The 55,018-nt window shown below is 70.8% G+C and carries 52 protein-coding genes and 1 tRNA gene (1 of these 53 cut by a window edge); 28 read left to right on the top strand and 25 right to left on the bottom strand.

Annotated elements, in window-relative coordinates; genetic code table 11:
• From V7Z97_RS05100 to V7Z97_RS05060, 9 genes are all read left to right on the top strand, one after another.
• Positions 1-772 carry the 3' portion of an MFS transporter gene (locus V7Z97_RS05100; protein WP_442958009.1) on the top strand. Its footprint begins 458 nt before the window's first position, so only the last 772 of its 1,230 coding nucleotides appear in the window; its start codon lies off the left edge, out of view; its stop codon occupies positions 770-772.
• The gene (locus V7Z97_RS05095) at positions 769-1,617 is read left to right on the top strand and encodes an MFS transporter (protein ID WP_334161861.1); all 849 of its coding nucleotides are present in this window, start codon (positions 769-771) and stop codon (positions 1,615-1,617) included. Before V7Z97_RS05100 ends, V7Z97_RS05095 begins: the two co-directional genes overlap by 4 nt.
• A complete protein-coding gene (locus tag V7Z97_RS05090; RefSeq protein ID WP_334161860.1) occupies positions 1,533-1,961 on the top strand; it encodes an MFS transporter in 429 nt (142 codons plus the stop codon). Before V7Z97_RS05095 ends, V7Z97_RS05090 begins: the two co-directional genes overlap by 85 nt.
• A gap of 132 nt (positions 1,962-2,093) precedes the next feature.
• Positions 2,094-2,297: a 50S ribosomal protein L35 gene (rpmI, locus tag V7Z97_RS05085; RefSeq protein ID WP_325459006.1), complete on the top strand. Its 204-nt coding sequence runs from the start codon at positions 2,094-2,096 to the stop codon at positions 2,295-2,297.
• A 13-nt stretch (positions 2,298-2,310) separates the two neighbouring features.
• The gene (rplT, locus tag V7Z97_RS05080; RefSeq protein ID WP_325459007.1) at positions 2,311-2,667 is read left to right on the top strand and encodes a 50S ribosomal protein L20; all 357 of its coding nucleotides are present in this window, start codon (positions 2,311-2,313) and stop codon (positions 2,665-2,667) included.
• Between the two features lie 114 nt (positions 2,668-2,781).
• Positions 2,782-3,894 (top strand): phenylalanine--tRNA ligase subunit alpha, encoded by a 1,113-nt coding sequence (gene pheS / locus V7Z97_RS05075; protein ID WP_334161859.1) that lies wholly within the window; start codon positions 2,782-2,784, stop codon positions 3,892-3,894.
• Positions 3,895-3,913: 19 nt separating this feature from the next.
• Positions 3,914-6,337, top strand: coding sequence for a phenylalanine--tRNA ligase subunit beta (pheT, locus tag V7Z97_RS05070; protein WP_334161858.1), 2,424 nt, complete (start codon positions 3,914-3,916; stop codon positions 6,335-6,337).
• A 52-nt stretch (positions 6,338-6,389) separates the two neighbouring features.
• Positions 6,390-6,896 carry a hypothetical protein gene (locus V7Z97_RS05065; RefSeq protein ID WP_334161857.1) on the top strand — a complete coding sequence of 169 codons (507 nt, stop codon included), beginning with the start codon at positions 6,390-6,392 and terminating at the stop codon, positions 6,894-6,896.
• Positions 6,897-7,095: 199 nt separating this feature from the next.
• Positions 7,096-7,950 carry a kelch repeat-containing protein gene (locus tag V7Z97_RS05060; protein ID WP_334161856.1) on the top strand — a complete coding sequence of 285 codons (855 nt, stop codon included), beginning with the start codon at positions 7,096-7,098 and terminating at the stop codon, positions 7,948-7,950.
• A gap of 57 nt (positions 7,951-8,007) precedes the next feature.
• On the opposite strand, the gene V7Z97_RS05055 is transcribed toward V7Z97_RS05060, so the two are convergent.
• Entirely contained in the window at positions 8,008-8,685 is a 678-nt protein-coding gene (locus tag V7Z97_RS05055) for a DUF1134 domain-containing protein (protein ID WP_334161855.1), read from the bottom strand.
• 147 nt (positions 8,686-8,832) lie between these two features.
• Here V7Z97_RS05055 and lepA point away from each other — a divergent pair, with 147 nt between their 5' ends.
• The gene (gene lepA / locus V7Z97_RS05050) at positions 8,833-10,641 is read left to right on the top strand and encodes a translation elongation factor 4 (RefSeq protein ID WP_334161970.1); all 1,809 of its coding nucleotides are present in this window, start codon (positions 8,833-8,835) and stop codon (positions 10,639-10,641) included.
• A gap of 152 nt (positions 10,642-10,793) precedes the next feature.
• Here lepA and V7Z97_RS05045 read toward each other — a convergent pair whose 3' ends face one another.
• Both V7Z97_RS05045 and V7Z97_RS05040 read right to left on the bottom strand, forming a co-directional pair.
• On the bottom strand, positions 10,794-11,003 hold the full coding sequence (locus tag V7Z97_RS05045; RefSeq protein ID WP_334161854.1) for a hypothetical protein: 210 nt from the start codon (positions 11,001-11,003) through the stop codon (positions 10,794-10,796).
• Positions 11,004-11,091: 88 nt separating this feature from the next.
• Complete coding sequence (locus V7Z97_RS05040; RefSeq protein WP_334161853.1) at positions 11,092-11,469, bottom strand: DUF2784 domain-containing protein; 378 nt, start codon at positions 11,467-11,469, stop codon at positions 11,092-11,094.
• Between the two features lie 34 nt (positions 11,470-11,503).
• Here V7Z97_RS05040 and V7Z97_RS05035 point away from each other — a divergent pair, with 34 nt between their 5' ends.
• The 7 genes from V7Z97_RS05035 (at position 11,504) to V7Z97_RS05005 (ending at position 15,328) form a co-directional block, all read left to right on the top strand.
• Positions 11,504-11,962, top strand: coding sequence for a DUF5615 family PIN-like protein (locus V7Z97_RS05035; RefSeq protein ID WP_334161852.1), 459 nt, complete (start codon positions 11,504-11,506; stop codon positions 11,960-11,962).
• A gap of 53 nt (positions 11,963-12,015) precedes the next feature.
• Entirely contained in the window at positions 12,016-12,153 is a 138-nt protein-coding gene (locus V7Z97_RS05030; RefSeq protein WP_325459015.1) for an entericidin A/B family lipoprotein, read from the top strand.
• A 58-nt stretch (positions 12,154-12,211) separates the two neighbouring features.
• On the top strand, positions 12,212-12,436 hold the full coding sequence (locus V7Z97_RS05025) for a hypothetical protein (protein ID WP_334161851.1): 225 nt from the start codon (positions 12,212-12,214) through the stop codon (positions 12,434-12,436).
• Positions 12,437-12,538: 102 nt separating this feature from the next.
• Entirely contained in the window at positions 12,539-12,934 is a 396-nt protein-coding gene (locus V7Z97_RS05020) for a DUF983 domain-containing protein (protein WP_334161850.1), read from the top strand.
• 89 nt (positions 12,935-13,023) lie between these two features.
• A complete protein-coding gene (locus V7Z97_RS05015; protein ID WP_325459018.1) occupies positions 13,024-13,182 on the top strand; it encodes a DUF3309 family protein in 159 nt (52 codons plus the stop codon).
• 66 nt (positions 13,183-13,248) lie between these two features.
• Complete coding sequence (locus V7Z97_RS05010) at positions 13,249-14,583, top strand: MFS transporter (protein ID WP_334161849.1); 1,335 nt, start codon at positions 13,249-13,251, stop codon at positions 14,581-14,583.
• 4 nt (positions 14,584-14,587) lie between these two features.
• Entirely contained in the window at positions 14,588-15,328 is a 741-nt protein-coding gene (locus V7Z97_RS05005) for a DUF599 domain-containing protein (RefSeq protein WP_334161847.1), read from the top strand.
• Here V7Z97_RS05005 and V7Z97_RS05000 read toward each other — a convergent pair.
• Together V7Z97_RS05000 and msrA are read right to left on the bottom strand one after the other, a co-directional pair.
• Positions 15,325-15,660 carry an MmcQ/YjbR family DNA-binding protein gene (locus tag V7Z97_RS05000; RefSeq protein ID WP_334161845.1) on the bottom strand — a complete coding sequence of 112 codons (336 nt, stop codon included), beginning with the start codon at positions 15,658-15,660 and terminating at the stop codon, positions 15,325-15,327. The two genes, V7Z97_RS05005 and V7Z97_RS05000, sit on opposite strands and share 4 nt — an antisense overlap.
• Positions 15,661-15,676: 16 nt before the next feature.
• Positions 15,677-16,327 (bottom strand): peptide-methionine (S)-S-oxide reductase MsrA, encoded by a 651-nt coding sequence (gene msrA / locus V7Z97_RS04995; protein ID WP_334161843.1) that lies wholly within the window; start codon positions 16,325-16,327, stop codon positions 15,677-15,679.
• Positions 16,328-16,486: 159 nt separating this feature from the next.
• On the opposite strand from msrA, the gene V7Z97_RS04990 reads away from it, so the two are divergent.
• Positions 16,487-16,576, top strand: a tRNA-Ser gene (locus V7Z97_RS04990).
• Between the two features lie 26 nt (positions 16,577-16,602).
• Here the strand turns inward: V7Z97_RS04990 and V7Z97_RS04985 are convergent.
• The 4 genes from V7Z97_RS04985 to V7Z97_RS04970 all read right to left on the bottom strand — a co-directional run bounded on the left by V7Z97_RS04985 (position 16,603) and on the right by V7Z97_RS04970 (position 22,918).
• On the bottom strand, positions 16,603-17,541 hold the full coding sequence (locus tag V7Z97_RS04985) for a hypothetical protein (RefSeq protein WP_334161842.1): 939 nt from the start codon (positions 17,539-17,541) through the stop codon (positions 16,603-16,605).
• Complete coding sequence (locus V7Z97_RS04980) at positions 17,538-18,725, bottom strand: class I SAM-dependent methyltransferase (protein WP_334161840.1); 1,188 nt, start codon at positions 18,723-18,725, stop codon at positions 17,538-17,540. Before V7Z97_RS04980 ends, V7Z97_RS04985 begins: the two co-directional genes overlap by 4 nt.
• 235 nt (positions 18,726-18,960) lie before the next feature.
• Positions 18,961-19,899, bottom strand: a complete 939-nt coding sequence (locus tag V7Z97_RS04975; protein WP_334161838.1) for a cupin domain-containing protein — start codon at positions 19,897-19,899, stop codon at positions 18,961-18,963.
• A gap of 58 nt (positions 19,900-19,957) precedes the next feature.
• Entirely contained in the window at positions 19,958-22,918 is a 2,961-nt protein-coding gene (locus tag V7Z97_RS04970) for a TonB-dependent receptor domain-containing protein (RefSeq protein WP_334161837.1), read from the bottom strand.
• A gap of 453 nt (positions 22,919-23,371) precedes the next feature.
• Between V7Z97_RS04970 and V7Z97_RS04965 the strand changes: the two genes are divergently transcribed.
• From V7Z97_RS04965 to V7Z97_RS04955, 3 genes are all read left to right on the top strand, one after another.
• Positions 23,372-25,552, top strand: coding sequence for an outer membrane protein assembly factor BamB family protein (locus V7Z97_RS04965; RefSeq protein ID WP_334161835.1), 2,181 nt, complete (start codon positions 23,372-23,374; stop codon positions 25,550-25,552).
• A 2-nt stretch (positions 25,553-25,554) separates the two neighbouring features.
• Complete coding sequence (locus V7Z97_RS04960; RefSeq protein ID WP_334161834.1) at positions 25,555-27,558, top strand: outer membrane protein assembly factor BamB family protein; 2,004 nt, start codon at positions 25,555-25,557, stop codon at positions 27,556-27,558.
• Between the two features lie 258 nt (positions 27,559-27,816).
• On the top strand, positions 27,817-28,128 hold the full coding sequence (locus V7Z97_RS04955) for a hypothetical protein (protein ID WP_334161832.1): 312 nt from the start codon (positions 27,817-27,819) through the stop codon (positions 28,126-28,128).
• A 10-nt stretch (positions 28,129-28,138) separates the two neighbouring features.
• Here V7Z97_RS04955 and V7Z97_RS04950 read toward each other — a convergent pair whose 3' ends face one another.
• Together V7Z97_RS04950 and V7Z97_RS04945 are read right to left on the bottom strand one after the other, a co-directional pair.
• Positions 28,139-29,176, bottom strand: a complete 1,038-nt coding sequence (locus tag V7Z97_RS04950; protein WP_334161831.1) for an SMP-30/gluconolactonase/LRE family protein — start codon at positions 29,174-29,176, stop codon at positions 28,139-28,141.
• Between the two features lie 26 nt (positions 29,177-29,202).
• A complete protein-coding gene (locus tag V7Z97_RS04945) occupies positions 29,203-29,625 on the bottom strand; it encodes a hypothetical protein (protein ID WP_334161830.1) in 423 nt (140 codons plus the stop codon).
• Positions 29,626-29,778: 153 nt separating this feature from the next.
• On the opposite strand from V7Z97_RS04945, the gene V7Z97_RS04940 reads away from it, so the two are divergent.
• The gene (locus tag V7Z97_RS04940; protein WP_334161829.1) at positions 29,779-30,690 is read left to right on the top strand and encodes a cupin domain-containing protein; all 912 of its coding nucleotides are present in this window, start codon (positions 29,779-29,781) and stop codon (positions 30,688-30,690) included.
• 3 nt (positions 30,691-30,693) lie between these two features.
• Here the strand turns inward: V7Z97_RS04940 and V7Z97_RS04935 are convergent, their stop codons facing one another.
• Both V7Z97_RS04935 and V7Z97_RS04930 read right to left on the bottom strand, forming a co-directional pair.
• Complete coding sequence (locus V7Z97_RS04935) at positions 30,694-31,680, bottom strand: hypothetical protein (protein WP_334161828.1); 987 nt, start codon at positions 31,678-31,680, stop codon at positions 30,694-30,696.
• 23 nt (positions 31,681-31,703) lie between these two features.
• A complete protein-coding gene (locus tag V7Z97_RS04930) occupies positions 31,704-33,014 on the bottom strand; it encodes an MFS transporter (protein WP_334161827.1) in 1,311 nt (436 codons plus the stop codon).
• Between the two features lie 286 nt (positions 33,015-33,300).
• On the opposite strand from V7Z97_RS04930, the gene V7Z97_RS04925 reads away from it, so the two are divergent.
• The gene (locus tag V7Z97_RS04925; protein WP_334161825.1) at positions 33,301-34,389 is read left to right on the top strand and encodes a hypothetical protein; all 1,089 of its coding nucleotides are present in this window, start codon (positions 33,301-33,303) and stop codon (positions 34,387-34,389) included.
• Here the strand turns inward: V7Z97_RS04925 and V7Z97_RS04920 are convergent.
• From V7Z97_RS04920 to V7Z97_RS04910, 3 genes are all read right to left on the bottom strand, one after another.
• On the bottom strand, positions 34,386-36,659 hold the full coding sequence (locus V7Z97_RS04920) for an NADP-dependent malic enzyme (protein ID WP_334161824.1): 2,274 nt from the start codon (positions 36,657-36,659) through the stop codon (positions 34,386-34,388). The two genes, V7Z97_RS04925 and V7Z97_RS04920, sit on opposite strands and share 4 nt — an antisense overlap.
• Positions 36,660-36,774: 115 nt before the next feature.
• On the bottom strand, positions 36,775-38,085 hold the full coding sequence (locus tag V7Z97_RS04915) for an MFS transporter (protein ID WP_334161823.1): 1,311 nt from the start codon (positions 38,083-38,085) through the stop codon (positions 36,775-36,777).
• Positions 38,086-38,149: 64 nt separating this feature from the next.
• Positions 38,150-39,505: an amidohydrolase family protein gene (locus V7Z97_RS04910; protein WP_334161822.1), complete on the bottom strand. Its 1,356-nt coding sequence runs from the start codon at positions 39,503-39,505 to the stop codon at positions 38,150-38,152.
• Between the two features lie 363 nt (positions 39,506-39,868).
• Between V7Z97_RS04910 and V7Z97_RS04905 the strand changes: the two genes are divergently transcribed.
• Together V7Z97_RS04905 and V7Z97_RS04900 are read left to right on the top strand one after the other, a co-directional pair.
• Positions 39,869-41,056 carry a CaiB/BaiF CoA transferase family protein gene (locus tag V7Z97_RS04905; protein ID WP_334161821.1) on the top strand — a complete coding sequence of 396 codons (1,188 nt, stop codon included), beginning with the start codon at positions 39,869-39,871 and terminating at the stop codon, positions 41,054-41,056.
• Positions 41,053-41,829: an enoyl-CoA hydratase/isomerase family protein gene (locus V7Z97_RS04900; RefSeq protein ID WP_334161820.1), complete on the top strand. Its 777-nt coding sequence runs from the start codon at positions 41,053-41,055 to the stop codon at positions 41,827-41,829. The genes V7Z97_RS04905 and V7Z97_RS04900 overlap by 4 nt, the downstream gene beginning before the upstream one ends.
• Before the next feature lie 13 nt (positions 41,830-41,842).
• Here V7Z97_RS04900 and V7Z97_RS04895 read toward each other — a convergent pair whose 3' ends face one another.
• The 5 genes from V7Z97_RS04895 to V7Z97_RS04875 all read right to left on the bottom strand — a co-directional run bounded on the left by V7Z97_RS04895 (position 41,843) and on the right by V7Z97_RS04875 (position 47,743).
• A complete protein-coding gene (locus V7Z97_RS04895) occupies positions 41,843-42,523 on the bottom strand; it encodes a GntR family transcriptional regulator (RefSeq protein WP_334161819.1) in 681 nt (226 codons plus the stop codon).
• A 345-nt stretch (positions 42,524-42,868) separates the two neighbouring features.
• Entirely contained in the window at positions 42,869-44,338 is a 1,470-nt protein-coding gene (locus tag V7Z97_RS04890) for an NAD-dependent succinate-semialdehyde dehydrogenase (RefSeq protein ID WP_334161818.1), read from the bottom strand.
• Between the two features lie 13 nt (positions 44,339-44,351).
• A complete protein-coding gene (locus tag V7Z97_RS04885) occupies positions 44,352-45,587 on the bottom strand; it encodes an iron-containing alcohol dehydrogenase (protein ID WP_334161817.1) in 1,236 nt (411 codons plus the stop codon).
• Positions 45,584-46,612, bottom strand: coding sequence for an Ldh family oxidoreductase (locus tag V7Z97_RS04880; protein WP_334161815.1), 1,029 nt, complete (start codon positions 46,610-46,612; stop codon positions 45,584-45,586). Before V7Z97_RS04880 ends, V7Z97_RS04885 begins: the two co-directional genes overlap by 4 nt.
• Before the next feature lie 69 nt (positions 46,613-46,681).
• Complete coding sequence (locus tag V7Z97_RS04875; RefSeq protein ID WP_334161813.1) at positions 46,682-47,743, bottom strand: AbrB family transcriptional regulator; 1,062 nt, start codon at positions 47,741-47,743, stop codon at positions 46,682-46,684.
• A 241-nt stretch (positions 47,744-47,984) separates the two neighbouring features.
• Between V7Z97_RS04875 and V7Z97_RS04870 the strand changes: the two genes are divergently transcribed.
• Genes V7Z97_RS04870 through V7Z97_RS04860 form a run of 3 tightly spaced genes read left to right on the top strand, consistent with a single transcriptional unit; the run spans position 47,985 to position 49,979 of the window.
• The gene (locus tag V7Z97_RS04870) at positions 47,985-48,416 is read left to right on the top strand and encodes a hypothetical protein (protein WP_334161811.1); all 432 of its coding nucleotides are present in this window, start codon (positions 47,985-47,987) and stop codon (positions 48,414-48,416) included.
• Position 48,417: 1 nt separating this feature from the next.
• Positions 48,418-49,215 (top strand): response regulator transcription factor, encoded by a 798-nt coding sequence (locus V7Z97_RS04865; protein WP_334161809.1) that lies wholly within the window; start codon positions 48,418-48,420, stop codon positions 49,213-49,215.
• The gene (locus tag V7Z97_RS04860; RefSeq protein WP_334161807.1) at positions 49,212-49,979 is read left to right on the top strand and encodes an SGNH/GDSL hydrolase family protein; all 768 of its coding nucleotides are present in this window, start codon (positions 49,212-49,214) and stop codon (positions 49,977-49,979) included. Before V7Z97_RS04865 ends, V7Z97_RS04860 begins: the two co-directional genes overlap by 4 nt.
• A gap of 6 nt (positions 49,980-49,985) precedes the next feature.
• On the opposite strand, the gene V7Z97_RS04855 is transcribed toward V7Z97_RS04860, so the two are convergent.
• The 4 genes from V7Z97_RS04855 to V7Z97_RS04840 all read right to left on the bottom strand — a co-directional run bounded on the left by V7Z97_RS04855 (position 49,986) and on the right by V7Z97_RS04840 (position 54,973).
• The gene (locus tag V7Z97_RS04855; protein WP_442958011.1) at positions 49,986-51,365 is read right to left on the bottom strand and encodes a sugar porter family MFS transporter; all 1,380 of its coding nucleotides are present in this window, start codon (positions 51,363-51,365) and stop codon (positions 49,986-49,988) included.
• A 188-nt stretch (positions 51,366-51,553) separates the two neighbouring features.
• Positions 51,554-53,335: an IlvD/Edd family dehydratase gene (locus V7Z97_RS04850; protein ID WP_334161805.1), complete on the bottom strand. Its 1,782-nt coding sequence runs from the start codon at positions 53,333-53,335 to the stop codon at positions 51,554-51,556.
• The gene (locus tag V7Z97_RS04845; RefSeq protein WP_334161804.1) at positions 53,328-54,200 is read right to left on the bottom strand and encodes an SMP-30/gluconolactonase/LRE family protein; all 873 of its coding nucleotides are present in this window, start codon (positions 54,198-54,200) and stop codon (positions 53,328-53,330) included. Before V7Z97_RS04845 ends, V7Z97_RS04850 begins: the two co-directional genes overlap by 8 nt.
• Complete coding sequence (locus V7Z97_RS04840) at positions 54,197-54,973, bottom strand: SDR family NAD(P)-dependent oxidoreductase (protein ID WP_334161802.1); 777 nt, start codon at positions 54,971-54,973, stop codon at positions 54,197-54,199. Before V7Z97_RS04840 ends, V7Z97_RS04845 begins: the two co-directional genes overlap by 4 nt.
• Positions 54,974-55,018 lie beyond the last annotated feature (45 nt).

Raw genomic sequence — 55,018 nt, 5'->3', positions numbered from 1 at the left:
GGGGCCGTCGCTGGGCGGACTGTTCGCCCGGCCCGAGGCGGGGCCGATCGGCTTCCAGCTTCCGCTGTTCATCGCCGCGGGTCTGTTCGGGACCTGCGCGGTGGGCATCGCGCTGTTCATCCGCGAGAGCCGGCAGCGGGAGATGACCAACCTCCACCGGCCGAACCGCTGGGCCGCCACCGGCGAGGCGGCGCGCCATCCGGTGATCGGCCGGCTGATGCTGGTGACCTTCCTGGTGGGCTTCGCCTTCACGGGCGTGGAGTCGATCTTCGGCCTGTGGGCGCAGGCGCGCTACGGCTGGGGGCCGCGGGAGGTAGGCGTGGCCTTCGCCTTCGCCGGCGCGGCCTCGGCGCTCACCCAGATGACCGTCTCCGGCCCGCTCTCCGAGCGCTACGGCCAGGGCCGGATGCTGGCGCTCGGCATGGCCATCACCATGGTCTGCCTGGCGCTGCAGCCGGTCGTGCCCAGCGGGCCCGCGACCATCGCCCTGATGTCGCTGAGCGCGGTGGGCTCCTCCATCGCCTGGCCCAACGTGGCGGCGATGATCTCCGAAGCGGCCGACCCGCACCGGCAGGGCCAGATCCTCGGCCTGAACAACGCCATGGGCGCCCTGGCCCGGGTCATTGGGCCGTTCTCCGCGGGTCTGACCTTCGCGGGGCTGACGATCCACGGGCCCTTCCTGCAGGGCGCCCTGGCCGTGGCCCCGGCGATCTGGCTGGCGCTGGCCGCCGGCCAGCTGGCGGCGCGGCGGCGGGGCGGAGGCGTCCCGTGACCGCGCCGGCCGAGGAGCGGCGGGCGCTCATCGTCCTGCTGTCCGTGATCTTCCTGATGATCGCGGGCTTCGGCCTGGTCATCCCGCTCTTGCCCTTCTTCGCCCAGGCGTTCGACGCGCCCGCCTGGCAGGTCACCCTGATGTTCTCGGCCTTCTCCTTCGGCCAGTTCCTGGGCGAGCCGTTCTGGGGCCGGCTGTCGGACCGGATCGGCCGGCGGCCGGTGCTGATCCTGACCATCTCGCTGGTCGGGCTGAGCTACGCCGCCCTGGCCTTCGCGCCGAACATCTGGGTCGCCTTCGCGATCCGGTTCTTCAACGGGGTCTTCGCCGGCAACATCTCCACCCTGCAGGGGGCGATGGCCGACATCACCCCGCCCGAGAAGCGCGCCGGCCGCATGGGGATCATGGGGGCGGCGTTCAGCGCCGGCTTCGTCATGGGACCGGCGATCGGCGGCCTGCTGGCCCAGCCGAGCCGGGGCGCCCTGGGCTTCCAGCTGCCACTGCTGGTGGCGGCGGGCTTCGCCATCGCCTCGGCCGTGGCCGTGGTGGTCTTCGTGCGCGAGCACCGTCCCGAGCGGCCGCCGCACCGGCCGCTGAAGCGGCTGGCCGGCCTGCAGGAGGGTCTCGCCCACCCGGTGATCAGCCGGATGCTGATGATCAGCTTCATCGTCGTGGTGGGTTCGCCGGCATCGAGGCGACCTACGGCCTGTCGACCGAGACCCGCTTCGGCTGGGGCCCGCGCGAAATCGGCCTCGCCTTCATGGTCATCGGCCTGCTGGGCGCCGTCTGCCAGGGCTGGCTGTCGGGGCGGCTGGCCCGCCGCTACGGCGAGACCAACACCCTGACCGGCGGCCTGGTCTTCATGGGCCTGGGGCTCGTGGTGCAGTGGATCTCGCCGGTCTGGGGCGTGGCCATGCTGGGCTTCGCCTTCGTCTGCGTCGGCCAGTCGATCTGCTTCCCGAACCTGACGGCCCTGATCTCCCAGGCTGCGCCCTCGCATCGGCAGGGCGAGATGCTGGGCCTCAACATGAGCGGCATGGCCCTGGCGCGGATCGGCGGTCCGGTGCTGGCTGGCCAGCTGTTTTCCCTGGTGACGCCCGGCTCCCCCTTCGCCTTCGCCGCCCTGCTGATCCTGCCGGGCCTGTGGCTGGCGGTGCAGGTGCGGAACCGGATGCCGGCGCCGGCCTGAACGGGCGCTGGGAGTTGCATCCGGCCCCCGTTTCGCGTAATAGCCGCGCCCTTGCGAACCGCCTGGCCAAAGGCATGCCATGGCGGTTCATAAACACGACCAGAAGGACGGGGCCCCGCGCTCCGACGTGAAATGCCCAAACTGAAGACCAAGTCAGGCGTGAAGAAGCGCTTCAAGCTGACGGCGTCCGGCAAGCTGAAGGCCGGTGTGGCCGGCAAGCGCCACCGCCTGATCAGCCACAACGCCAAGTACATCCGTCAGAACCGCGGCACCAAGGTCATGAGCGAGGCCGACACCAAGCTCATCAAGACCTTCATGCCCTACGGCCTCAGCTAAGGAGCGCTGACAGATGGCTCGCGTGAAGAGGGGCGTGACCGCCCACGCCAAGCACAAGAAGGTCCTGGAGCAAGCCAAGGGCTTCTACGGGCGCCGCAAGAACACCATCCGCGCCGCCAAGGCGGCCGTGGACAAGGCCGGCCAGTACGCCTACCGCGACCGCAAGGTCCGCAAGCGCAACTTCCGTTCGCTGTGGATCCAGCGGATCAACGCCGCGGCGCGCCTGGAAGGCTTCACCTATTCCCGATTTATCTTCGGCCTTGAGAAGGCCGGGATCGAGATCGACCGCAAGGTCCTCGCGGACATCGCGGGCAACGACCCCACCGGTTTCAAGGCCATCGCCGACAAGGTTCGCGCCGCGCTGGCTTGAGACTTAGGGTCCGTTCGATCCTGAAAAGCTCAGAAGCCCTCCGGCCGAACCGCCGGAGGGCTTTTTGCTGCCCTCTTCACCCCGTGAAAGCAGCGCGCTAGGACACCGCTCCTCATGACCGACCTCACCCAACTCGAAGCCGACCTCACCGGCCGGATCGCCGCCGCGCAGGACGTCGCCGCCCTGGAGGCCGTGCGCGTCGAAGCGCTCGGCAAGTCCGGCTCGATCTCCGAGCTGCTCAAGACCATGGGCCGGCTCAGCCCGGACGAGCGCCGCGAGCGCGGGCCGCTGATCAACGGCCTGCGCGACCGCGTGGCCGCCGCCATCGCCGAGCGGAAGGCCGGGCTGGAGGCCGCCGAGCTGGAGGCCAAGCTCGCCGCCGAGCGGGTCGACCTCACCCTGCCCCCGCCGCCGGAGCGCCGCGGCCGCGTCCATCCCACCATGCAGGTGCTGGACGAGATGATCGCCATCTTCGCCGACATGGGCTTCGGCCTGGCGGAGGGGCCGGACATCGAGGACGACTTCCACAACTTCACGGCGCTCAACTTCCCGCCCAAGCACCCGGCGCGGGAGATGCACGACACCTTCTGGCTGCCCGAGAACGAGGCCGGGGAGCGCAAGCTGCTGCGCACCCACACCAGCCCGGTGCAGGTGCGCGTCATGCAGCAGGGCCAGAACGGCAAGCTGCCGTCCTGGATCGCGCAGGGCCAGGCGCCGCCGATCCGGGTGATCGTACCGGGCCGGGTCTACCGCTCGGACTCCGACGCCACCCACACGCCCATGTTCCACCAGATGGAAGGCCTGGTCATCGACCGGAACATCCACATGGGCCACCTGAAGTGGACGCTCGACGCCTTCACGCGGCGGTTCTTCGAGACCGACGCCGTGGTCACCCGCTTCCGGCCGCACCACTTCCCGTTCACCGAGCCCAGCTGCGAGATGGACGTGCAGTGCGACCGCTCGGGCGGCGCGATCAAGATCGGCGAGGGCTCCGACTGGCTGGAGATCCTGGGCGGCGGCATGGTGCACCCCAAGGTGCTGGAGAACTGCGGCCTCGATCCCGACGAGTGGCAGGGCTTCGCCTTCGGCCTCGGCATCGACCGGCTGGGAGCGCTGAAGTACGGCATGCCCGACCTGCGCGACATGTTCGCCGCCGACGTCCGCTGGCTGGAGCACTACGGCTTCTCGGCCTTCCAGGCGCCCAACCCCGCCACCGGCCTGAGCTGAGCGTCGAGAGGATAGCGAGATGAAGTTCACCCTCTCCTGGCTCAAGGAGCACCTGGACACCACCGCCACCGTCGAGGAGGTGGTCGAGGCCATGACCATGGCCGGCCTCGAGGTCGAGGGCGTCGAGAACCCGGCCGCCAAGCTCGCCAAGTTCACGGTGGCGAAGATCGTCGAGGCCGTGCAGCACCCCAACGCCGACAAGCTGCGGGTCTGCCAGGTCGACACCAAGGACGGACGGCTGGAGATCGTCTGCGGCGCGCCGAACGCGCGGGCGGGCCTGACCACCATCTATGCCCCGATCGGCGCCTATGTGCCGGGCTCGGGCGTCACGCTCGAGGCCCGGCCGGTGCGCGGCGTGGTCTCCAACGGCATGCTCTGCTCGGCCAAGGAGCTGGAGGTGGCCGAGGAGTCCGACGGCATCGTCGAACTGCCGGACGAGCTGCCGGTCGGCGCGTCGGCGACCGAGGCCTTCGGCCTGGAGGCGGTGATCGACTTCGAGGTGACGCCGAACCGGCCCGACTGGCTGGGCGTGCGCGGCATCGCCAGGGACCTCGCCGCGGCGGGCCTGGGCACGCTGAGGCCCGACGCGACCGAGCCCGTGCCCGGCGCCTTCCCCTGCCCGATCGAGATCCGGGTGGACGGCGAGGCGTGCCCGGTGTTCGCCGGCCGGCTGATCCGCGGCGTGAAGAACGGCCCCTCCCCCGCCTGGCTGCAGCAGCGGCTGGCGAGCGTCGGCCTGCGCCCGATCAACGCCCTGGTGGATGTCACCAACTACATCTCCTACGACCGCGCGCGGCCGCTGCACGTCTATGACCGCGCGCTGCTGGTGGGCGAGACGATCGAGGCGCGCCTGGGCCGCGGCCCGGCCGAGCCTTCCGGCGAGGACCAGCCGACGCCGCACGCCCACAAGGACGAGCAGCTCATCGCGCTCGACGGCAAGACCTACGACATCACCCCGGAGATGTGCGTCATCGCCGACGCGGACGGCCAGCGTCCGGTCGGCCTGGGCGGCGTGATGGGCGGCGAGAGCACGGGCTGCTCCGAGGCCACCGTCGACGTCTTCGTGGAGTGCGCCTGGTTCGATCCGATCCGCACGGCGCAGACCGGGCGGACCACCGGCATCACCTCCGACGCCCAGTACCGCTTCGCCCGGGGCGTGGACCCGGAGAGCGTGGTCCCGGGTCTGGAGCTCGCCACCCGGATGATCCTCGATCTTTGCGGCGGCGAGGCCTCCGACATCCGGGTCGCCGGCCAGGCGCCGGCGCCGCCGGCGGCGTTCGACTTCGACCGGGCCTATGTGAAGAAGCTGTCCGGCCTCGACCTGCCGCGGGCGCGGACGGACGAGATCCTCCAGAAGCTGGGCTTCCAGCTTTCGGGCGAGAGCGTCCAGCCGCCGTCCTGGCGCCGGGACGTGGAGGGCAAGGCCGACCTCGTGGAGGAGGTCGCCCGGATCGCCGGCTACGACAACCTGCCCACCGACCCCCTGCCGGAGGTCGCGACCCCGGCCGGCGGCGCGCTGACGGTGCGCCAGACCCGCATGCGCAACGCCCGCCGGGCGCTGGCGGCGCGCGGCTATTCCGAGGCGCTGACCTGGAGCTTCATGCGCACCGAGTGGGCCGAGATGTTCGGCGGCGGCCAGCCGGAACTGGTGCTGGCCAACCCGATCGCCTCGGACCTCGCCTGCATGCGCCCCTCGGTGCTGCCGAACCTGATCGAGGCGGCGGCTCGCAACGCCCGCAAGGGCTTCGCGGACGTCGCCCTGTTCGAGGTGGGCCCGAACTTCCGGGACGACCGGCCGGAGGACCAGTGGACGGCGGTGGCCGCCCTCCAGGCGCCCCGCCCGCCGCGTCGCTGGGACGGCGCCAGGACCGACCCGCTGTTCGCGCTGAAGGCCGACCTGATGTTCCTGCTGGAGGAGCTGGGCACGCCGGCGCTGCAGACCGTCCAGGGGAGCAATTCACCCTGGTGGCACCCGGGCCGCTCGGCCCGGCTGCAGCTCGGCCCGAAGAACGTGGTCGCCGAGTTCGGCGAACTGCACCCGCGCATCCTGAGGGCGCTCGACGCCGACGCCCCGATGCTGGCCTTCGAGCTGAACCTGGAGGCGATCCCCGAGGGCAAGCGCAAGGCGATCAAGACCAAGTCCGCGCTCGAGCTCTCGGCGCTGATGCCCCTGCGGCGCGACTTCGCCTTCGTGGTGGCGGAGGCGACGCCGGCCGGCGACCTGATCCGCCCGATCCTGGGCGCCGACAAGGCGCTGATCGCCGACGCCCGCGTCTTCGACGTCTACCAGGGCAAGGGCGTGCCGGAGGGGACCAAGTCGGTGGCCGTCGAGGTGGTCGTCCAGCCGCGCGAGAAGACCCTCACCGACGCCGAGATCGAGGCGCTGTCGGCGAAGATCGTGGCGGCGGCCGAGAAGGCGGTCGGGGCGAAGCTCAGGAGCTGACCGCGGCGCGCCGCCGACTTGCGCCGGCCCCTGTCGGCCGCGAGGGTCGGGCATGGCCGATTCCACCCCCTCGCGCTCGTGCGCCGGCTGCGACGCCTGCTGCACGGTGATGGCGGTGCGCGAGCTGCCCAAGGCGGCGGGCGAGCCGTGCCGACACTTGCTGGGCGGCGCGCGGGGCTGCGCGATCTGGGGGGATCACCCCGCGTCATGCCAGACATTCCACTGCCTCTGGCGGCACGGCGAGGCGCCCGAGCGCCTGTTCCCGCCGGACTGCGGCTTTCTGCTGGCGGCCGGCGAGCGCGACCGCTGGCCGGTGGGGGTGCAGGTCGTCTCGCTGCCGGGCCGGCGCCTCGCCTGGAACACCCCCGAGAACCGCGCGACGTTCACCGCCCTGGCCGCGGACTGGAACTGTGTGGTGACGATCACCGGCGAGGACGGCCGCGCCACCCACGCCTTCTCGCCGCGCGGCCGGGTCTATTCCCGCACGCTGCATCCCGAGGTGTTCCCGGACGGCGGGGCGGTCGTGGCGGCGCCCAGGTCGGACTACCGGACCGACTGAGACTGCAGGTGACGCAGGTCACAGTCGGGTTCGTGCCTCTCCCACAGGTTGTCGCTCGCGACCGACACCTCCGCCGCGCCTAGCCGCGGCTCTCGAGCCGCCAGTGCGCGTCCGCTTCCCAGTGCCACCATTGGCTTTCAAGCGTCCCCGGCGCCTGCACCCGCGCGCGCCGCCCCGTCTCCCTGGAAGGAAAACTCCCATGAGCCTCGTAGACGCACCTCCGGTCTCCAAGGCGGCCACCACCGGCTGGTCGCTGATCGGAACCTCCCCCACGTCCGCCGTGGTCAACGCCCGCACGGTGACCTTCAACGGCCGCCTCTGGGGCCTGGGCGCCAGTCCAAGCAGCTCGGTGGTCTCCTCGCCCGACGGCCTGGAGTGGAAGTCGAACGCCAGCCTGCCCTGGCGCACCAGCCCCGCCGCCTGCGCCCACAACGGGGCCCTCTGGGTGACCGGCGGCGCGCTGGAGGAGGCGACCAGCGACGTGTTCAGCTCCCCGGACGGACTGCACTGGACCCATACCGTCGCGCCGTGGCCGCCGCGGTTCGGCCACTGCGTGGTCTCGGACGGCGACCACATCACCCTGTTCGGCGGCCGCACCATGACCGGGACGTTCTACGACGATGTCTGGGTCTCGAAGGACGGGATCACCTGGACCAGCGCCGGCAAGGCCGACATCTCCACCAACGGCGCGGCCGCCGTGGTCGGCCCGGACCTCTGCCTGATCAACACGATCTCGGCATGGGTCCACTGGTTCAGCGGCGGGAAGTGGCAGCCGCCCGAGACCGCGCCGTGGCCGACGCCGCGCATTTCCCCGGGTGTGGCCGTCATCGACGACGTGCTCTACCTGGTCGGCGGCGGCGTCGGCGGCGCCCCCAGCAACGACATGTGGAGCGCCACCGGGCCGGGGACCTGGGAGGCCCAGCCGAGCGCCCCTTGGACGGGCGCTCTCAGCGGGATCGGCTGCGGCGAGCTGAACGGCTCGGTGATCGTATTCGGCGGCGCCGACGCCCACGGAACCGCGAGGCCCGAGATCTACCGCTACATCCCAGGCTAGGTCCGGCTCGCAAGACTCGCCCCCGCGCCGGCCGGCGCGGGGTTGGGCGGCGCCTGTCTAGAACGGCAGGATGTGGCGCTTCTTGGAGTAGCTGAGGTAGCCGACGTTGGCGCCCAGCCGGACGCCGACGCCCGCCCGGATCGGGGCCAGGGTGACGCCAGCGGCCTTCTGGTAGTTCACACCCAGGCCGCCGACGAAGTAGGCGGAGCCCTCGACGCCCGGGAACCGCTGGAACAGGGTCTCGGGGTCCTCGAGGTCGTAGCAGAGGGTGAACACCCGGCTGGCGTTGCCGCCGAAGTCCCAGCCGGCCGACGGGCCCTGCCAGTAGACCTCCACCGGCTCGCGGCCTTTCATGTAGAGCAGGCCTCGACCGTAGCGGGCGCCGAACACCAGGGCGCCGGAGCCTTCCTCGCCCGCGATGTAGGCCGTGGGCCGGCCGTTCTTCGCGAACACCTTCTCCACCGCCGCGCCGGCGGTCTCCGCCGTCACACCCATGAAGTCGGAGACGTTCTGGACCATCTCGTCGCGCGTGTAGGTCTCCACCTGCCCCGGCTGCTGGGCCGGGTAGCTGGGCGTCGAGTTCGGCGGCGGCGGCGCCTCGGCGCGCGGCGGGGCGGTTTCGTCGACGGCGCGAGCCGGCGGCAGGTCGCGGATTTCGGTCGCGGGCTGGGCGCGCGCCACGGCGGCGGTCCCGAGCGTCACCAGCCCGGCTGCGATGAGGGTGCGGCGATCCATGGGCGCGTCTTCTCCTTCAGGTGTCTCAGCCAGCTCCCGCCCAGGGCCAGTGAATGAACATCGCAGTTTAACGGCGGATTAACCACGCACGCCGTGACGCGACGCCGCGTCCCTCGCAGTAGCCGCGATATGTGCTAGAGGGCGCGCCTGATGAGCACTCCCCTCGACAAGATCCGCAACTTTTCCATCGTGGCGCACATCGACCACGGCAAGTCGACCCTGTCCGACCGGCTGATCCAGGAAACCGGCGCGCTGACCGCCCGGGAGATGTCCGAGCAGGTGCTCGACAACATGGACATCGAGCGCGAGCGCGGGATCACCATCAAGGCCCAGACCGTGCGCCTGCACTACAAGGCCGACGACGGCGAGACCTACGTCCTGAACCTGATGGACACCCCCGGCCACGTGGACTTCGCCTACGAGGTCTCGCGCAGCCTGGCGGCCTGCGAGGGCTCGATCCTGGTGGTGGACGCCAGCCAGGGGGTCGAGGCCCAGACGCTCGCCAACGTCTACCAGGCGATCGACAACAACCACGAGATAGTGCCGGTCCTGAACAAGGTCGACCTGCCGGCCGCGGAGCCGGAGCGGGTGCGCCAGCAGATCGAGGACGTCATCGGCCTCGACGCTTCCGACGCGGTGTTGGCCTCCGCCAAGACGGGCCTCGGCATCCACGACGTGCTCGAAGCCGTGGTGAAGCGCCTGCCGGCCCCGAAGGGCGATCCTAACGCGCCGCTGAAGGCCCTGCTGGTGGACGCCTGGTACGACCCGTACCTGGGCGTGGTGGTGCTGGTCCGCGTGATCGACGGCACGCTGCGCTCGGGCCAGCGCATCCGCATGATGCAGACCGGCTCGACCCACCTGATCGATCGGATCGGCTACTTCCGACCCAAGCGCACCGAGGTGGAGGAGCTGGGGCCCGGCGAGATCGGCTTCATCACCGCCCAGATCAAGGAAGTCGCCCACGCCGCGGTCGGCGACACCATCACCGACGAGCGCAAGCCCGCGGACCAGCCGCTGCCGGGCTTCCGGGAGGTGCAGCCGGTGGTGTTCTGCGGCCTGTTCCCGGTGGACGCGGCCGATTTCGAGGACCTCCGCGCCGCGATCGGCCGCCTGCGCCTGAACGACGCCTCCTTCACCTACGAGATGGAGACCAGCGCCGCGCTCGGCTTCGGCTTCCGCTGCGGCTTCCTGGGGCTGCTGCACCTGGAGATCATCCAGGAGCGGCTCAGCCGCGAGTTCGACCTCGACCTGATCGCGACGGCTCCCAGCGTCGTCTACAAGATCAGGATGACCGACGGCTCGGAGATCGAGCTGCACAACCCGGCCGACCTGCCGGACCCGGTGAAGATCGAGAGCATCTCCGAGCCCTGGATCAAGGCCACCATCTTCACGCCCGACGAGTACCTCGGCTCGATCATCAAGCTCTGCCAGGACCGCCGCGGCGAGCAGCGCGAGCTGTCCTACGTGGGCGCGCGGGCCATGCTGGTCTACGACCTGCCGCTGAACGAGGTGGTGTTCGACTTCTACGACCGGCTGAAGTCGATCTCGAAGGGCTACGCCTCCTTCGACTACACGATCGAGGAATACCGCGAGGGTGACCTCGTGAAGATGTCGATCCTGGTCAACGCCGAGCCCGTGGACGCCCTTTCCATGCTCGTCCACCGAAACCGCGCCGAGCAGCGCGGCCGCGGCATGGTCGAGAAGATGAAGGAGCTGATCCCGCCGCACATGTTCCAGATCCCGATCCAGGCGGCGATAGGCGGACGGATCATCGCGCGCGAGACCGTGCGGGCGCTGCGCAAGGACGTGACGGCCAAGTGCTACGGCGGCGACGCCAGCCGCAAGCGCAAGCTCCTCGACAAGCAGAAGGAGGGCAAGAAGCGCATGCGGCAGTTCGGCAAGGTCGAGATCCCGCAGGAAGCCTTCATCGCCGCCCTGAAGATGGACGCGGACTGACCTTCAGGGGCATCCCGGTTTCGGCGAAGCCGAAGACCGGGATCCATCTGCGCTGCCCATGATGAGAAAGGCGCAAGCGTCGCCGCCGCGCCCGCCTCAGGCCCACTCGGTGATCACTGGGTCCCGGACAGCCGCTGCGCCGGGATGACACGTCAGATCTGGTTGAACTCGCCGCAGCGGCACTTCACGACGAGGTCGGCCAGCGCCTCGCGGTCCTGGGCGGTGAAGATGACGTCGTCGCAGGCGCCGCAGACGAACCGCGCGCCCTGGCTCTGCACCGAGGATTCCAGCGCCTCCACAACGGTCCGGCGGCCGACGAACAGGCCGGGGAAGGTGCGCATCGGGACGGCAAGCATGGACACTGACACTCCAGGAACTCTGGGCCGGCTATAGCCCAGCCCCTTCGCACCTGCAAAAACTCTTCGGTGAAGAGATTGTTGCAGCGCAGCGTTATGCGAGCTTCGCCCGTTCCGGCGGCACGCGGCGCCACAGGACGAGCACCAGGGCGAACAGCGCGAGGTAGAGGGCCGTGAAGGCCCACATCGGCAGGGGCCAGTAGATCAGGCCGTTCACGATCCGCATGATCATCGGCGCCTCGGCCCCGCCGCCGGTCAGGTCGTCCTGCCAGATGGTCAGGAAGCAGGCGCGGCCCAGCACCGCCTGGATCGCCACGACCACCCAGGAGGCCAGGTGCAGCGCCCGCCACCAGCGGATCCGGACCCAGCCCCAGCCCAACCGGGCGCCGAGCGGGATGGCCACGAGCCCCAGGACGTTGAAGGCGATCACCAGGAGGTGGACCGCGAGCACGAGCTGGCCGAGGATGGGCATGCCACGAGCCTAGGCCCTTCCGCGTTGAATCCCCATGCGGTTCCTGTGCGACGAGATGCTGGTGCGCCTGGCCCGCCTGCTCCGGGCGGCGGGGTACGACACCTATCTGGCGGGCGGCGGCGAGAAGGACGCCGCCCTGCTGCACATCGCCCGCGAGGAAGGCCGCATCCTGCTCACCCGCGACCGGCGGCTGGCGGAGGCGGCCCTGCCCGAATCGGTGCTGATCGAGGGCCGCGGCGTCGAGGCCGAGGCCGAGAGCCTGACCCGCAACGTGGTGCTGGACTGGGACTTCGCCCCGTTCAGCCGCTGCGTCATGGACAACGCCCGGCTGCGGCAGGCCACCCTCGACGAGATCGACCGCATGCCCGCCCAGGCCCAGGCGCTGCCGGGGCCGTTCCGCGCCTGCCCGGCCTGCGGGCGGCTCTACTGGCCGGGCAGCCATGTGCGGCGCATGTCCGCCCGGCTGTCGGGGCTTTCCGCGCCGGAGGCTTGACGCGCGCCGCCGCACATCCGAAATGGCGGCCCGTGAAGACGGGTGGGAACCACATGCGCAAACTGATCGTGCTGGGCGCCGCGCTTTCGGCGCTCTGGGTGTCCGGGTGCAACACGCTGTCCGGCCTGGGCCGCGACCTCTCCGCCGCCGGCGACGCGGTGAGCAGCACGGCCGAGGACGCCAAGCGCTAAGGGAACAGGCCGCCTCGGCGCGCCGTTCGACGGGGACCAACCACGATGGAGGTCCCCCATGAGCACGTCCAAGCATCCCGGCCCCGGCGAGGCCACGCCTCCGCGCGACGACCTGCAGGACGATCCCGGCATCGGCGCCTCCCGCGGCACGACGATCGCGGGCGAGGATCCGCACATCCTGCGCGGCGACGAGGCGGAGAACACCGAGGAGGGCGACGTTGGCAATGACGCCGACGCCACCGGCGCGCCGACGCCCCTCGAACAGCACCGCACCAACAGGTAGCCGCGGCGGGGCGGCCACGGCCGCCCCAAATCGGGTCCGAAGCCTGCGGCATGACGCCGTTCGCTCTTCCTAAACCGCGGCCGGCGGGCCATATGGCGGCGCATGGCTGAAATCCGGCATCCGCTCGGCCGCTCCGTCTCCCGCGGTCTCCAGCACCACTGTCCCGCGTGCGGGAAGGGCAGGCTGTTTCGGAAGTACCTGAAGGTCTCCGAACGCTGCGAGGCCTGCGACCACGAGCTCGGGCGCTATCCGGCCGACGACGGCCCGGCCTATCTGACCATCCTGCTGGTCGGCCACCTGATCGTGGCCCCCATGCTGTTCTTCCCGATCGTCTGGGAAAGCTCGGCCTTCTATTCCGTGCCGATCATCCTGGGATCGCTGGGCCTGATCACCCTGCTCGCCCTGCCGCGGATCAAGGGGGGCTGGATCGGGCTGATGTACGCGCTGGGCATGCGCGACACCGAGGCCCGCTTCCACACCGCCGACGCCGCCGACTGACGCGCCGGCCGGGTCCCTCCGGAACCGTAGCTTGACCACGGCCGTTTGCCCGGCGGGTGGGGAGAGACGGCTCAAGGAGAGACTGGCGTATGTCGCTTGGCACCATCCTCATCATCATCCTGATCCTGCTGCTGATCGGCGCCCTGCCCAGCTGGGGCTATTCGCGCGGCTGGGGCTATTTCCCGTCGGGCGGCCTGGGCCTCGTGCTGGTGATCATCATCATCCTCGTCCTGATGGGACGGTTGTAGCGATCGCCCCTTAGCCTGAGCGCCGCAATCGCCTAGCATCCTCCCCACACAGACGGGGGAGGATGCATGACGGCGGCTGAAACAGGGGTCGACACCCAGGCTCCGGCGGCGGCGACGCAGGCCGGACTGACGCCTTTCCAGCGCGCCAAGGCGATCGTCGGCGGCTCCGCGGGCAACCTCGTGGAGTGGTACGACTGGTTCGCCTACTCCTCGTTCGCCCTCTATTTTGCGCCGCACTTCTTCCCGGCCGGCGACACCACCGCCCAGCTCCTGCAGACGGCCGCCATCTTCGCCGTGGGCTTCTTCGCCCGGCCGCTGGGCGCCTGGCTGATGGGCCTGTACGCCGACCGGCGCGGCCGGCGCGAGGCGCTGGCGGTCAGCGTGGCGATGATGTGCGCCGGCGCGCTGGCCATCGCCCTGCTGCCCGACGCCCGCCAGATCGGAGAGTGGGCGGCCATAGGCCTGCTCGCCGCCCGCATCCTGCAGGGCCTGTCGGTGGGTGGCGAGTACGGCGCCAGCGCCACCTACATCTCCGAGATGGCCAGCCGCGCGCGCCGGGGCTTCTGGGCGAGCTTCCAGTACGTGACCCTGATCGCCGGCCAGCTGCTGGCGCTTGCCGTGCTGATCCTGCTGCAGACCCTCATGGACCCGGCGGACCTCGCCGACTGGGGCTGGCGCATTCCCTTCTTCATCGGCGGCGCGCTGGCGGTGGTGGTGTTCTGGATCCGCCGCGGCATGGACGAGAGCGCGTCCTACCTGGCCGCCAAGGCCGAGGGCGCCGAGCGGGCCCGGACCATGATGCTGTTCGCCCGCTACCCGCGCGAGAGCGGCATCATCTTCGTGCTGACGGCCGGCGGCTCCTTGGCCTTCTACGCCTACACGACCTACATGCAGAAGTTCCTGGTCAACACGGCCGGGTTCACCAAGGGCGCGGCCACCTCGATCACGGCGGTGGCGCTGATCGTCTACATGTTCGCCCAGCCGGTGTTCGGCTGGCTGTCCGACCGGCTGGGACGCAAGACCACCATCGCCATGGCCTTCGGCGGCGGTCTGGTGGCGACCTATCCGGTGATGACCACGCTCTCCGGGACCACCTCGGCGTCGCTGGCGACGGCGCTGGTCATCCTGCTGCTCATCATCCTGTCGGGCTACACGGCGGTGAGCGGCCTGGTTAAGGCCGAGCTCTTCCCCGCCCATGTCCGCGCCCTGGGCGTCGCCCTGCCCTACGCCATAGCCAACGCCCTGTTCGGCGGCACGGCGGAGTATCTGGCCCTCTGGTTCAAGGGGATCGGTGCGGAGAGCGGCTTCTACATCTATGTGTCCGCGATCATGGGCCTGGCCATGGTGGTGGCGATGCGCCTGCGCGACACCAACCGCCACAGCCTGATCCGGGAGGACTGACGGCGTGAGCGCCCTCGACCTGGCCGCCCTTGGCCTGTTCCTCGTCGCCTGGCTCGCCTACCAGCCGCTGCTGCGCGTCCTGGCGCGGCAGCGGGGCGGGGTGATCAACACCGACATGACCGTCATCCGCGCCGCCTGGATGCGCAACATGGTCGGCCGCGAGAACCGGTTCATGGACGGCCAGCTGCTGGGTCACGCCCTGAACTCGGCCTCGTTCTTCGCCTCCTCGAACCTGATCCTCATCGCGGCCACGGCCGGCGCCCTGTTCGGGGGCGAGAGCACCTTCCGCAGTGTCTCAGCGCTGGAGGTGATCCGCACCTCCTCCCGCTTCCTGTTCGAGTTCCAGCTGGCGCTGGTGCTGGTCAGCCTGGCCCGCGGCCTGCTCGACTTCATCTGGTCGATCCGCCAGATGAACTACTGCATCGCCACCGTCGGCGCCGTGCCCGAGGGCCTGACGCCGGAGGAGGCCAGGACCTTCGGCGACGTGGCCGCCCGGCTGCTCAACCCGGCGCTCTCCTCGTTCAACTCGGGGGTCCGCGGCTACTATTTCGCGCTGTCGGCGGGCGCCTGGCTGTTCGGCCCCTACGCCTTCATGGCCGCGACGGCGGGCTCCATGGCCCTCCTGTTCTGGCGTCAGCGCCGCTCGCCGGCCGCCCGCGCCATCGCCGACCTCCGCCGCCTTCTGGAGACCCGGCCGCCCGCGCCGCCCGCCCAGGGCGACGGCGGCGGCGACCCGGTCAGCTAGAGCCCGAGCTCGAGCCGCGCCTTTCGGGTGAGCTTGCCGGCGATGAGGGAATGGGCGGTGGCCAGCCAGCCCTCGGCGTCGTCCGGGGCCATGTCGGCATAGTCCACGTTCACCCACTGGCCCTTGGCGCAATAGGGGGCCTGGCGGCCGGGGCCGCCGTCCTCGGTGAGCACCACGAAGCCGATCTCGCTCACCTTGAAGGACATGCCCTCGTCGCCGCAGATGGCGAACACCTTGCCGCCCACCTTGTAGACGTCCGAGCCGCCCCACTGGACGACCATGGTCACGGCCGGCAGGGCCATGGCCACCGTCCCGACCTCCGCCCGCGTCATCGCCCCCCGGCCCGTCTCAGGCGTGGACGCCGACGCCGATCGGGCAGGTCACGCCCGTCCCGCCGATGCCGCAGTAGCCGTGCGGGTTCTTGGCCAGGTACTGCTGGTGGTAGTCCTCGGCGAAATAGAACGGTCCGGCGGGCGCGATCTCCGTGGTGATGGCGCCGTAGCCCTGCCTGCCCAGGGCCTGCTGGTAGGCCTCGCGCGAGGCCTCGGCCGCCTGGGCCTGGGCGTCGCTGGTCGGATAGATCCCCGAGCGGTACTGGGTGCCGATGTCGTTGCCCTGGCGCATGCCCTGGGTCGGGTCGTGGTTCTCCCAGAAGGTCTTCAGCAGGTCCTCGTAGGTGACCGCCTTGGGGTCGTAGACCACCAGCACGGCCTCGGTGTGGCCGGTGCGGCCGGAGCAGACCTCCTCGTAGGTCGGGTTCGGCGTCACGCCGTTCACATAGCCCACCGCGGTCACGTGGACGCCGGGCAGATTCCAGAACACCCGCTCCACGCCCCAGAAGCAGCCCATGGCGAACACCGCCGTCTCCAGGCCCTCGGGATAGGGCCCCTTCAGCGGCCGGCCGTTGACGAAGTGGGTCTCGGCCGTGGGGATCGGATGCGCGCGGCCCGGCAACGCGGTTTCCTGGGTCGGCAGCTCGAGGGTCTTCTTGAACAGCATGGGAGGCTCCTTGGCGGGGCTCCCCAAGATAGGTCTTCCGGCCCCGCGATGCACGTCCCGCGGCCGTTCAGGATACCGTCTCACGCGCCGCTTGCCCCCGGAGGCATCCTGACTATATTGCGCGCCTCCCGAGGGGAGCCCGCTCCCCCTGTGGCGCGTGGTGAGGTGGCCGAGTGGTTGAAGGCGCACGCCTGGAACGCGTGTATAGGTGAAAGCCTATCGAGGGTTCGAATCCCTCTCTCACCGCCACTTCAGGACGATCGCCGCGCCGCAGCCTAGGCGGGGCCCGGGGACCTCGGGAACTTCGGCAGCCATCCGATCGAGTCCCGCGCGAAGGCCGGGAGGCGGTCCTTGGCGAACAGCCGGATGTCGGCGCTGTACCGGGTCCGGGACATGCCGGGGTCGATCGCCGAGCGATGGACGGCGAAGTGGTCGAACATCAGCACATCGCCACGATCCAAGACCGGCCGCCAGAAGCGATCCTGGCACGCCTCACGCGCCACCGAGTCGTCGATGAAGAGATAGGGCTCGGCCACGCCGGCCGGCGGGGGGAGGATGCGGTCGATCCGGTAGGGGCAGACCTCCAGCGACGGGGCGTCCACGCCGCATGGCGTGAAGGGGGTCCAGATCGTCAGGCCGGCGTGCTCGTCAGGATGGCGCGAATGGAAGCTGCCGTCCTGGTGGAAGGAATAGCTGAAGTCGGAGATCGAGGCCGCCTGGTACCGGACCGTGTTGTGGCTGTAGGGCGAAACGAGATCGTCACCGAAATAGGTCGCGGCGATCTCGAACAGGCGCGACCTCAGCACGAGGCCAAGCATGACGTTGGGGAATGAGGCGCCGTTCTCCCAGAACCGGATTTTGTAGTTCCTCGGCCCTTCATAGTACCAGCTTCGGTCCATTCCGGACGCCGCCAGGGCGCCGGCGAACGCCGGATAGGCCCCGCCGCTCCAGGTCAGCAGGCCGCCAGCCTCGTCCGAGGGAGGATCGCTGAAGCAGATCGGCATGTCGTTGACCGGCCGGCCGATCATCCGGGCGAGGGCCGCCGAACTGGCGATCGCCGCACGCTCCAGGGCTTCGATCGGCGCCGGGTCGAAGGCGCGGCGGATCAGGACCGCCCCGCGCTCGCGCAGGGCTGTCGCGACATCGGCGACGGACAGGGCCGCGGCGTCGAACACCACGCCCGCCGCCACGGCAGGCTCTTCAGCGGACGTCATGGGAAAGGCTCCGGCAAGACATCGTCCCAGCGCACGACCCTGTCGAATTTCCCGGTCAGTCGCGGCGCGGCCCCCGCATGGTGCCGCGGCTTCAGGGTGAGGAGGACCGCATCCCACCCCGCCGGATCCAGCTCGTCCAGGAACCCGACCCGGCGACCGGCGCAGGCCGCCACGCCGGGGGCCGCGGCGGCGGAGGGACGGTCGACGCAGAGTTGAGCCACCCGCGCCCAGGTTCGCGGCGCATAGGCCGCCAGCAGGTCCGCGGTCTCGCCGGCGCCGAAGCCCAGGACCCGGCCCGCGCCGCCCAGCCGCTCCAGCAGGATCGAATCCAGCCGGCTCCACCGCTCGAGGAAGTCCCGCCGCCGGGCGCTCAGCCCCTCCGGCCGCGGGAACGGGTCCGCGCCGGGTGCGGCCCCGGCGTGATCGCCCGCGCGGCGCAGCAGCATGGCCTGGAAAGGCCCGAACGCCGGCTCGAGCGGCCACCAGCGTTCGAGCTGGAGACCCGCCCGCTGGGCGAAGGCGAGCAGGTGCTGCGGCTCCATCGTCCGGAGGTGGTCGACGAACAGCAGTTCGGGATCGACGACCTGGCCGTTCGGGCAGATGACCAGAAGATGTCCGTGGTCGGCCAGGATCTCCGCCGCGGCCGAAAGGAACTGGCCGCAGTCCGCCACGTGCTCGATGACGTTGACCGAGTAGATGAAGTCGGGCCGCCAGCGCGCGAGCTCCGCGTTGGGCAGTTGTCCCGCGATCATCCGCACCCCGGCGGCTCCGGCGGCCTCGGCCATGGCCGACGACGGCTCGAGCCCCCTCACCGCCACGCCCGGGCAGAGCGCAGCCAGGCGTTCCAGCACCCATCCCGCTCCCGCGCCCAGCTCGAGGACGCGCGTGGCCGAAACCTCACCGATCAGCCGGGCGACGACGGAGGCGTACATTCCGTAGCGAGGCGCCTCGAAGGCGGCCATCGCGGCCCTGTCGTAGAAGCGATAGGTGTCCTGGTAAGAGAAGCCGCTCAGGCCGGCGAGGTCAGGGAGCAGGCTCTCGACCATTCCGCACGCGCCGCATTCGCTCTTGCTCCAGCGATGCGGGATGACCTGTCCGTCGGTGGTGGTCGACACCTCCGACGCCGGCCCCAGGAGCGCCAGCCTTTCGCCACCGCAGTTGCTGCACTTGGGACTGGTGGGCATGCCGGGTTCATTCGTCGTGTGCGGGCGCGGGTCCGCTCTTCTCGATTCGAGACCGGACCGGTTCCAAGTAGCGCAGGAGGTAGGGTTTAGCACCTGTCCGACGCAGCGCGGGCGCAACGCGCCGTCGGACGTCCGTCTGGACCAGCTCGCCGCGCGGTTCGCCCGAAACGCGGAACGGGGCCGGCTCTCGCCGACCCCGCCCGGTACGCTTCAGGGGGAGATACTCAGGGGGGAGCTAGTGGGGGGCCTCGTAGTTGTGCAGGCCCATCGGACGCGGGTTGATCGCCAGCCGCGTGGCCGGGCCGGTCCCGCCGAAGCTGGCGCGGTGCCAGCGGCCGACGGGCGCATAGACCACGTCGCCGGCCTGGGCGCTGAAGAACGGCGCCCCCTCGATCAGGTAGTCGATCTGACCTTCCATCACGAGCCAGAACTCGCCGTAGTCGTTGTGGAAGTGGCCGAGGTTGGTGGGCGGCGGCACGGGCTGGCCGCGGCCGCGGATCACGTTGGCGAAGGTGTGGTCGTCGCGCACGAAGGCCCCGCCGCGCGCGCCGCCCTGCACGATGTCCTTGTTGAAGTCGAGGAAGGGCCTGTTGGCCTCGTCGTAGGCGCCCTTGCCGTTGAACGCGACCTTCACATAGGTCTTGCCGGGGAGCGGCGCCGGCGTCTCGGTGAGGGGATAGAGCGGGGCCGCCCCGGCCTGGGTCACCTCGAAGCGCAGAGAGGGCTTATTCCCCACTGTCTCGATGCTGTAGGGCACGCGGTAGGGCACCTGGACGAGGAAGCCCTTGGAGGCCACGAACGGCTCCTGGCCCTCGATGGTCACCCGCATCTCGCCGTCCTGGACGATCCAGAACACCCGGCTGTCGGCCCAGAACCGGGTCTTGGTCTTCTCGCCAGGAGCCATCTGGACGTAGGTGGCCTCGAAGTCCTTGTCGCGGACGATCGGCTCGCGCCAGCTCGTCTGATTGCGGTGCTTGGCCAGGACGTCGGCGAGCTTCCAGTGCGGCTTGTTGGGCGCAGCCCAGGGCGTGGCCTTGGCGGGCTTGGGCGACCAGGCGATCACCGAGTCCGGCGGGGGCCGCTGCGCCTGGGCGCCCGCCTGGTCCGCCGCGAGGATGGTGAGGCCGCCCACGAGGGCCGCGAGGGCCATGGGCTTCAGAACTGCAGACGCCATCTTGAACTCTCCTCCCCTGCCCGGCCCCGGACCTCTCGGCCCGGGGCCCGCGGCCGGACTAGAACTTCGCCCGCACGCCGACCGAGACGAGGCGCCCGATCGGGTTGGAGGCGAAGCCGTTGAAGCCCCACGCCCCGCCCAGGATGCCGGCGGTGTTGCCGTTGTAGAAGGGCGGCTCGGTGTCGAGGACGTTCTGGATGTCCAGGTAGACCTGGGCGTTCTCCATCACGCCGTAGCCGTCCTCGAAGTCGTAGGAGGCGTGGAGGTCCCAGATGGTCTGCGACTTCACCTTGTCGCCGCCGCCCGTCGGGTTGCCCACCGAGTCGACCAGCACCGGGGCCACGGAGGTGTTGCTCCAGTTCCGGTAGCTGCCCGTGTAGTTCATGAACAGGTCCGCCGAGAAGGGGCCGAAGTCCCAGCCGAAGGAGGCGCGGTTCTTGAACTGGATCGACGGGAAGGTGGTGTTGTAGCCGGAGGTGTTGAGCACGCTGAAGCTCGTGCCGCCGCCGAAGTTCTGGTCGAACCTGGTGAAGTAGGTGAGCGCGTCGCCCAGCCGGAACGTCCCGAAGCTGTCGGTCATGATCCGGTACTGGAACATGAAGTCGATGCCCTGGACGTCCAGGTTCAGGACGTTGCCCGAGCTCTGGTCCAGCAGGAAGTAGACGTTGGCCGGGACCGCGCCGTTGATCGTCGCCCCGCCGGCCAGGTTGGCGAAGGTGTTGATCTGCTCGGTCGTGCAGGTGTTGGGGCAGATCACCAGGCGGTCGTGCAGGCCCGCCGAGTTGACGATCGAGTTCGGGTTCGGGGAGTTCACGCCGCCTTCGAAGGTGTTGTTGAACAGCGTGATGTTGGCGGCGAAGCCCGGGATGTAGGGCGGGATGTAGTCCAGGCCGACCGACCAGGCGTCACCCGTCTGCGGCACGATGTTCAGGAAGCCGCCGCCGAGCTGCCGGCGAAGGCCCTGGTTGGTGCCCAGGCCGATGTTGCAGGTCGTGGTCGCGTTGGCGCAGCCGGGCACGCCGCGGACTTCCGGATAGTTGGCGACCGGCACGAAGAGCGAGCCCGCGACGCCGACGCTGCCGGAGGCGTAGAGGTAGCCCTGCGACGGATCGCCGATCACCGCCAGCGGCGGGGCCACGAAGGCCGTGGAATAGTTGGCCCGGAGCTTCAGGCCCTCCGTCAGCTCCCAGTCCACCGCGAACTTCGGGTTCTTGGTGTCGCCCACGTCGGAGAAGTGGTCGTAGCGGCCGGAGACGTTCACATCCAGGCGCCGGACCAGGGGGATCTCCATGTCCGCGGATACCAGCGGGATGGCGACCTCGACATAGGCCGAGTAGGCGTTGCGCTTGTACTTGTAGTTCCGCTGGCTGGAGCCGGTGCTGGACGGGCCGGTGTTGTTGGCCCCGCGGATCTTCTGCTCGAGGCGGGACAGCTGGTACTCGCCGCCGAGGGCGACGCGGACCTCGCCGGCCGGCAGGCTGAACACCGGCCCCTGGAACTCGAGCTTGGTCTGGTTGATCTGGTTGTAGTTCGAGTTCTCGCTGTCGTTCTGGTACCAGCCGCGGATCAGGTCACGCGAGGACCGGATCGAGGCCGGGTCGCTCCAGACGTCGAGCGCATTGGCCGTGGTCAGCGGCAGGTTCAGCACCACCACGTTCTGGCCGGAGATCGACGAAGCCGTCGTGCTGCCGCTGGTCTGGGTCGTGCCGTTCAGGGCAAGCGTGGCGCAGGCGCCGCAGAAGGTGTCGTTGTTGGCCAGCAGGCTGCGGCTCGAGCCGAAAGCGTTGCTGAGCTTGGCCGACCAGTCCTCGGTGATGGCGAAGTCGAGGACGCCGGTGGTGTAGAAGAACTCCGACTGCGAGTTCACCGTCCCCCATTCGTCGGGGCTGGTGACCAGGTCGATCCAGCTCACCGTCTCCTGGGTGGCGCCCGGCTCGCCGGCCGGGGCGCGGAAATAGGGGTTGATCTGGCCGCCGCGGTTCGAGCCGGGCCCGAACACCGTGACGTTGTTCAGCGTGCCGGGGAGGGAGTTCTCCTCGGTGGCCTGGCGGTTGTAGACCATCTTGCCGGTGAACCGCAGCCGGTCACCGATCTCCTGGTCCACCTTGATCATCATGTTGGCCCGCCACTGCTCGGGCAGGGCGTTGTCGTAGATGGAGTTGTTGCAGGGCGCATTGGCCGCGGTGTTCGGCACCGTCGAGGTCGCGCCGGGCGAAAGGTAGACGTTGTTGCCCGAGGCCGGCGTGCGGATGGTGGCCGGGGCGCAGGCGAAGCTGTTGGTGTTCGTGCCGCCGAACGGACGGTAGTCGCCGCGGGCCAGGAACGGCCTGTCGGAGTTCCGCAGGATGCTCTGATAGGAGTACTGGCCGGCGATGTAGAAGCCGCCGGTGTCCCAGGTCTTGCCCCAGATCGCGTTGGCGTCGCGGTTCGAGTAGCTGTCGGCCCAGCCGCCCTTTAGATTGACCTGCAGGCCGTCGAAGCTCTGGCGGGTGATGAAGTTGACCACGCCCGCCACGGCGTCGGAGCCGTAGACGGAGGAGGCGCCGTCGGCCAGCACCTCGACGCGCTGGATGGCGCTGGTCGGGATGATGTTCGGGTCGGTCTGCGAATACTGGGTGCCGCCGCCCACCAGGCGCAGGCCGTCCACGATGACCAGGGTCGAGTTCGAGGCGCTGCCCGCCAGGCTGTGGATCTGCGGCGAATAGTAGGAGTAGACGTTCTCGCCCTGTGGCGCGGAGCCGGAGGTGGTGATCGCCGGGACGGTGTTGACGAGCTGCGAGGCGTTGATGGCCCCGGTTCTCTCGATCTCTTCCTGGCCGACGCTGATGACCGTGGAGCCGATCGGCGCGACCCCCTTCAGGCTGGTGCCGGTGACGACGACCTCCTCGAGGCTCGTCTCGCCGTCGTTGGCGTTGGCGTTGGCGTTGGCGCGGCCCTGGGCGTTCGCGGACGTCGCAAAGAACGACGCCGCCGCGATCAGGGCGACGGCGGAACTGGTGGTGTGCAGATAGCGCAGCATAGCTTCCCCCTGAGGCAGACGTCCGCAGTGCGGCCGCCCATTTTCTTTGTGTCGGCGATCCGGCAGGGCCGGATCCCGCCCTGGCCACCGGGGTCAGGACGATGCGACGCGGATACTTGCATACACATTTTGGACAGGCAAGCGGCCAAGGCCTCAGGAAAAGTCTTCTGTATGCAAATAGGCAACACCGTCAGCTTCCCAACGCCGTCCGCGGGTCGAGCCGGCGGCGCGGCCGTCCGGGGCGAGAGTCCAAGCGGACGGAATTGCCGGTCATGTCAAAAGGAATCCTGCGCGCGCGAGCGACGCGCCCGCGCGCGAAGGCCGCATCCGATAACATTGTTGTACGTATCCGAATTTTGCCCGCGAGCGCGCCAAGTGGCTTGATCAACGTGTATGCAACATGATCATGTAGCTTCGCGCAGACGGCGATGATCGTCGCGCGGGGGAAACGACATGCGCAAGGCCATCGCACCACCGACCAGATCCACCAAGCGCCTGGCCCTGGCGGGCGCGGCGGCCGCCCTCCTGGCGGGCTGCGCAACGGTCATGACCGCCGACGCGCCGGCGCCGGACACCGAATGGCGCGTGTGGGGCGGCTCGCCCGAGCAGACGCACTATTCCGAGCTCACGCAGATCAACCCCGGCAACGTGGACCAGCTCGAGGTCGCCTGGACCTACGACATCGGGACCGACATCTCGATCTCGAATCCGCTGATGATCGGCGGCCGGGTCTATCTGATCGGCGCCGGCGGGGCGATCGTCGCCCTGGACGCCGCCACCGGCGCGGAGATCTGGAAGCTGCCGGGCCAGGCGCCGCGCGGCGCCCGGGGCCTCGCCTACTGGTCGAGCCCCGACGGCAGCGACCAGCGGATCATCTACAACAAGGACAACTTCATGCGGGCGCTCGACGCCCGCACCGGCCGGCCGATCGAGGGCTTCGCGGTGGACCTGCGCCAGGGCATGGACCGCGACCCGGCGACCATCACCACCATCCAGTCGAACGCGCCGGGCACGGTGTACGGCGACCTGATCATAACCGGCGCGCTGACCGGCGAGGACTACGGCGCGCCGCCGGGCGACATCCGCGCCTTCAACGTGCGCACCGGCGAGCTCGCCTGGACGTTCCGACCGATGCCGCGGGCCGGCGAGCCGGGCTCGGAGACGTGGGGTCCCAACCCGCGCGCCACGCTCGGCGGGGCCAACAACTGGACCGGCCTGACGCTCGATGAGAAGCGCGGGATCGTCTATGCGGTCACCGGCTCTTCGACCTACGACTTCTGGGGCGTCGACCGGCCGGGGAACAACCTCTACGCCAACTCGATCATCGCCCTGGACGCCAGGACGGGCCGCCGGCTGTGGCACTTCCAGACGGTGCACCACGATCTGTGGGACTGGGACATCCCGACCCCGCCGGTGCTCCTCACCGTCCGTCACGGGGGCCGCACGGTCGATGCAGTGGTGGTGGCCGGCAAGACCGGCTTCCTCTACGCCTTCGACCGCGTCTCCGGGGAGCCGCTGTGGCCGATCGAGGAGCGGCCGGTGCCGACCCGCGGCGTCGAAGGCGAGTGGGTCTCCCCGACCCAGCCGTTCCCCACGAAGCTCAAGCCGTTCGCGCGCCAGAGCTTCACCATCGACGACATCGACCCGAGCCTGCCCGCCGACGAGCGGGAAGAGCTGGTCGCACGGATGAAGGCGGCCCGCGACGAGGGCCTGTTCACGCCGCCGGACATCATCGACACCGTGCAGATGCCGGGCAACATCGGCGCCACCAACTGGGGCATGCTGACCGGCGATCCGAAGACCGGCATGGCCTATGTGATCTCCACGGACGTGCCCTCGATCATCAAGCTCGAGCAGGTTTCCCGGATCGTCGCCCAGGGGGCCACGCCCTACGAGCGCGGCAAGGCGATCTACGGGCAGGTCTGCGCCGCCTGCCACGGCGCCGAGCGCCAGGGCAGCGACGGCGCTCCGTCCTTGCTCGGCGTCTCCGCCCGCCTGGCCCCGGACGTCATCGCCGGCGTCGTCCAGCGCGGCCGCGGCCACATGCCGGCCTTCCCGCAGGTCTCCGGCCCGGCGATGGGCGAGCTGATGGCCTATCTGGCCGAGAACCGGAACGCCCGCGGCGCCTCGGCGGCCGAAGGCTCGGCCGGAGAGGTGAAGGTCGAGGCGCAGCCCGCCCGCTGGCGCAGCGACTACGGCTATGTGATCTCGCGCACCACCGGCAATCCGATGATCAAGCCGCCCTGGTCGCAGATCACCGCCTACGACATGAACACCGGCGACATCGCCTGGCAGCGGCCGATCGGCGACGACCCGGACTACAGGGGCCCCCGCAACGGCCCCACCGGCTCGGCCCCGGCGCGCATCGGCTCGGCGCTCACCGCCAGCGGCCTGATGTTCGTGGCCACCGCCAAGGACCGGACGCTGCACGCCCTCGACAGCCGCACGGGCAAGACCCTGTGGACCGGGGCCCTCCCCGGGACGCCGGCAGGCCTGCCCTCGATCTACGCCGCCGGCGGGCGCCAATTCGTCCTGGTGCCGGCCGCCAGCAGCCGCCCCGCCGCGCCGGGCCAGGCGTCGTCCCTGCGCAACGCCTTCGTCGCCTACGCCCTGCCGCGCACCGCCAAGAGGTAGAGATGGTTGAACTGACCCGCCGGTCGATCTCCGCAGCCGGGCTCGCCCTGTTCCTGAGCGCCAACGGCGTCCCCGCGCGCGCCCAGGTCGCGGCTCCCAACGGCGCCGGGACCGCCGGCACCAAGGACGGCCAGTGGCCGACCCACGGCGGCGACCTCTACAGCTGGCGCTACTCGCCGCTGGACCAGATCGACGCCTCGAACTTCAAGGACCTGGAGATCGCCTGGCGGTTCAAGACCGCCAACCTGGGTCCGGCGGTCGACCCGATCATGCAGGCCACGCCGCTGATGGTGAACGGCGTGCTCTACACCACCGCGGGCACCCGGCGGGCGGCGATCGCCATCGACGCGGGAACGGGCGAACTCCTGTGGAAGTACAGCTTGAACGAGGGCGAGCGGGGCCGGCAGGCGCCGCGCCAGGGCAGCGGCCGGGGCCTCTGCTACTGGACCGACGGCAAGGCGGAGCGGGTCCTCTACGTGACGCCCGGCTACCGCCTGATCTCGCTGGACGCCAAGACCGGCCGGCCCGCCGAGGGATTCGGCGAGGACGGCCTCGTCGACCTGAAGCTCGGCCTCGACCAGGACATCGACCTCGAGAACGGCAAGATCGGCCTCAACGCGACGCCGCTGGTGGTCGGCGACATCATCGTCGTGGGCTCCGCCTTCGAGGCCGGCGACGCGCCCAACAAGACCAACATCAAGGGGGCCGTGCGGGCCTACGACATCCGCACCGGCAAGCGGCTGTGGATCTTCCACACCATCCCCAAGAAGGGCGAGTTCGGCGCCGAGACCTGGCTGAACGAGTCCAACAGCTGGACCGGCAACACCGGCGTCTGGGCGCAGATGAGCGCCGATCCCGAACTCGGCCTCGTCTACGTGGGCGTCGAATCGCCCACCGCCGACTGGTACGGCGGCAACCGTCCGGGCGCGGGCCTGTTCGGGGAGAGCATCGTGGCGCTGGACCTGAAGACCGGTAAGCGCCGCTGGCACTACCAGATGGTCCACCACGGTCTCTGGGACCGGGACGTGCCCTGCGCCGCGGTGCTGGCCGACATCACTGTCGGCGGCCGCAGGATCAAGGCGATCGCCCAGCCGACCAAGCAGTCGTGGCTCTATGTGCTGGACCGCGCCACCGGCAAGCCGGTGTGGCCGATCCCGGAGCGGCCGGTGCCGAAGGGCGACGTGCCGGGCGAGTGGTACTCCCCCACCCAGCCGTTCCCGACCAAGCCGCCGGCCTATGACCGCCAGGGCGTGCTGAAGGACGACCTGATCGACTTCACGCCGGAGCTGCGGGCCGAGGCCGAGAAGATCGCCGCCGACTACAAGCTGGGGCCAATCTTCACCCCGCCGGTCTATTCGAAGTGGCCGAGGCCGCTGGGCACCCTGATGCTGCCCAACACCCAGGGCGGCTCGAGCTGGCCCGGCGCGTCCTTCGATCCCGAGACCAACATCATCTACCTCTATTCGATGACCCGGCTGACGGCCCTGGGCATCGGCCCGATCGCGCCCGAACAGAGCGACGCCGGCATGGGCCTCAGCATGGCCCGCGATCCGAACGCCACCACACGCCGGCGCGCGCCCCTGGGCGTCCGCGGCCTGCCCCTGATCAAGCCGCCCTACGGCCGGGTGACCGCCATCGACCTCAACAAGGGCGACATTGTCTGGCAGGTGGCGCACGGCGAGACGCCGGACTCCATCCGCAACCACGAAGCGCTGAAGGGCGTGAAGATCCCCCGCACCGGCAGCGCGGGGCTGATCGGCACCCTGACGACCAAGACCCTGGTGGTGATCGGCGACGCGGAGGCCACCACCGGCGAGGACGGGGTGAGGAGCGGCTGGCTGCGCGCCTACGACAAGAAGACCGGCGCCGAGGTGGGCCAGGTGCGCATGCCCACGCGCCAGACCGGCACGCCGATCACCTACCTGCACAACGGCCAGCAATACATCCTGCTGGGCGTCGGCGGGATGGAGTCGCCCGGCGAGCTGATCGCCTACAGGCTGCCGTAGAATGGACGCCGGGGCGTTCGACCGCGACGCCGGCCGCCGGGCCGCGGCCGGCCGGGCGTGCAGGTGTTCAGCCCCGGTTCAGAGCGGCCCGGCATGATCAGGGAGCCTGCAGACTGCGCCAGCCTCTGCGCCGCGGGGCCGCAACCAAATCGGCTGTTCATGACGACCGGCCGTTGTATGCAATCTACGTCGGCGTTTCCGGCGCGCACACCGCCTGATCGCCCAACTGGGGACACAGACTACCAGATGTTCGTACGCATGCTTTCGATCCGCCTCGCCCCCGCCGCCGCGATCGCCGCCATGATGGCCGCCGCCCCGGCCCAGGCCCAGACCCAGGTGGTCAACGGCCTGATCCAGGCGCCGGAGCGCCCGCTGGTGCAGCGCGCCTGCACGACCTGCCACGCGGCCTCCCAGGTGGTCGCCCGCCGCCGCACGGGACACGAGTGGCAGGAGGTCGTGGACAAGATGATCGAGCACGGCGCGAAGGTCTCCGACGCCGAGTACGAGAAGATCGTCGCCTATCTGACCAAGAACTACGGCCCCGCGGGCGGCTCGGTCGCCAAGCGCTGAGGCGGTAGCCTCAGCGCTTGTAGAGCGGGGTCTGGCCCGGCGTGGCCACCGCCAGCCGGTAGACGCCGGTCGACGCCGTGACGTAGAGCGTCCGACCGTCGTCCGCCCAGGCCAGGTTGGCCGCCACCTCCGGCAGCTTCACCACGCCCAGCCGCTTGCCGGCCGGCGACAGGACATGGACGCCGCCGGGTCCCGCGAGCCAGACGTTGCCGGCGCTGTCGAGCTTCAGCCCGTCGGGCAGGCCCTGGCCGTCGGCAGCGGTGAACTCGGCGAACACCTGCCCCGGCCCCACCGTCCCGTCGGCGGCCACGGCGTACTTCATCACCCGCATGGCCGGGCCGGAGTTGGCCACGTAGAGCGTCTTGCCGTCGGCCGTGAACCCCAGGCCGTTGGGGCGGGTCAGGTCGCGGATCGGCGCGGTGAGCCTGCCGCCGGCGTAGCGGTAGACGCCGTTGAAGGCGACTTCCTTGGCCGGGTCCTCGTCCTGGCCGGCGAGGCCGTAGGGCGGGTCGGTGAACCACAGGGCGCCGTCGGGGGCGAACACCAGGTCGTTGGGCGAATTCAGGCGCTTGCCCTCGAAGTGCTCCACGACGGGCGTGGCCACGAAGGACTCGTCGAAGCGGACGATCCGCCGCGCGCCGTGCTGCGCCGCCAGCACCGCGCCGCCAGCGTCGGTGGCCAGGCCGTTGGACCCCAGGTAGGAGCCCTCCGGCGGGTCCGGCAGGCCGCCGGCCTTGTCGAGCAGCAGGACCTTCTCGCCCGCCGTGGTCACGGCGTAGAGCCGGTTGCCCACCAGGTCCGAGAGCCACAGCCGCCCGCCGCGCCACAGAGGTCCCTCGGTGAACTTGAAGCCGTCGGCCAGCTTCTCCACGCGCGCGCCCGGCGCCACCAGGGCGTCGAACGCCGGGTCGAGGCGCACGATCTCGCCGGCGGCGGCCGGCGTCGCGGGGGGCGCGGCGGCCTTTGGGGCGGGGTCATCGGTCTTGGAGCAGGCGACGGCCGCGGCGGCGGCGGCGGCGACGGTCAGGATCTTCCAGGCCTCGGCCATGGCGGTCTCCGTTTCAGGGGTGATCGTCAGACGCTGTCGGTGAGCAGGACGAGGTAGCCCTTGTCCGTCAGCGTGTTCTCGATGGTCGGCCAGACGCGCTGGTGGGCGTCCGACCTGACCCAGATCTGCCGCAGGTCCTCGTTCTCGTAGGTGAGCTGGAAGCGGTAGTTGAACCCCGGGATCGGCGGCGGCCCACCCTGGATCACCGTGCGCAGCTTCAGGATCTTCAGGTCGACGAAGCCTTTGAAGGTCCGGGCGGTCGGCATGAAGATGGTATGGAAGTTGTGGAGCATCTCCTGCTCCCGCGCCGGATCCACCGCCAGGTCGCAGTAGAGCACGATCGGGCCCTTGCCCGGCGCCGGCGCGGCGGGCCGCGTCTGGGCCCGCGCAGTCCCGCCCACGAGGCCGGCAAGCCCGGCCATGGCGGTCAGAACGGCTCTGCGTCTCATCGGAAAAACCCTCCCAAAGTTCGCCCGCGCTCTCCGCGGATCGCATCCCGGGCGACCAACTTACGGGTTGCCCTACCCGTCCAAGCTTGCATACAATTTCTCCCGACAACAAGCCAAAAGCGCCGGCGGGAAGCCGGTCGGGCGGAGGAAACCATGACAAGATCGCTGACGGCCGCCGCCCTGGCGCTCGCCCTCGCCGGCGCCGCCCCGGCGCTCGCCCAGACCGTGGCGGCGCCCGCCCTGTCGGAGCGGATCGCCCACACCGACCCGGCCAAGTACCGCACCGGGCGCGCGGTGCACGGCGGCGCGGGCAGCATGGACTTCGGCTCGCTGCTGGGCGTCGATGCGCTCGACACCAATTTCATCTTCCTGCACCGCGGGGTGATCCATCCGGGCGGCGGAATCGGCGCGCACTTCCACAACGACTGCGAGGAGATGTTCGTCATCCTCGACGGCGAGGCGCAGTTCACCATCGACGGCCGCACCTCGGTGCTGAAGGGCCCCGCCGGCGCGCCGACGCAGGCGGGCCACTCCCACGGGATCTACAACCCGACCGACAAGCCGGTGCAGTGGCTGAACATCAACGTCGGCATGACCAAGGTCTATGACGCTTTCGACCTCGGCGACCCGCGGGTCGGCGCCCCGCTGGACCCAATCCCGAACTTCATGACGCTGCGGCTCGACAGGACCCTGCTGCGGCCGGTGGAGCGGATGAAGGGCGGCCAGGGCACGGCGCAGCACCGCCGCGCGCTGGGGCCCAGCGTCTTCCGCACAGCCTGGTCCTATGTGGACCACATCCTCCTGCCGCCCGGCGCCTCGATCGGCCGCGACGCCCAGGCCGAGATGAGCGAGGTCTATTATGTCATGGGCGGCGAAGGGACGGTGACCCTGAACGGCCAGACCGCCACGATCCGCGCCGGCGACGCGGTTCCGGTGCGGCTGGGCGAGGCCAAGGCCTTCGCCACGGCCGGCGCCGCGCCGCTGGAGATGATGGTCATCGGGGTCGCGAAGGACCTCGAGGCGAAGCGCGCCTTCGTGCAGGCGACCGCGCCGCGGCGGCGCTGACCACTACCAGGGTTGCGGACGCCTGGTGTAGGCGCGGCCCTTGTCCGCCGCCGGCGTGTCGCCGCCGGTGCAGATCATCACCCCGTCCTTCAGCTGGTCGACCACGTCGGCCTCGTTGCAGGAATTCAGGAACCTGATCTTCGCCGCCTTGGTCGCGGCAAGCACCCGCGCGCGCGTGGCGACCATGGCCGGATGGCGGGCGATGTCGCCCCCCTGCCCGCTCGGACGGCCGATCAGGTAGAAGGCCTGGTCGCTCGGCCCCCACTCGGCGAAAGTCAGGCCGGGCACGCGGGTGAGCTCCTCAGCCCGGGCGGTGGCGCGGGGGTTCTCGATCTTGATCCCCAGCATGATCTCGCCGTCGGGATTGAGCGGCCAGGCGTCGGCGCGCCGGAGGTACTCGTTCTGGCTGAGGCCCCAGATCTGCGCCGCGAAGCCCTGGCTCCCCGCGCCGCGCTTGCCCACCTCCAGGCCCGGAGCCTCGGGCGCAAACGGATAGCGGGTCGCCTCAACGAACACCTTCACCGCGTCCGGCGCCTCGGCCTGGCAGAGCAGGATGCCGTGGACCCCGGCGGCGAGCGTCTGCTGCACCATCCAGACATTGGCCTTCAGGCTGGCGGCGTCGGATCCGGCGATCGGCAAGGTGACGATGACCGTCGGCGTGCGGTGGCCGGTGCGCGTGGGGCCCGCGTCCACCAGGCCGCGCATGAAGGCGCGCAGGGCGGCGAAGTCGAGGGCCCCGTGCTCCATCTCGTAGGTGATGTAGTCGGCCTTGGTGGCCGCCATCCGCTTGCCTTCGTCGTACCCGCCGCCCGAGATCTGGGCGTAGTAGATCGGCTGGCCCTGCTCGAGCAGCTCGATGGCGCGGTTGATCCGCTTGAGCTTGGGCGCGGTGGCGGTCGGCGTCGCGGGCTGGGCCTGGGCCGGAAGCGCCACGGCGCAGGCGGCGGCCAGCAGGCTGAGCGCCGCGAGCGGGCGCATGGGTCGGATCATCTCGTTTCTCTCCCCTCGATCGTTCAGACCGCCGGCGCGAGGCGCGGCTTGGCGCGGGCGCCGAGACCCGCGTCCGCATCGATGAACAGCCAGCCGACCGCCCCCACCAGCGCGGCCGCGGCGGCCACCAGGAAGCCGGCGTTCCAGCCGAACTGATTGGCGATGACGGGCGTCAGGGCCGCGACGGTCGCCCCGCCCAGCTGGCAGCCCATGTTCATCACGCCGGAGACGGAGCCGGCCGAGGATTTCCCGAGGTCGGCGCTGAGCGTCCAGAAGGCGCTCTGCGAGAGGTAGAGCGAGCCCGAGCCGAGGGCCAGCACCAGGGCGGCCAGCCGCGCGTCGGCGACCAGCATGGCCGAGGACAGGAAGATGGCAGCCAGGCCCATGCCCAGCACCGCTGGCCCGCAGCGGCCGAGCCGCTTGCCGAACCGCTTGGCCAGGCCGTCGGAGATCCAGCCGCCGGCGGAGGAGCCCACCGCCATGGCCATGAAGGGCAGCATGGCGTAGAGGCCGCTCGCCTTCAGGTCCAGGCCGCGCACCTCCGAGAGGTAGGTGAAGAACCAGGTGAAGAAGATCCACACCACATAGCCGAAGCAGAAGTAGCAGAGGGTCAGCAGGGCCACCTGACGGTCGAGGACAATGGTGCGCCATTTGGCCAGCCCGCCGGTCTCCGCCGCCTGGGTGATCCGGTCGGCGCGGATGTGCTCCAGTTCGGCGTCGCGCATCCAGGGGTGGTTGGCCGGCTTCTCGCGGGCCAGGACCATCCAGACGGCCAGCGCCACGATGCCGATCAGGGCGGTGACGTGGAAGGCCACGCGCCAGTCGTGGGTCAGCATGATCGAGGTGATCAGCGGCGGGGCGATGCCCGCGCCGACGCCGACGCCGGCGAAGATCAGGCCGTTGGCGAGGCCCCGCTCATGCGAGGGGATCCAGGCGGCCACCAGCCGGTTGCCCGCCGGGAAGATGATCGACTCGCCGACGCCCAGCGCCGCGCGCACCGCGATCAGCGCCATGAGCGCGCCGGCGTAGCCCGCGGGAATGAGGGCCGTGGCCGAGGTGAGGACGCTCCAGAGGAAGATGCCGATGGCGATCACCCGGTAGGGTCCGAAGCGGTCGGCAAGGCGCCCGGCCACCGGCTGGGCGAAGGCGTAGCCGAACACGAAGGCCGAGAAGACCATGCCGAGCTGCACGTCGGACAGGCCGAGGTCGGCCTTCAGCCTCGGCGCGGCGATCGAGATGTTGGCCCGGTCCAGGTAGGACACCGCCGCCACCGCGAAGACCAGGAAGATCATCAGCCACCGGACATTGCCGACGCGGCCGCTCGACGAAGACATGGGCTCCTCCCCAGAGCTCTGTTTGCGCCATCTTGCATACACTTCGGCGCGGTGGTCAATCACGCTTTCCCTCGGGGAGTGCCGGTAGGCTCGTATGCAAGCCATCAAAGGCCGTCTGAGGCGACAAACCGAGTCACACGCCGGCCCGGAGCGGCCGGGAACACGCCGGAGCGGCGAAAGCCTATAAGTTTCTTATGGTTGCAGCCCGTCGCGGCTGCGAACACCTTCCGGCGGAATCCTGAGACCCTTCGGAGGGGAAGCCTTGCGGGCCCGTTTGATAGATCCGTTGCTCTGCGACGACGAAGCCGAAGCCTTCGACCATCGGCAGGCGGCGGTCACCCCGCGAACCGCCTGGTTCGTCGCCGCCGCCGACGGCGAGACCGACGAGCCGGGACCGAGCGGGGAGACCGGCTTCGAGACGCCCGAGCCTGAAGCCGGGCCGATGCCGGAGAGCCTGCCGCAGCCCGAGCCGCCGCCCGCGCCGGAGGCGTTCCAGCCCCCTCCCGCGATGCCCGCGCTACCCGACGTGCAGACGATCTCCGCCGAGGGGATCCTCGCGGACCGCCCCGACGTGCTGAAGGCGTTCTATACGGAGTACTACGGCCGGGGGAACGACCCCCACTCCGCGGCCTGGTCCCAACGCGTCGGCGCCGCCACGCCCGAGGCCTACGCCCTCTACTGGTACGCCCGGCACGGCAAGTACGAGGGCTATGCCCAGTCACCGACGACGGCGCAGGACAACATCTCGCTGTCGCAGATCCTCATCGACCGGCCAGATGTGCTGCGGGCCTATTACGAGGCCTACTACGGCCCGGGCAACGACCGGAACTCCAGCGCCTGGATGAAGCGCGTGGGCGGCGAGACGGCGGAAGACTACGCCCGCTACTGGTACGAGAAGTACGGCCGCTGGGAGGGCTACGCCCAGACCGAGCGCCAGGCCGCACAGACCATCGACATCGACCGCCTGCTGGCCGACCGCCCGGACGTGTTCAGAGCCTACTACGAGGGCTTCTACGGCCCCGGCAACGACCGCAAGTCGAGCGCCTGGGTCGACCGCGTGGGGGGCGACACGCTGCAGGACTACGCCAAGTACTGGTACGTCACCCACGGCAAGTCCGAGGGCTACAGCCAGGCTCCGGCGCACGCGCCCGCCCCGCCCCAGCCGGAGCCCGAAGCGCCCTGGGAGCCGGACGCACCCGGCGAGCCCGCCCAGCCGGTCGACCCGTCCCTAGACCCCTGGAACCACCCGGCGATCTATCCGGACTGGAGACCGCCCTACGAGGGCTGGACGCCGCCGGACAGCCCTTCGGCCGCCCCGGAGGAGGACCTGCTGTCGATCGGCCGCGGCCTCAGCGACCCGGACCCGTTCGGCTAGGTCGCGCCCACGGCCGCCTGGGCCACGGCGAGCGCGGTCATGTTGACGATCCCCCGCGCGGTCACCGCCGGGATCAGCACGTGCAGCGGCTTCGACAGGCCGAGGATCAGCGGTCCGACCTGCAGGGCGTCGCTCGCCGCCCCCAGCAGGGTCAGCGAGATGTTGGCCGCGTCCAGGCTGGGGCAGACCAGCAGGTTGGCGGCCCCGTCGAGCGTGCTGTCAGTGACCAGGCCCTCACGCAGGTGCGGCCGGAGCGCCGCGTCGGCGTGCATCTCCCCGTCCACCTCGAGGCCCGGCGCGGCGGCGCGGATCAGCGCCAGGGCCTCGCGCATCTTCCGCGCGCTGGGCGAGTTGCTGGCCCCGAAGTTGGAGTGGGACAGCAGCGCCGCCTTCGGCGCGATGCCGAAGCGCCGGACCTCCTCGGCCGCCAGCACCGTCATCTCCGCGAGCTGGGCGGCGGTGGGGTCGACGTTGACATGGGTGTCGCAGAGGAACAGCGCCCCGATCGGCAGGATCAGGGTCGACAGCGCATAGACCCGGCTCACGTCGGGTCGCCGGGGCACGATCGGCAGGGCGTAGCTCATGTGCCGCCACCAGTCGCCCTGGCCGCCGACGAGGGCGGCGTCCACATGACCGGTCTCCAGCAGCAGCGAGGCGGTCACCGTGGGGCGGGTGCGCACGCGCCGCACGGCGGCGGGCGGCGAGATCCCGCGCCGGCCCACGAGGCGCGTGTAGCGCGCCTCCAGCTCGGCGGTGGCGGCCGGGTCGGTGGGGTCGACCACCTCCACGTCGGCGCCGAGGTCCAGGCGCAGCGACAGCTGCCGGACCTTCTCCTCGATCACTGCCCGGCGGCCGATCAGCACCGGCCGGGCGAGGCCCTCGTCCACCACGGTCTGCACGGCGCGCAGCACCCGGTCGTCCTCGCCCTCGGCGTAGGCGACGCGGGCCGGCGCCTTGCGGGCCAGGTCGAACACCGGACGCATCAACTGGCCGGAGCGGTAGGCGAACACTTCCAGTTGCCGGCGGTAGGCCTCGAAGTCGGCGATCGGCCGCTCGGCGACGCCGGAGTCCATGGCCGCCTTCGCCACCGCCGGGGCGATCACCAGGATCAGCCGGGGGTCGAAGGGGCGGGGGATGATGTACTGCGGCCCGAAGGGCTGGGAGACCCCGCCATAGGCGGAGACCACCGCCTCGTGCGCCTCGGCGCGGGCGAGCTCGGCCAGGGCCTCGGCGGCGGCCAGCTTCATCGGCTCGTTGATCTCGCGGGCGCCCACGTCCAGCGCGCCCCGGAAGATGAAGGGGAAGCACAGGACGTTGTTGACCTGGTTCGGATAGTCGGACCGTCCGGTGGCGACGATGGCGTCGGGACGGACGGCGGCGACCTGCTCCGGCAGGATCTCCGGCTCGGGGTTGGCCATCGCCAGGATCAGCGGCTTCTCGGCCATCTGCGGCAGCCACTCGGGCTTGAGCACCCGCGGCGCGGAGAGCCCCAGGAAGACGTCGGCGCCGGCCAGCACCTCCGACAGCGCCCGCGCGTCGGTCCTGCGCGCATAGCGGGCGAGGTTCTCCGGCATGTCCGGCTCGCGGCCCTCGTAGACCACGCCCTTGATGTCGGTGAGGGTGACGTTGGCCGCCGGCAGGCCCATGGCCACCAGCAGGTCCACGCAGGCCAGCGCCGCGGCCCCGGCGCCGGAGGTGACGAGCTTCACCTCCTCCAGCGTCTTGCCCTGCAGGACGAGGGCGTTGCGCACCGCCGCGGCGCAAACGATGGCCGTGCCGTGCTGGTCGTCGTGGAAGACCGGTATGGCCATCCGCTCCCGCAGCGCCTTTTCGATGGCGAAGCACTCGGGGGCCTTGATGTCCTCCAGGTTGATGCCGCCGAAGGTGGGCTCGAGCGCGGCCACCACCTCGACGAACTTTGCGGGGTCCTGGGCGTCCACTTCGATGTCGAAGACGTCGATGCCGGCGAACTTCTTGAACAGGACCGCCTTGCCCTCCATCACCGGCTTGGAAGCGAGCGGGCCGATGTTCCCCAGGCCCAGCACCGCCGTGCCGTTGGTGATCACCGCCACCAGGTTGCCGCGGGCGGTGTAGTCGGCCGCTGCGCGAGGGTCGGCGACGATCGCCTCGCAGGGCGCGGCCACGCCGGGCGAATAGGCCAGCGCCAGGTCGCGCTGGGTGGCCATGCGCTTGGTGGACTCGACGCTCAGCTTCCCCGGCCGCGGGATGCGGTGATAGTCGAGCGCGGCGCGGCGAAGGTCTTCATCCATAGGTCAGGGTCCTCGGGCGACGGACGGGTCAGGCGGGCGCGTCCGGACGCGCCCGCCTCGTCTTGCCGATCGGCGGCGCGCGGACAAGCCCTTCGGGCGTCCGCGGCCTCTCGCCTCAGGCCGGAGCCGCCACCGCCTCGGCGCCACCGCCGCCGTGATAGACGCGCCGGGAGGCGTCGATCCAGAGGAACAGGAAGGCCGCCACGGCGGCCAAGCCCGCCAGCACCCCGAACGCCGTGCTCCAGCCGTAGAGCGTGACGAGATAGCCCGTGGCCGCGGCGGAGACCGTGGCGCCCAGGTTGCCTGCGGTGTTCATCACCGCCGAGACCGAGCCCGCGTACTCGTCGCCGATGTCGAGCGCCACGGCCCAGGACACGCCCACCGTCAGTTCCAGGCCGAAGACGGCGAGGCAGAAGAAGGCGACACCGGTCTCCGGGTCGGTCTGGTTGACGGCCAGCATGATCATCGAGCCGGCCACCAGGAAGCCCACGACGGCGACGATCCGGCGGCCCATCTTCAGGTTGCCGGTGCGCTTGACGATCAGGTCGGAGGCCCAGCCGCCGGCGATGTCGCCGAGCACGCCGGCCAGCAGCGGCAGGCTGGCGTAGAGGCCCATCTTGGCCAGGGTGAAGCCGTGGGCGTCCACCAGGTACTTCGGGAACCAGGACAGGTAGATGCCGATGGAATAGCCGTAGCAGGCGTACATCGCCGCCAGGATCCACATCTGCCGGCTGGTCAGGATCTGCTTCCACGGCACGGAGCCGCGACCGGGACCGGAGCGGCGGCCCAGGGCGCCGGAGATCAGCTCCCGCTCGGACTCGTTGACGTAGCGGTGCTCGGCCGGGCTGTCGCGGTAGTACCAGAACCACACCACAGCCCAGACGATGCCGATCAGGGCGAAGATGATGAACGGCCCGCGCCAGCCGAAGACCGCGATGAGCGCCACCGCGATGACCGGGGTGAGCGCGCCGCCGAGGCGGGAACCCGCGTGTGTGACGCCCTGCGCCCAACCGCGCTCCGACGGCAGCATCCACCGTGACAGCGACCGCGTCGCGATGGGGAAGGCGCCCGCCTCGCCCATGCCGAACAGGAAGCGGCAGACGATCATCGAGGCGGCCGACCAGGTGAAGGCCGTGGCGGCGGTGAAGACCGACCACCAGACCACCACCCCGGAGAGCGCCCGCCTCGGCCCGAACCGGTCGCCCAGCCAGCCGCCGGGAATCTGGAAGAGGGCGTAGCTCAGCTGGAAGGCGGCGAGGATCCAGCCGATCGTCACCGTCGAGAAGCCGAATTCCTTCTGGATCGACGGGACGGCGGCGGAGATCGCCACCCGGTCCATGTAGGTGATCATGTAGACGGCGACCGTCAGCCACAGCACGACGTGCCGGGTGCGCGTGGGCCGCGCGCGGGGCGGAGAGGCAGTCATCGACGTTTCCTCGACTGTCACTTGTTCGGGATGTGGCGGGCCTTCTGGCGCGGCCCTGCGTTTACTAGGGGCGGACCGGGGGGACCGGACGGCCGGCGACGTAGACGGCCTCGATCCTGCGGCTGTTCCTGATATCGGCGAGCGGGTCGGCGCCCAGCACCACGAGGTCCGCCCACTTCCCCGCCTCCAGGGTGCCGAGATCCCCGGCGCCGAGGAACTCGGCGGCCACGCCCGTGGCGGTGCGGATCGCCTCCGCCGGCGTCGCGCCGGATTCCACCATCAGCGCCAGCTCCCAGTGCGAGAAGTAGCCGGCGAAACGCCCGGGAGGCCCAGAGTCGGTGCCGAAGCCGTACTTCACGCCGGCGTCGGACAGGCGCTTCAGGTTGGCCTTCGCCGTCTCGAGGAAGCGCGGGTAGTCGTGGAAGTGGGGCCCCGAGGCGACGGTTTTCTGGCGCTCCGGACTCCTGAGCTGCGCGAGGGCTGCGGGCGACACGGCGGCGGCGAAGAAGGGGTCGTTCAGGATCGGCGACGGCGGCACGCCGTAGGCGAACATCGAGGCCTCGCGCGACAGGGTCTCGGCGAGCTGCCAGGTTCCCCGCCGCTTCATGTCGTCGATCAGCGCCTGGTCCACGGCCTGGTCGCGGACGCTGTGCACCAGTCCGTCCACGCCCTGGCCCACCACCCGCTTGGCGTCTTCCAGGTAGAAGATGTGCGCCAGGACCTTCAGGCCACGCTTGTGGGCCTGGTCGATCACCGCGGCGGAGACCTCCGGCGGCATCTTCGGCATGGTCCCGAGCTCGTCGTCGAGCCAGAGCTTGATGAGGTCGACCCCCTTGTCGGCCTGGACGTCCACGGCGCGGCGGGCCTCGTCGGGCGTGGCCACCTGCTGGTTCAGGCCCGGCACGCCGCCGTAGCCGCCCTTGAACACCACGCCCTGCCCGGCGGTGTAGACCCGCGCCATCGACGGCCGCCCGGTCGCGCGCTGCTCGGCGCGCAGCGGGAAGATGGCGTCGCCCTCGGTGCCCATGGCCAGCACCGTCGTCACGCCGTAGGCCGCGTACTGCTTCAGGTCCTTCTCGACGTTGGCGCGGGTGAAGTTGCGGTAGTCCTGGGTGAGGTCGACCACGTTGCCCACGTGCACGTGAAGGTCGATCAGGCCGGGCATCACATACTTGCCGCGAAGGTCGACGGTCCTGGCGCCAGCGGGCGCCTTCACCTGGGCCGAGGGCCCGACCCAGTCGATGCGGCCGTTCTCACCGATCACCAGGGCCGAGTCGGGCTGGGCCGCCCGGCCGGAGCCGTCGATCAGGGTGAAGTTCCGGAGCACCGTGGCGCCCTGCGCCAGCGCGGGCCCCGCGGCCAGGGCGCCTGTCGCGAGGATCGCGGCGGCGAAGGTGTGGCGAAGCTTACCCAGGATCATCTCTAAAGAACCTCCAGCACTGGCTCTGCGGCGCGGCGTCAGGACGGAGGGAGGCCCGCCACGCGGGCGCCGGACGGCTCCGCGGACGCTGACGGCGAGCGGTGCTCGATCCGTCGGCTGGGCGCCTCCCTTTATGTCTTGTCTTCGCGCCTCGGCTTTCCGGAAGCGTTGCATACAAGCGAAACCCACACAAGCAGAGGCAGCGGGTCCTGCCGGACCGGGCAGCTGAGGATCATTCGCGGACGGAGCTTGCGGCGAGGGGGCGCAGGCAAATGCGCTTGACCCGCTGCGCGTCTTGTATACACGTTTTGCTCAATCTACAGACGGGCCGCGCCCGAGCGCCCGCCAGGAGGAAAGCGTCGAATGCCGCCGTTGACCGGAATCCGCGTACTGGACGTCTCCCAGGTCATGGCAGGCCCCTTCTGCTGCATGCTGCTGGGCGACCTCGGCGCCGACGTGATCAAGATCGAGCCGCCGGGCGTGGGTGATTCGACCCGCCGCTCGATGGGTTTCCGGCTGAAGGGCGAGGACAGCCCGGGGTTCCTGGCGCTCAACCGCAACAAGCGCAGCATCGCGCTCGACCTGAAGGACCCCGCCGACCGCGAGGTGCTGAACGCGCTCGTGAAGACCGCCGACGTGCTGGTCGAGAACGGCCGGCCGGGCGTCGCCGCGCGCCTCGGGATGAGCTGGGAGCAGGTGAGCGCGATCAACCCGCGGCTGATCTACGCCTCGATCTCCGGCTTCGGCCAGACCGGTCCCTGGGCGCTGCGGCCAGGCTTCGACCTGATCGCCCAGGCGATGTCCGGCGTGATCAGCGCCACCGGCCACCCCGACGGCGAGCCGGTGAAGAGCGACATTCCCGTGGGCGACCTGGGCGCCGGCATGTTCGCCGCCTACGCAATCCTGGGCGCGCTGTACGGACGCGAGAAGACCGGCGAGGGCCAGTTCATCGACGCCTCCCTGTTCGAGGCGGCGCTGGGCCTGTCGGTGTGGGCCACGACCGAGCTCTGGGGCACCGGCAAGTCGCCGAAGCCGCTGGGCACCGCCAACCGGATGTCCGCCCCCTACCAGGCGGTGAAGGCGTCCGACGGCTACTTCGTCTTCGGCGCCGCGAACCAGAAGCTGTGGCTCGCCTTCCTGGAGGTGGTCGGGCGCCAGGAGCTGGCCGACGACCCGCGGTTCAGGGAGAACAGCGACCGGGTGGCCAACAACGCCGCCCTGATCGAGCTGCTGAAGCCCACCTTCCTTACACGGACGGTCGACGAATGGGTGGAGGCGATGCTGGCGGGCGGCGTCCCGGCGGGACAGATCTACGACTACGAGCAGGCGCTCGCGAGCGAGCACGTGAAGGCCCGCAACATGGTGATGGACATCGCCCATCCCGTGGAGGGGACGTTCAAGTCGCTGGGCTTCCCGGTGAAGCTCACCGGCACGCCGCAGGAGGTGCGCCATCCGCCGCCGCTACTCGGCGAGCATGGCGCGGAGATCCGCAAGGAGCTGGCCGACCTGGGGCTGCTCCCGGTCGGGCCGCCGCAGGTCGCCGGGTCATGAGCGAAGGCAGGCTGGTCTACGAGAAGGTCGGGGCGGTCGGGAGGATCACCTTTGACAATCCGGGCGCCTTGAATGCCCTTACCGCCCGGATGTGGAGCGACCTCGGCCGGGTGTGCCGCGAGGTGGCGCAGGACCGCAGCGTGCGCGTCGTCACCCTCCGGGGCGCCGGCGGCAAGGCCTTCCTATCCGGGACGGACATCACCGGCTTCCTGAGCTTCACCTCCGGCCAGGACGGTCTGGCCTACGAAGCGCGCATGGACGAGTACATCGGTACGGTGGAGGCCCTGCCCCAGCCGGTCGTCGCGGTGGTCGAGGGCTGGGCGGTGGGCGGCGGCGTGGCCCTGTCCTGCGCCGCCGACATCCGCATCGCCACGCCAAGCGCGAAGTTCGGCTCGCCGCTCGGCCGCACCATCGGCAACTGCCTGTCGGCCAAGGGCTACGCCCGCCTTGTCGGCCATGTGGGCGTCGCCCAGGCCAAGCGCATGCTGCTGCTGGGGGAGATGGTCACCGCCCAGGAGATGATGGGCCTGGGCCTGCTGCACTCCATCGTGGAGCCCGAAGGCCTCGACGCGGCCGTGGACGCGATGTGCGAGAAGCTGGCCGGCATGGCCCCCGTGTCGCTGAAGGCCAGCAAGGAGGCCATGCGCCGGCTGACCTACCGTGCCCTGCCGGACATGAGCGACCTCATCGAGGAGGTCTACGGCAGCGAGGACTTCCGGAACGGGGTCCGCAATTTCACCGAGAAGAAGAAGCCGGAGTGGAAGGGCGTCTGAGCGACGCTCCGACCTAGTCCGCCTCGGCCGGAGCCGCCGCCTGCGGCGGGGCGCCGGCCGACGTCAGCGCCCGCACGCGCACCCGGCTCTTGGTCTGGGAGATGCGCTCGATCACCCCTTGGGCGAAGTGGTCCTGCATCAGTGAGCTGAGCAGCGGGCCGTCGCGGGCGGCGAGCGCGGCGAAGATCTTGCGGTGCTCCTCGAGCGCTATGGCCCAGCGGTGCCGGTCCAGGGTGTTCACCGAGCGCACGCGCTCGGCGCGCGGGACGATCATGCGCCAGGCGAGGATCAGGGAGCTATTGCGCGAGGATTCCACCATCAGCTCGTGGATCGCCCGGTTGGCGCGGATGTATTCCGCCCGGTCGTGGTTGCGGAAATGGAGCTCCATCTCCTCCTGCAGCTCGCGCAGGCGGTCGAGCTGTTCCGGCGTCATCCGCTGCGCCGCCTGCTGGGCGGCGAGCGCCTCCAGGGTGCCCAGCACCGAGAAGACATCGATGGATTCACTCTCGTTGAGCTCGGCCACCACGACGCTGCGGTTCGGCAGGAGCTCGACCAGGCCTTCGGCCGCCAGGGTGCGGAAGGCCTCGCGCACCGGCGTGCGCGACATGCCCAGCCGCTCGCTGATCGCCACCTCGCGCAGCCGCTCGCCCGGTTCCAGCTCGCCCGACAGGATCATCTCCCGAAGCAGGCTCACGGCGTCCTTGTGGCGCCAGCCCTTCTGCTGTCGCGTCGGAGGTTGCTTCCGGTCCTGCGCAACCGGAGCGGGTTCCACCTCGGGAACTGCGGCTCGTTTTTGACTCATCGGACGCAGTATCCCGGAGCGGGCGTCCGGCCACAAGCCTTGTCGGAGAAGATGAATACAACTGCGACAGGTTCGCAGAACCCCGCTTTGACTAGCCTTCTAAGTAATCGCGCCCAGGTTGCCGCCCACTCGCGTCGCACCAGCTCTTGCGCGCAAGCTCGGCCGTCGGCCGCCTCCCCGCCCACCAGCCCACGGGCGGGACGGCCAGCACCGCCTCGCCCGTGGGCCGGGGCCTCGTCACCAGTTGGTGGCGATGTACTTGGCCTCAAGGAACTCCAGGATGCCGTGGTGGGCGCCCTCGCGGCCGAGACCGCTCTGCTTCACGCCGCCGAACGGCGCGGCGGGGTCCGAGGCGATGCCGCGGTTCAGCCCGATCATCCCCGCCTCGACCTTCTCGGAGACCCGCAGGCCCCGCGCGAGATCGCGGGTGTAGACATAGGCAATGAGGCCGTACTCGGTGTCGTTGGCCGCGGCGATCGCCTCCTCCTCGGTCTCGAAGCGCACGACCGGGGCCACCGGGCCGAAGATCTCCTCGTTCATGATCCGGGCGTCCGCCGGCACGCCGGCCAGCACGGTCGGTGGGTAGAAGTAGCCGTCCTGGTCGAGCGGCTTGCCGCCCACCTTCACCTCGGCGCCCTGGCCGACCGCGTCCTGCACCAGGGCGTCGATCTTCTTGAGCGCCGCGGGCGTGATCACCGGCCCGCACTGGGTGGCTTCGTCATAGCCCGGGCCGACCTTCATGGCGCCCATCCGCCTGGCGAAGCCCTCCACGAAACGCTCGAAGATGCCCGACTGGACGTAGAAGCGGTTGGCCGCCGTGCAGGCCTCGCCCCCGTTGCGCATTTTGGCCAGCATGGCGCCGTCCAGCGCCGCGTCGAGGTCGGCGTCGTCGAAGACGATGAAGGGCGCGTTGCCGCCCAGCTCCATGGAGCAGCTCAGCACCGTGTCGGCGGCGCCGCGCAGCAGGATCCGGCCGACGTTCGTCGAGCCGGTGAAGGACAGCTTGCGCACCCGCGGGTCGGCCATCATCGCCGAGACCACCTCGCCGGGCGTGGAGGTGGTGACGACGTTGACGACGCCCTTGGGCACGCCCGCCTCCTCCAGCAGGGCCGCCATGGCGAAGGCGGTGAGCGGGGTCTCGGCCGCCGGCTTCAGCACGCAGGTGCAGCCGGCGGCGAGCGCGGGCGCGATCTTCCGCGTAGCCATGGCCGCGGGGAAGTTCCAGGGCGTGATCAGCACCGCCACCCCGATCGGCTGGTACTGCACCACGATCCGGTTCGCGCCGCTGGGGGCCATGGTGATGTCGCCGATGATCCGCACGGCCTCCTCGGAGAACCAGCGGAAGAACTCGGCGGCATAGGCCACCTCGCCGCGGGCGTCGGGCAGGGCCTTGCCGTTCTCGAGCGAGATCAGCTGGGCGAACTCCTCGGCCCGGCCGGTCATCAGCTCGAACGCCTTGCGCAGCACCTCGGCCCGCCTGCGCGGCGGGGTGGCGGCCCAGTCGGCGGCGGCGGCCGCGGCTGCGTCCACGGCGGCCCTGGCGTCCTCCACCGCGCCGTCGGCGACGGTGGCGATCAGCTTGCCGGTAGAGGGGTCGACCACGTCGATGCGCTCGGCGCGCCGGCCCGGCAGCCACTGGCCGCCGATGTAGAGATCGGTCTTCAGGGACGCGGCCGGCTCGGCGACCTTCTGGGAAGCGACGGACACTTGGATTTCCTTCCTAGGCGGGGAGCTTGCGCAGGTCGGCGCGGGCGCCGGTCTGGGCGGCGTGCAGGATGTGGCCCATAGCGGCGACATCGAGGGCGCGGGGGTTGTTCTTCACCAGGCGGGCGGCGCCCATGGCCTGATCGGCGGCCCAGTCGAGCTGGTCGTCGGCAAGGCCGAGGTCGCGGATGGTGCGGGGGATGCCCACGCGGATGAACAGGTCCTCCACCGCGTCGATCGCGGCGATGGCCCGGGCGTCGTCGTCCTCGCCGGTGCGCGGCAGGCCCATGGCGTCGGCGATCTGCACCAGCTCGGGCACGCAGCTCGGCCGGTTGTACTCCATGACGTAAGGCAGCAGGCAGGCGACGCCGAGGCCGTGGGCGGTGTGGGTGAGCGCGCCCACCGGATACTGCAGGGCGTGGGCCGCGGCGGTGCCGGCGACGCCGAAGGCGAGGCCCGCCAGCATGGAGGCCCACATCATGTTCTCGCGGGCCTTCATGTCGGAGCCGTTCTTCACCGCCGTCTCCAGGTTCGCCGAGATCTTGGCGATGGCCTGCAGGGCGTACATGTCGCTGAAGGCGTTCTTGCCCAGGAAGACGTGGCTGTAGCTGAGGTCCGACGAGGGCTCGCGCCGCGCGGCCATGAAGGCCTCCACCGCATGGGTCATGGCGTCGGAGCCGGAAGCCGCGGTCAGCCCCGGCGGGCAGGTCATGGTCAGCTCGGGGTCGCAGAGCGCCACCAGCGGGATCAGCTCGGGGCTGGCGATGCCGACCTTCAAGGTCTTCTCCGGATCGGCGACGACGGCCACGGGGGTGACTTCCGAGCCGGTGCCGGCCGTGGTGGGCACAGCGATCACCGGCAGGACCCGGCCCGGGACCTTGAACTCGCCGTAGTAGTCGTGCGGCTCGCCGCCGTGGGCGAGCAGGACGGCCACCACCTTGGTCAGGTCCATGCAGCTGCCGCCGCCCAGCCCGACCAGCAGGTCGGGTCCGAAGGCGCGGGCGATCTCCATGCACTCGGCCACCGAACTCATCGGCACCTCGGGCAGGGTGCGGTCGTAGACCTGGCTGGCGACGCCGGCGGCGGCGAGGGAGTCGACCAGGTCGCGCAGCGCCGGGTCCTGGCCCATCCGCTCGTCCGTGCAGATCAGCGCGCGGTTGCCGTAGGCGCGGGCGTACGTGCCGATGGCGTGGCGCTGGCCGGGGCCGACGGCGATGTGGCGCGGCGGGCGCGTGGCGGCGAACAAGGTCATGGGATGGTTTCCTCCTTGGCGGCCCTGGCGGCCAGGGCCTGCAGTTCAGTCCAGACGTCGTCGGCCACCGGCAGGCCCTCCCTCGCACGGGCGGCCCGCGTCGCGCGCGCCCGGTCCCCGGGGACCCGGACGGCCTCGAAACCCTCGGCCGGCGGCATGCGGCGGATCGCGTCGAGGTAGGCGGCGAGCGCCTGCCCCTGGCCGGCCGCGCCGGGGTCGATGAGGATGAAGAGATCGCCCTTGTTGCAGGCGATGGCGTCGTCGAGCGTGCCGGTCACCTCGCGGCCGAGGGCGGAGCCGGTGAGCGCCGCCACCAGCAGCTCCACCGCCAGCCCGAGCGCATACCCCTTAGGGCCGCCGAACGGCGCGATCGCGCCGGCCTTGGCCCGCTCGGCGTCGGTGGTGGGCGCGCCTTCGGCGTCGAGCGCCCAGCCGGGCTCCAGCGGCAGGCCGCGGTGGGCGTGGTCGTGGATCCTGCCCATGGAGACCACGCCGGTGGCGGTGTCCATGACGAAGGCCCCTTCGGCGGTCGGCACGCCGATGGCGATGGGGTTGGTGCCGATCATCGCCGTCCGGGCGCCCCAGGGATGCACCAGCGCCTCGCTGGTGGTCAGGGCGATGGCGGCCAGCCCCGCATCGGCCGCCCGCTCGACGTACCAGGCCAGCATCCCCAGATGGTTGCTGTTGGCGATCGCCGCGACGGAGACGCCGGTCTCCCGCGCCCGCGCGACGGCGGCGTCCAGCGCGCGCGCGGCCACGACGGGTCCCAGGCCCCGTTCGCCGTCCACCGCCAGGAAGGCCGGGCCGCGCCAGGCGTGCCGGCCGGCCGCCGCGGGATCGATCACCCCGTTGGCGATCCGGCGCGCCAGCCTCGGCAGCCGCAGCAGCCCGTGGGACGGGGTTCCGCGCAGCTCGCCCTCCAGCAGCACCTCGGCCTGCAGGCGGGCGTGCGCCTCGGGAACGCCGGCGGCGCGGAGCGCCGTCAGCGCCGTGTTCCGGGCGTCGGCCAGGGAGACCAGCGGCATGCAAAACCCAATAGGATACCGGCCTCCGTCCTGCGCCGCCGAGATGCAGGAGTCAACCTTGCATACAATTCACGTCCGCGTGCGCCAATGGTTGGCGAGCACCGGCAGGAGCCCGAGCAGCAGCAGGGTGCGCGCCAGGTGGTGGGCGGCCACATAGGCCGGGTTGGCGTTCAGGCTGAGCGAGACAGCGACCATCATCTCCATGCTGCCCGGCGCGAAGGCCATCAGGCCGGCGGCCGCGCCGACGCCCGAGAGCCAGCCCGCCAGCGCCCCCACCGGGGCGCTCACCAGGGCCATGACCGCGAGGCTCGCCAGGCTGGCCGGCGTCAGGGCCAGGAGGTCTCGGGGGCGGATGCCGGCGAACCGCGAGCCGATCAAAGCGCCGAGCGCCGCGGCCGCGACGGTGAACACCGTCGGCGGCAGTCGGGTGTCCACCACGGCCGTCGCGTGCAGGACCGCGCTGCCCAGCAAGGCCCCCAGGAACACCGGCACGGGCCAGCCCAGCCGCCGCGCGAGCCCGGCGCCGGCGGCGGCGGCGGCCAGAACCGCCGGCCAGCCCAGCGCTGCAGGCAGCAGGGGCGAAATCGCCGGGTCGGAAGGCGCCACATGGCCGAAGCTGAGGGCCAGCGGGGCCATGGCCACCAGGGTCGATATCCGCAGGGTCTGGGCCACCGCCACAGGAACCACCCTCGCTCCCTCCGCTTCGGCGAGGATCATGGTGGCGCTGAGCGCCCCCGGGGAGGTGGCGAAGAAGGCGGTGGGGGCGTCGGCGCCCGACAGGCGGCGGAAGACGAGGAAGCTCAGGGCCCAGGCGCCCAGAGTGGCGAGGACGAGGGCGGCGATGGACAGCGGCCAGACCGCAGCGGCCCCGAGCGCCGCCGGCGTGACGCTCGCGCCCGCGCCCAGGCCGGTGACGAAGAACAGCAGGTCGCGCAGCGGCGCGGGCCAGCCCAGGCGGCGGCCGGCCAGCGACGCGACGGCGGTGGCGAGCAGGGCTCCCAGGATCGCGCCCGCCGGAACGCCCATGGTCAGAAACAACGCCGCGCCGACCCCGCCGACCGCCGCCGTCTCGGCGAGTCGTCCGACCTCGGCGGCCAGCGCCGGCCGCGATGTGAGCCGCCTGATCAGCACGCCCGCCCCCGCACGAAGGGCCTAGGGCCCACCGTTGCATACATCAGCCGCCGCCGCAGGCAAGCGCCGGACAAAAAGGCGGCCAGCCGCGCAGGCGCGGCCGGCCGAGGAAGAAACGGGAGGAACAGAACCTTCCAGTGCCGGAAGGCCGGAACCGACGGCGGTGTAGCATCGCGTACGATTCTTGTATACATATTTGTACTGCCGCCGGATCACGGAAGAGCCAAAGGGAGGAAGAACGATGCGCCACCGTCGAACGGAGCTGATTCGCGCCGAGGCCCTGGCCGAGGCGATCGCCCGCACGCCCATGACCCACCACGTGCTGTGGATCGGCCGCGAGGCCACCGGCCAGCGCGGGTCGCTCAGGGCGCGGGCCTTCGACTGCCTGCACGAGGTGGGCGTGCCCGTGAGCCTCCGCGTCCTGCTGCAGCGGGCCGCCCAGTTGCCCGACGGCACCGGCCTCGACCCGGACGCGGTGCGCAGCGCCATCCGCCTGCATCAGGGCGCCAAGCCCGCCGTGGTCTTCCTCCTTGAGCGGCGCCCCTCGGGCGAGTTCGTGGCGGTGACCGACATTCCCTTCGCCGGCAGTTGCGGCCGGCGGATCGTGGCCGGCCAGGTGGTCGTCGACCGCGGCGGGCGGTTCGGCCTCGACCTCTTCGCCGACGCCGCCTGAGATGGGTTTCGCCGCGCCCTCGTCCGGCGCCGTCGCCCGGCCGCCGCGGCTGCTCGTCGTCCCGCCGGGCCTCTGGCCGGACGGTCCGCGGATCGTGCAGTACCTCGCCGGCTGCGGCTTCGCCGTGGAGACCGCCGCGGCCCGCGACCTCGGCCTGCGCGCGGCCGCCTTCGACCTCGTCGTCCTCTCGGCCCGCGACGCGCTCGCCGGAGCCGGGGACCAGGGGATTACCGCCCGCCCGACCCCGCCGCTGGTGGCCCTGTTTCACCCCGGCGACGAGGACCTGGGCCTCCAGGCCCTGGAGGCCGGCGCCGCCGACGCCGTGGCGCTGGCGGCCCGCCGCGAGCTGCTGGCCCGCGTCCGCGCCATCCTGCGGCGCAATCGCCCGTCGCTGCGCCCGCCGGTCCGCGCCTACGAGTTCGGGGGCGCCCGGTTCGACCTCGCGCTCGCCGGCCTGACCGGCCCGCTCGGCCGGCGTGTCCCGCTCTCCGCCAAGGAGGTGCTGATGCTCCGGGCCTTCCTGGAGCGGCCGGGCGCCGTACTGTCCCGGCAGGAGCTGATCGACCTCTGCATGGGCCGCGAGGCCGACGTCTACGACCGCGCCGTCGACTGCCTGGTCAGCCGGTTGCGGCGCAAGCTGGTCGCGGTCCTGGGCCACGATCCGATCCAGACCCGCCGGGCCGCCGGCTACAGCTTCGCCGCCCAGGTACGGGCCGTCCGCGGGCCGGACGAGCCCTTGGCCCCGCTTTCCGCCGACCGGGTCCTGGCCGGCCTCGCCCACACCGGAGGAGCCCGATGAAGACCTCGACCGCAGCCCTCGCCGCCTGGTTCGCCCTCGCCGCCGCGGCCGCCGCCCAGCCCGCCGCCGCGCCGTCCGCGCCGACCACGCCGGTGGGGATCGTCGCCGACCCCTGCGTCGGGCGCACGCCGCAGACCGACTGGGCCAACCTCTGCCGCTACCGCGCGGACAATGCCGCCACGCCGCCGCCGCGATCCGACCAGCCGCGTGTCGTGTTCATGGGCGATTCCATCACCGAGGGATGGCGCCGGTTCGACCCGGACTTCTTCGAGGCCAACGGCTATCTGGGCCGCGGCATCAGCGGCCAGACCACGCCGCAGATGCTGGTGCGCTTCCAGCCCGACGTGATCGCCCTGAAGCCCCGCGTGGCGCACCTCATGGCCGCCACCAACGACATCGCCGGCAACACCGGCCCCACGACCTTGCAGGCTGTCCAGGACAACATCGTGGCCATGACCACGCTGGCGCGGGCGAACGGCGTGCGGATGGTGCTGGCGGCCGTGCCGCCGGCGGCGGACTTCCCCTGGCGCAAGGGCATGGAGCCGGCGCCGAAGATCGCCGAGCTGAACGCCTGGCTGAAAGCCTACGCGGCGCGCGAGGGGCTGGTGTTCGTGGACTATGGCGAGGTGCTCGGCGACGCCGCCGGGGCGATGAGGCCCGAGTTCAGCCGCGACGGCGTGCATCCCAATCCGGCCGGCTATGCGGCCATGCAGCCGCTGGCCCGCAGGGCGATCGCCGAGGCCCTGGCCGGGCCCCGGCGCTAGGCGGCGTCAGCCGACCATGTCCTCCAGCTCGCGGCCGCGGGTCTCCTTGACCATGGCCCGCACGAACAGGAACGAGACGGCCGCGCTGAGCGCGTAGAAGCCGTAGGTGATCGGCAGTCCGAGCGAGGCGGCGAGCGCCGGGAAGCTGACGCTGATCGCGAAGTTGGCGGTCCACTGGGCGAAGCCGGCGACCGCCAGGCCCGAGCCGCGGATCTGGTTGGGGAACATCTCGCCCAGCATGACCCACATCACCGGGCCCCAGCTGAGGTTGAAGAAGATCACATAGAGGTTCGCCGAGATCAGGGCCGTGAGCCCGGCCCCGTCGGAGAGCTGCACCGCCCCGTCCACCATGCTGGCGGTCGAGAAGACCATCGCCATGATGGCAAGGGTCACGGCCATCCCCGCCGAGCCGATGAGCAGCAGCGGCTTGCGGCCGATGCGGTCGATCAGGCCGATGGCGCCCAGGCAGGCGACGATCGAGAGCGAGCCGGAGAGGATGTTGATCTTCAGGGCGTCGTCCTCGGAGAAGCCCACGGACTGCCAGAGAACCGCGCCGTAGTAGAAGACGACGTTGATGCCCACGAGCTGCTGGAAGACGGCCAGGCCGATCCCGGTCCAGACGATGGGACGCAGCTTGCCGCTCGCCTTGTCCACCAGGTCCGACAGCTTCGGGCGGTGGTGGTCGGCGGCGAGGCTGGCGCGGATCTCCTCCACCTTGCGGCGGGCCTCCGCGGGGCCGAACAGGCGGGTAAGGACGCCCTCGGCCTCGGCGTCGCGGCCCTTCACCACCAGATAGCGCGGGCTTTCGGGGATCAGCAGCAGGGTGAGCAGGAAGACGCCGGCCGGGATCACCTGCATCCAGAACATCCAGCGCCAGGCCGGATAGCCCAGCCAGAACTCGCTGGTGGAGCCGCCCGCCGTGGCGGCCAGGATGTAGTTGGCCACGAACGCGCCCGTCAGGCCGGTGATGATCATGATCTGCTGGATGCTGGAGAGCCGGCCGCGCATGCTCGCCGGTGTCACCTCGGAGATGTAGACGGGCGACAGCACGCTGGCCGCGCCGACGCCCAGGCCGCCGATGAAGCGGGCGACGATGAACACGGCCGAGGAGTCCGCCGCGCCGGTGCCGAGCGCCGAGAGGATGAACAGCACGGCCGAGATCATCATCACCGTGCGCCGGCCGATCTGGTCGGCCAGGCGGCCAGCGATGAAGGCGCCCACGGCGCAGCCCACCAGGATGGCGCCGACGTTGAAGCCGGTGCCCAGCTTGGAGAGGTTGAAGGTGCTCTCCAGCCCCTCCTGGGTGCCGTTGATGACCCCGCTGTCATAGCCGAACATGAAGCCGCCGATGGTCGCCACGGCGACGATGGCGGCGATGAACGCCATGTTGACGCGGGCGGCCTCGCCGCTCAGCCCGGCGGCCGCCGGGGGATTGCCTGTGGTGGACACTTGGACGTCTCCCTGGGCGGGCCTCGGCCCGCGTTTCCTCGTGATGCCCGGCGGTTCTCTGTGGCCGCCAGCTTGCCTACAGCCTTATTGATAGCGCTATCATGGTCAAGCCCCCCGGCTTGCCGTCAGTGGTTGTGGCGCGGGTTGCGGGCGGAGATCCCACGATACTTCACGGCCATCTCCAACACTGCGCCGTCGGCGAGCTGACCGGTCTTCTCGCGGTAGAGCTCCTCCCACGGCGTGTGGCTCTCCGGGACCGGCGGCGGAGCCTCGGCCCTGCGCCGCGCGATCTCGGCGTCATCCACGAGCGCGTCGCAGCGGCCGGCGGACAGGTCGATGCGGATCACGTCGCCGGTGCGCAGCCAGGAGAGCCCGCCGCCCGCCGCGCTCTCCGGCGAGGCGTTGAGGATCGAGGGGCTGTCGGAGGTGCCCGACTGGCGCCCGTCACCGAGCGTCGGCAGGCTCATGATCCCCTTCTGAATCAGGGCGTCCGGCGGCTGCATGTTGACCACCTCGGCGGAGCCCGGCCAGCCCAGCGGCCCCGAGCCGCGGATCACGAGTATGGTCCGCGCGTCGACGCCCAGCGCGGGGTCGTTGATCCGGTGGTGGTAGTCGTCAGAGCCGTCGAAGACCACGCAGCGGCCCTCGAACACGCCCTCCCGGCCCGGCTCGCTCAGGTAGCGGGCGCGGAAGTCCTCGCTGATCACGCTGGTCTTCATGATCGCGAAGTCGAACAGGTTGCCCTTCAGCACCAGGAAACCGGCGCGGTCCTTCAGCGGCGCGGCCCAGGGGGTGATCACCTCGCGGTCGGAGGCCTGTCGGCCTTCGACGTTCTCCGCGAGCGTCCGGCCGGTCACAGTCAGGCACCCGCCGTCCAGCTTGCCGGCCTGCAGCAGCTCCCAGAGCACCGCGGGCACGCCGCCGGCCCGGTGGAACCGCTCTCCCAGGTACTTGCCCGCCGGCTGCATGTTGACCAGCAGGGGGATGTCGTAGCCGTGGACCATCCAGTCCTCGTCGGAGACCTCGACGCCGGCGTGCCGGGCCATGGCCACGATGTGCGGCTGGGCGTTGGACGAGCCGCCGATGGCGCTCACCGTGCGGATGGCGTTCAGGAAGCTGGCCCGCGTCAGGATCCTCGACGGCCGCAGGTCCTCGTAGGCCATCTCCACGATCCGCCGGCCGGTCTCGTAGGCCATCTGGCCGCGCTCGCGGTAGGGCGCGGGGATCGCCGCGCAGCCGGGCAGCGACAGGCCCAGCGCCTCGGCGACGGCGTTCATGGTCGAGGCCGTGCCCATGGTGTTGCAGTGGCCGGCGGAGGGGGCGGAGTCCGCCGCGCGCTTGAGGAACTCCTCCTCGTCGATCTCGCCGGCCGCGAGCTTGCGGCGCGAGCGCCAGATCACCGTGCCCGAGCCCACCAGCTCACCCTCGTGCCAGCCGTCCAGCATCGGCCCGCCGGAGAGCACGATGGCCGGGATGTCGACGGTGGAGGCCGCCATGATCCCGCTGGGGGTGGTCTTGTCACAGCCGGTGGTCAGCACCACGGCGTCGATCGGATAGCCGTAGAGGATCTCGGTCAGTCCGAGGTAGGCGAGGTTGCGGTCCAGGGCCGCGGTCGGCCGGCGGCAGTTCTCGAAGATCGGATGGACCGGGAACTCCATCGGGATGCCGCCGGCGTCGCGGATGCCGTCGCGCACCCGCCGCGCCAGGTCCAGGTGGATGCGGTTGCAGGGCGACAGGTCGGACCCGGTCTGGGCTATGCCGACGACCGGCCGCCCGCTCCTGAGTTCCTCGGGCGTGATCCCGTAGTTCATGAACCGCTCCAAGTAGAGGGCGGTCATGTCGCTGCGCTCTTCGTTGGCGAACCAGTCGCGCGAGCGGAAGGGCCGGACGGGGGTGCGCTCAGACATTGCGCATTTCGTTCTGCGGCAGGCCGGGTACGTCAACCTGGAAGCTGAACAGGCCGCCGGCCCGCGGCTGCGCCTCCCGCTCGGCCTTCGACAGGCCCTTCCAGGCGGTGGTGGCGTAGACGGTCTTCAGGTCGTCGCCGCCGAAGGCCAGTTTGGTGATGTTGGCGACCGGGAACTCCACCCTCTCCAGGAGCTCCCCCGCCGGCGAGTAGCGGCGCACGTGGCCGCCGGCGAAGAGGCCGGTCCAGACGCAGCCCTCGGCGTCCACCGCCGGCCCGTCCGGATAGCCCTGGTCGATCTGGGCGAACACCCGCTTGCCGCTGATCTCGCCGCCGGCGGAGACGTCGAAGGCGTAGATCACCTTCTTGAGCGTGTCGGTGTGGTAGAGCGTCCGCCCGTCGGGACTCGCCGCCGGTCCGTTGGTGATGCAGTAGCCGTCGTCGCAGCGCACCGGGCGGTGGCCATCCAGCCGATAGAGCGCGCCCGTCAGGTTCGTCTCGCCGTCGTGCATCGAGCCGAACCAGAGCCGGCCCTGGGGGTCCACGAAGCCGTCGTTCAGCCGATTGTCGAGGCCGGGGTCCTCCACCGTCGCCAGCAGGTCGAAGCGGCCGCTCTTCGGGTCGAAGCGGTGCAGGCCGGTCTTCAGGCCGGCGATCCAGCCGCCGCCGGCGACCGGGGCGATGAACCCCGGCTGGGCCGGCGCCGCCCAGCTCCAGGCCGCGCCGGTGGCCGGCTCGTAGCGGTGAATGCGCAGGCCCTTGATGTCCACGAACCAGAGCGCATCGTCGTCGGCCCGCCAGACCGGTCCCTCGCCGAGCTCGGCGTCGGCGGAGAAGACGCAGTCCGGCTCGGAGATCGCGCTCATCGCCAGCCTGCGTCGATCCAGTACTCGTGGCCGGTGCAGAAGCGGGCGTCGTCGGAGGCCAGGAACAGCACCAGGGCCGCCACGTCGCGGGGCTCTATGCGTCCCTTCAGGCACTGCTGCGAGACGATCTCGGCCTCGCCTTCCGGCGTGTACCACTTCATTTGCCGGGGGGTCTTCACATTGCCCGGCGCGACGCAGCTGACGCGGATGCCGTCGGGTCCAAGCTCCCGGGCCAGAGCCCGCGTCATGCCCTCGATGCCTGCCTTGGCGGTCTCGTAGAGCACCAGGTCGGGCAACCCGAGGTGCCAGGAGATCGAGCCGAAGTTGATGATCACCCCGCCGCCGGCCTTCTTCATCTCCGGCACGACGGCCTTGGTGCAGAACAGCATGTGGCGGAGGTTCACCGCCATGCGGTCCTCGAAGTATTCCGGCGTCACCTCGTCGAGGGTGTGGCGGTCGTCGTTGCCGGCGTTGTTCACCAGCACCTGGACGGGCCCGATCGTCTCGAAGCAGGCGGCGATCGCCTTGGCGTCCTTCAGGTCGCAGTGGTGAAAGACCGGCCGGATCGGTGAGACGTCCAGCGCCCTCACCAGGGCCTCGGACTCCCCCCTCAGCACGTCGAGGAAATGCACCTCGGCGCCCTGGCCGGCGAAGGCCTGCACGAGGCCCGCCCCGATGCCCGAGGCGCCGCCGGTGATGACCACCCGCTTGCCCCTCAGGCTCGGATAGACCGCGCCCTGCCCTGCGGCGACAACGTCCACGTTCACGCCCATGAGTAGGCCGTCTTGGTCTGGGTGTAGAATTCGACGGCGGCGAAG

The organism is Phenylobacterium sp. (assembly GCF_036821595.1).
Lineage (GTDB): Bacteria > Pseudomonadota > Alphaproteobacteria > Caulobacterales > Caulobacteraceae > Phenylobacterium.
The sequence above is the reverse complement of the archived record's forward strand: the minus strand, read 5'-3'. Positions and strand labels throughout refer to the sequence as shown.

What these genes read in the sequence shown, in the direction of transcription:
- V7Z97_RS04945 (WP_334161830.1), bottom strand. Translation starts at nt 29,625, where the DNA reads ATGAGACGCAGAGCCGTTCTGACCGCCATGGCCGGGCTTGCCGGCCTC.
- V7Z97_RS04950 (WP_334161831.1), bottom strand. Translation starts at nt 29,176, where the DNA reads ATGGCCGAGGCCTGGAAGATCCTGACCGTCGCCGCCGCCGCCGCCGCG.
- rplT (WP_325459007.1), top strand. Translation starts at nt 2,311, where the DNA reads ATGGCTCGCGTGAAGAGGGGCGTGACCGCCCACGCCAAGCACAAGAAG.
- V7Z97_RS04885 (WP_334161817.1), bottom strand. Translation starts at nt 45,587, where the DNA reads ATGACCTTGTTCGCCGCCACGCGCCCGCCGCGCCACATCGCCGTCGGC.
- V7Z97_RS05015 (WP_325459018.1), top strand. Translation starts at nt 13,024, where the DNA reads ATGTCGCTTGGCACCATCCTCATCATCATCCTGATCCTGCTGCTGATC.
- V7Z97_RS05065 (WP_334161857.1), top strand. Translation starts at nt 6,390, where the DNA reads ATGGCCGATTCCACCCCCTCGCGCTCGTGCGCCGGCTGCGACGCCTGC.
- V7Z97_RS05090 (WP_334161860.1), top strand. Translation starts at nt 1,533, where the DNA reads ATGGTCATCGGCCTGCTGGGCGCCGTCTGCCAGGGCTGGCTGTCGGGG.
- V7Z97_RS04845 (WP_334161804.1), bottom strand. Translation starts at nt 54,200, where the DNA reads ATGAGCGCGATCTCCGAGCCGGACTGCGTCTTCTCCGCCGACGCCGAG.
- pheS (WP_334161859.1), top strand. Translation starts at nt 2,782, where the DNA reads ATGACCGACCTCACCCAACTCGAAGCCGACCTCACCGGCCGGATCGCC.
- V7Z97_RS05055 (WP_334161855.1), bottom strand. Translation starts at nt 8,685, where the DNA reads ATGGATCGCCGCACCCTCATCGCAGCCGGGCTGGTGACGCTCGGGACC.
- V7Z97_RS04915 (WP_334161823.1), bottom strand. Translation starts at nt 38,085, where the DNA reads ATGACTGCCTCTCCGCCCCGCGCGCGGCCCACGCGCACCCGGCACGTC.
- V7Z97_RS04855 (WP_442958011.1), bottom strand. Translation starts at nt 51,365, where the DNA reads ATGGCGTTCATCGCCGCCATCGTCGCCGTGGCGACCATCGGCGGCTTC.
- V7Z97_RS05060 (WP_334161856.1), top strand. Translation starts at nt 7,096, where the DNA reads ATGAGCCTCGTAGACGCACCTCCGGTCTCCAAGGCGGCCACCACCGGC.
- V7Z97_RS05040 (WP_334161853.1), bottom strand. Translation starts at nt 11,469, where the DNA reads ATGCCCATCCTCGGCCAGCTCGTGCTCGCGGTCCACCTCCTGGTGATC.
- V7Z97_RS04940 (WP_334161829.1), top strand. Translation starts at nt 29,779, where the DNA reads ATGACAAGATCGCTGACGGCCGCCGCCCTGGCGCTCGCCCTCGCCGGC.
- V7Z97_RS04905 (WP_334161821.1), top strand. Translation starts at nt 39,869, where the DNA reads ATGCCGCCGTTGACCGGAATCCGCGTACTGGACGTCTCCCAGGTCATG.
- V7Z97_RS04970 (WP_334161837.1), bottom strand. Translation starts at nt 22,918, where the DNA reads ATGCTGCGCTATCTGCACACCACCAGTTCCGCCGTCGCCCTGATCGCG.
- V7Z97_RS04865 (WP_334161809.1), top strand. Translation starts at nt 48,418, where the DNA reads ATGGGTTTCGCCGCGCCCTCGTCCGGCGCCGTCGCCCGGCCGCCGCGG.
- rpmI (WP_325459006.1), top strand. Translation starts at nt 2,094, where the DNA reads ATGCCCAAACTGAAGACCAAGTCAGGCGTGAAGAAGCGCTTCAAGCTG.
- V7Z97_RS04980 (WP_334161840.1), bottom strand. Translation starts at nt 18,725, where the DNA reads ATGCCCACCAGTCCCAAGTGCAGCAACTGCGGTGGCGAAAGGCTGGCG.
- V7Z97_RS04975 (WP_334161838.1), bottom strand. Translation starts at nt 19,899, where the DNA reads ATGGCGTCTGCAGTTCTGAAGCCCATGGCCCTCGCGGCCCTCGTGGGC.
- V7Z97_RS05010 (WP_334161849.1), top strand. Translation starts at nt 13,249, where the DNA reads ATGACGGCGGCTGAAACAGGGGTCGACACCCAGGCTCCGGCGGCGGCG.
- pheT (WP_334161858.1), top strand. Translation starts at nt 3,914, where the DNA reads ATGAAGTTCACCCTCTCCTGGCTCAAGGAGCACCTGGACACCACCGCC.
- V7Z97_RS04870 (WP_334161811.1), top strand. Translation starts at nt 47,985, where the DNA reads ATGCGCCACCGTCGAACGGAGCTGATTCGCGCCGAGGCCCTGGCCGAG.
- V7Z97_RS05025 (WP_334161851.1), top strand. Translation starts at nt 12,212, where the DNA reads ATGAGCACGTCCAAGCATCCCGGCCCCGGCGAGGCCACGCCTCCGCGC.
- V7Z97_RS04935 (WP_334161828.1), bottom strand. Translation starts at nt 31,680, where the DNA reads ATGATCCGACCCATGCGCCCGCTCGCGGCGCTCAGCCTGCTGGCCGCC.
- V7Z97_RS04955 (WP_334161832.1), top strand. Translation starts at nt 27,817, where the DNA reads ATGCTTTCGATCCGCCTCGCCCCCGCCGCCGCGATCGCCGCCATGATG.
- V7Z97_RS04860 (WP_334161807.1), top strand. Translation starts at nt 49,212, where the DNA reads ATGAAGACCTCGACCGCAGCCCTCGCCGCCTGGTTCGCCCTCGCCGCC.
- V7Z97_RS05020 (WP_334161850.1), top strand. Translation starts at nt 12,539, where the DNA reads ATGGCTGAAATCCGGCATCCGCTCGGCCGCTCCGTCTCCCGCGGTCTC.
- msrA (WP_334161843.1), bottom strand. Translation starts at nt 16,327, where the DNA reads ATGCTGTTCAAGAAGACCCTCGAGCTGCCGACCCAGGAAACCGCGTTG.
- V7Z97_RS04840 (WP_334161802.1), bottom strand. Translation starts at nt 54,973, where the DNA reads ATGGGCGTGAACGTGGACGTTGTCGCCGCAGGGCAGGGCGCGGTCTAT.
- V7Z97_RS04910 (WP_334161822.1), bottom strand. Translation starts at nt 39,505, where the DNA reads ATGATCCTGGGTAAGCTTCGCCACACCTTCGCCGCCGCGATCCTCGCG.
- V7Z97_RS04965 (WP_334161835.1), top strand. Translation starts at nt 23,372, where the DNA reads ATGCGCAAGGCCATCGCACCACCGACCAGATCCACCAAGCGCCTGGCC.
- V7Z97_RS05035 (WP_334161852.1), top strand. Translation starts at nt 11,504, where the DNA reads ATGCGGTTCCTGTGCGACGAGATGCTGGTGCGCCTGGCCCGCCTGCTC.
- V7Z97_RS04985 (WP_334161842.1), bottom strand. Translation starts at nt 17,541, where the DNA reads ATGACGTCCGCTGAAGAGCCTGCCGTGGCGGCGGGCGTGGTGTTCGAC.
- V7Z97_RS04900 (WP_334161820.1), top strand. Translation starts at nt 41,053, where the DNA reads ATGAGCGAAGGCAGGCTGGTCTACGAGAAGGTCGGGGCGGTCGGGAGG.
- V7Z97_RS04930 (WP_334161827.1), bottom strand. Translation starts at nt 33,014, where the DNA reads ATGTCTTCGTCGAGCGGCCGCGTCGGCAATGTCCGGTGGCTGATGATC.
- V7Z97_RS04920 (WP_334161824.1), bottom strand. Translation starts at nt 36,659, where the DNA reads ATGGATGAAGACCTTCGCCGCGCCGCGCTCGACTATCACCGCATCCCG.
- V7Z97_RS04960 (WP_334161834.1), top strand. Translation starts at nt 25,555, where the DNA reads ATGGTTGAACTGACCCGCCGGTCGATCTCCGCAGCCGGGCTCGCCCTG.
- V7Z97_RS05030 (WP_325459015.1), top strand. Translation starts at nt 12,016, where the DNA reads ATGCGCAAACTGATCGTGCTGGGCGCCGCGCTTTCGGCGCTCTGGGTG.
- V7Z97_RS04850 (WP_334161805.1), bottom strand. Translation starts at nt 53,335, where the DNA reads ATGTCTGAGCGCACCCCCGTCCGGCCCTTCCGCTCGCGCGACTGGTTC.
- V7Z97_RS05000 (WP_334161845.1), bottom strand. Translation starts at nt 15,660, where the DNA reads ATGACGCGGGCGGAGGTCGGGACGGTGGCCATGGCCCTGCCGGCCGTG.
- V7Z97_RS04880 (WP_334161815.1), bottom strand. Translation starts at nt 46,612, where the DNA reads ATGCCGCTGGTCTCCCTGGCCGACGCCCGGAACACGGCGCTGACGGCG.